Source organism: Blastococcus sp. OS1-29, from assembly GCF_057628075.1.
Genome location: NZ_JBXXJK010000002.1, coordinates 456,454 through 514,124, shown reverse-complemented (window position 1 = coordinate 514,124; position 57,671 = coordinate 456,454). Strand labels below are relative to the sequence as shown.

At 70.9% G+C, this 57,671-nt stretch carries 40 protein-coding genes (1 of these 40 running past the window's edge); 18 read left to right on the top strand and 22 right to left on the bottom strand.

The window, feature by feature from the left end; all coding sequences use genetic code 11:
• Positions 1-600 precede the first annotated feature (600 nt).
• The 11 genes from AC2H4J_RS07085 to AC2H4J_RS07035 all read left to right on the top strand — a co-directional run bounded on the left by AC2H4J_RS07085 (position 601) and on the right by AC2H4J_RS07035 (position 19,769).
• Entirely contained in the window at positions 601-1,707 is a 1,107-nt protein-coding gene (locus AC2H4J_RS07085; protein WP_487464147.1) for a hypothetical protein, read from the top strand.
• A 342-nt stretch (positions 1,708-2,049) separates the two neighbouring features.
• Positions 2,050-3,150: an aminotransferase class I/II-fold pyridoxal phosphate-dependent enzyme gene (locus AC2H4J_RS07080; protein ID WP_487464146.1), complete on the top strand. Its 1,101-nt coding sequence runs from the start codon at positions 2,050-2,052 to the stop codon at positions 3,148-3,150.
• On the top strand, positions 3,147-3,884 hold the full coding sequence (locus AC2H4J_RS07075; RefSeq protein ID WP_487464145.1) for a hypothetical protein: 738 nt from the start codon (positions 3,147-3,149) through the stop codon (positions 3,882-3,884). The genes AC2H4J_RS07080 and AC2H4J_RS07075 overlap by 4 nt, the downstream gene beginning before the upstream one ends.
• Positions 3,881-5,236 (top strand): MBL fold metallo-hydrolase, encoded by a 1,356-nt coding sequence (locus AC2H4J_RS07070; RefSeq protein WP_487464144.1) that lies wholly within the window; start codon positions 3,881-3,883, stop codon positions 5,234-5,236. Before AC2H4J_RS07075 ends, AC2H4J_RS07070 begins: the two co-directional genes overlap by 4 nt.
• Before the next feature lie 68 nt (positions 5,237-5,304).
• A complete protein-coding gene (locus tag AC2H4J_RS07065) occupies positions 5,305-7,044 on the top strand; it encodes a carbamoyltransferase C-terminal domain-containing protein (protein ID WP_487464143.1) in 1,740 nt (579 codons plus the stop codon).
• On the top strand, positions 7,041-7,823 hold the full coding sequence (locus AC2H4J_RS07060; protein ID WP_487464142.1) for a type 1 glutamine amidotransferase family protein: 783 nt from the start codon (positions 7,041-7,043) through the stop codon (positions 7,821-7,823). Before AC2H4J_RS07065 ends, AC2H4J_RS07060 begins: the two co-directional genes overlap by 4 nt.
• Positions 7,820-9,520 (top strand): non-ribosomal peptide synthetase, encoded by a 1,701-nt coding sequence (locus AC2H4J_RS07055; RefSeq protein ID WP_487464141.1) that lies wholly within the window; start codon positions 7,820-7,822, stop codon positions 9,518-9,520. Before AC2H4J_RS07060 ends, AC2H4J_RS07055 begins: the two co-directional genes overlap by 4 nt.
• Positions 9,510-13,769: an AMP-binding protein gene (locus AC2H4J_RS07050; protein ID WP_487464140.1), complete on the top strand. Its 4,260-nt coding sequence runs from the start codon at positions 9,510-9,512 to the stop codon at positions 13,767-13,769. Before AC2H4J_RS07055 ends, AC2H4J_RS07050 begins: the two co-directional genes overlap by 11 nt.
• A complete protein-coding gene (locus AC2H4J_RS07045; protein ID WP_487464139.1) occupies positions 13,766-16,507 on the top strand; it encodes a condensation domain-containing protein in 2,742 nt (913 codons plus the stop codon). The genes AC2H4J_RS07050 and AC2H4J_RS07045 overlap by 4 nt, the downstream gene beginning before the upstream one ends.
• Before the next feature lie 71 nt (positions 16,508-16,578).
• The gene (locus AC2H4J_RS07040) at positions 16,579-17,172 is read left to right on the top strand and encodes a 4'-phosphopantetheinyl transferase family protein (protein ID WP_487464138.1); all 594 of its coding nucleotides are present in this window, start codon (positions 16,579-16,581) and stop codon (positions 17,170-17,172) included.
• A 2,000-nt stretch (positions 17,173-19,172) separates the two neighbouring features.
• The gene (locus AC2H4J_RS07035; protein ID WP_487464137.1) at positions 19,173-19,769 is read left to right on the top strand and encodes a hypothetical protein; all 597 of its coding nucleotides are present in this window, start codon (positions 19,173-19,175) and stop codon (positions 19,767-19,769) included.
• A gap of 404 nt (positions 19,770-20,173) precedes the next feature.
• Here AC2H4J_RS07035 and AC2H4J_RS07030 read toward each other — a convergent pair whose 3' ends face one another.
• The 6 genes from AC2H4J_RS07030 to AC2H4J_RS07005 all read right to left on the bottom strand — a co-directional run bounded on the left by AC2H4J_RS07030 (position 20,174) and on the right by AC2H4J_RS07005 (position 29,227).
• Positions 20,174-20,596 (bottom strand): hypothetical protein, encoded by a 423-nt coding sequence (locus AC2H4J_RS07030; protein ID WP_487464136.1) that lies wholly within the window; start codon positions 20,594-20,596, stop codon positions 20,174-20,176.
• 423 nt (positions 20,597-21,019) lie between these two features.
• A complete protein-coding gene (locus tag AC2H4J_RS07025) occupies positions 21,020-21,742 on the bottom strand; it encodes a hypothetical protein (RefSeq protein ID WP_487464135.1) in 723 nt (240 codons plus the stop codon).
• 300 nt (positions 21,743-22,042) lie between these two features.
• Positions 22,043-23,314, bottom strand: coding sequence for a Wadjet anti-phage system protein JetD domain-containing protein (locus AC2H4J_RS07020; RefSeq protein ID WP_487464134.1), 1,272 nt, complete (start codon positions 23,312-23,314; stop codon positions 22,043-22,045).
• Complete coding sequence (locus tag AC2H4J_RS07015) at positions 23,311-26,820, bottom strand: ATP-binding protein (RefSeq protein WP_487464133.1); 3,510 nt, start codon at positions 26,818-26,820, stop codon at positions 23,311-23,313. Before AC2H4J_RS07015 ends, AC2H4J_RS07020 begins: the two co-directional genes overlap by 4 nt.
• A 131-nt stretch (positions 26,821-26,951) precedes the next feature.
• Positions 26,952-27,761: a DUF4194 domain-containing protein gene (locus AC2H4J_RS07010; RefSeq protein WP_487464132.1), complete on the bottom strand. Its 810-nt coding sequence runs from the start codon at positions 27,759-27,761 to the stop codon at positions 26,952-26,954.
• Positions 27,758-29,227, bottom strand: coding sequence for a DUF3375 domain-containing protein (locus AC2H4J_RS07005; RefSeq protein ID WP_487464131.1), 1,470 nt, complete (start codon positions 29,225-29,227; stop codon positions 27,758-27,760). Before AC2H4J_RS07005 ends, AC2H4J_RS07010 begins: the two co-directional genes overlap by 4 nt.
• A gap of 1,156 nt (positions 29,228-30,383) precedes the next feature.
• Between AC2H4J_RS07005 and AC2H4J_RS07000 the strand changes: the two genes are divergently transcribed.
• From AC2H4J_RS07000 to AC2H4J_RS06970, 7 genes are all read left to right on the top strand, one after another.
• Positions 30,384-31,319, top strand: a complete 936-nt coding sequence (locus tag AC2H4J_RS07000) for a tyrosine-type recombinase/integrase (protein ID WP_487464130.1) — start codon at positions 30,384-30,386, stop codon at positions 31,317-31,319.
• Positions 31,312-32,007 (top strand): hypothetical protein, encoded by a 696-nt coding sequence (locus AC2H4J_RS06995; protein ID WP_487464129.1) that lies wholly within the window; start codon positions 31,312-31,314, stop codon positions 32,005-32,007. The genes AC2H4J_RS07000 and AC2H4J_RS06995 overlap by 8 nt, the downstream gene beginning before the upstream one ends.
• Positions 32,008-32,042: 35 nt before the next feature.
• The gene (locus tag AC2H4J_RS06990) at positions 32,043-32,348 is read left to right on the top strand and encodes a helix-turn-helix domain-containing protein (RefSeq protein WP_487464128.1); all 306 of its coding nucleotides are present in this window, start codon (positions 32,043-32,045) and stop codon (positions 32,346-32,348) included.
• A gap of 82 nt (positions 32,349-32,430) precedes the next feature.
• Positions 32,431-33,030 carry a hypothetical protein gene (locus AC2H4J_RS06985; protein ID WP_487464127.1) on the top strand — a complete coding sequence of 200 codons (600 nt, stop codon included), beginning with the start codon at positions 32,431-32,433 and terminating at the stop codon, positions 33,028-33,030.
• Positions 33,017-34,177 carry a hypothetical protein gene (locus tag AC2H4J_RS06980; RefSeq protein ID WP_487464126.1) on the top strand — a complete coding sequence of 387 codons (1,161 nt, stop codon included), beginning with the start codon at positions 33,017-33,019 and terminating at the stop codon, positions 34,175-34,177. The genes AC2H4J_RS06985 and AC2H4J_RS06980 overlap by 14 nt, the downstream gene beginning before the upstream one ends.
• A gap of 621 nt (positions 34,178-34,798) precedes the next feature.
• The gene (locus AC2H4J_RS06975) at positions 34,799-35,071 is read left to right on the top strand and encodes a DUF7455 domain-containing protein (RefSeq protein ID WP_487464125.1); all 273 of its coding nucleotides are present in this window, start codon (positions 34,799-34,801) and stop codon (positions 35,069-35,071) included.
• A 165-nt stretch (positions 35,072-35,236) separates the two neighbouring features.
• Positions 35,237-35,359, top strand: a complete 123-nt coding sequence (locus tag AC2H4J_RS06970) for a hypothetical protein (RefSeq protein WP_487464124.1) — start codon at positions 35,237-35,239, stop codon at positions 35,357-35,359.
• Positions 35,360-36,298: 939 nt separating this feature from the next.
• On the opposite strand, the gene AC2H4J_RS06965 is transcribed toward AC2H4J_RS06970, so the two are convergent.
• The 16 genes from AC2H4J_RS06965 to AC2H4J_RS06890 all read right to left on the bottom strand — a co-directional run.
• Positions 36,299-37,063, bottom strand: coding sequence for a hypothetical protein (locus tag AC2H4J_RS06965; protein WP_487464123.1), 765 nt, complete (start codon positions 37,061-37,063; stop codon positions 36,299-36,301).
• Positions 37,064-37,355: 292 nt separating this feature from the next.
• The gene (locus AC2H4J_RS06960) at positions 37,356-39,383 is read right to left on the bottom strand and encodes an eCIS core domain-containing protein (RefSeq protein ID WP_487464122.1); all 2,028 of its coding nucleotides are present in this window, start codon (positions 39,381-39,383) and stop codon (positions 37,356-37,358) included.
• Between the two features lie 413 nt (positions 39,384-39,796).
• Positions 39,797-40,213 carry a hypothetical protein gene (locus AC2H4J_RS06955; RefSeq protein ID WP_487464121.1) on the bottom strand — a complete coding sequence of 139 codons (417 nt, stop codon included), beginning with the start codon at positions 40,211-40,213 and terminating at the stop codon, positions 39,797-39,799.
• A 184-nt stretch (positions 40,214-40,397) separates the two neighbouring features.
• Positions 40,398-41,390 carry a hypothetical protein gene (locus AC2H4J_RS06950; RefSeq protein WP_487464120.1) on the bottom strand — a complete coding sequence of 331 codons (993 nt, stop codon included), beginning with the start codon at positions 41,388-41,390 and terminating at the stop codon, positions 40,398-40,400.
• Between the two features lie 157 nt (positions 41,391-41,547).
• Positions 41,548-43,881 (bottom strand): hypothetical protein, encoded by a 2,334-nt coding sequence (locus AC2H4J_RS06945; RefSeq protein WP_487464119.1) that lies wholly within the window; start codon positions 43,879-43,881, stop codon positions 41,548-41,550.
• A gap of 8 nt (positions 43,882-43,889) precedes the next feature.
• Positions 43,890-46,781 carry a baseplate J/gp47 family protein gene (locus AC2H4J_RS06940; RefSeq protein ID WP_487464118.1) on the bottom strand — a complete coding sequence of 964 codons (2,892 nt, stop codon included), beginning with the start codon at positions 46,779-46,781 and terminating at the stop codon, positions 43,890-43,892.
• Positions 46,782-46,900: 119 nt separating this feature from the next.
• Entirely contained in the window at positions 46,901-49,903 is a 3,003-nt protein-coding gene (locus tag AC2H4J_RS06935; protein WP_487464117.1) for a baseplate J/gp47 family protein, read from the bottom strand.
• On the bottom strand, positions 49,900-50,265 hold the full coding sequence (locus tag AC2H4J_RS06930; protein ID WP_487464116.1) for a GPW/gp25 family protein: 366 nt from the start codon (positions 50,263-50,265) through the stop codon (positions 49,900-49,902). The genes AC2H4J_RS06935 and AC2H4J_RS06930 overlap by 4 nt, the downstream gene beginning before the upstream one ends.
• Positions 50,266-50,269: 4 nt before the next feature.
• Complete coding sequence (locus AC2H4J_RS06925) at positions 50,270-50,611, bottom strand: hypothetical protein (protein WP_487464115.1); 342 nt, start codon at positions 50,609-50,611, stop codon at positions 50,270-50,272.
• A gap of 13 nt (positions 50,612-50,624) precedes the next feature.
• A complete protein-coding gene (locus AC2H4J_RS06920) occupies positions 50,625-51,167 on the bottom strand; it encodes a phage baseplate assembly protein V (RefSeq protein ID WP_487464357.1) in 543 nt (180 codons plus the stop codon).
• Between the two features lie 5 nt (positions 51,168-51,172).
• Positions 51,173-52,309: a hypothetical protein gene (locus tag AC2H4J_RS06915; RefSeq protein WP_487464114.1), complete on the bottom strand. Its 1,137-nt coding sequence runs from the start codon at positions 52,307-52,309 to the stop codon at positions 51,173-51,175.
• Positions 52,306-52,680, bottom strand: a complete 375-nt coding sequence (locus AC2H4J_RS06910) for a LysM domain-containing protein (RefSeq protein WP_487464113.1) — start codon at positions 52,678-52,680, stop codon at positions 52,306-52,308. The genes AC2H4J_RS06915 and AC2H4J_RS06910 overlap by 4 nt, the downstream gene beginning before the upstream one ends.
• Positions 52,677-53,339 (bottom strand): hypothetical protein, encoded by a 663-nt coding sequence (locus AC2H4J_RS06905; RefSeq protein WP_487464112.1) that lies wholly within the window; start codon positions 53,337-53,339, stop codon positions 52,677-52,679. Before AC2H4J_RS06905 ends, AC2H4J_RS06910 begins: the two co-directional genes overlap by 4 nt.
• Entirely contained in the window at positions 53,336-55,402 is a 2,067-nt protein-coding gene (locus AC2H4J_RS06900) for an eCIS core domain-containing protein (protein ID WP_487464111.1), read from the bottom strand. The genes AC2H4J_RS06905 and AC2H4J_RS06900 overlap by 4 nt, the downstream gene beginning before the upstream one ends.
• Positions 55,399-55,674: a hypothetical protein gene (locus AC2H4J_RS06895; RefSeq protein ID WP_487464110.1), complete on the bottom strand. Its 276-nt coding sequence runs from the start codon at positions 55,672-55,674 to the stop codon at positions 55,399-55,401. The genes AC2H4J_RS06900 and AC2H4J_RS06895 overlap by 4 nt, the downstream gene beginning before the upstream one ends.
• Positions 55,671-57,671 carry the 3' portion of an ATP-binding protein gene (locus AC2H4J_RS06890; protein WP_487464356.1) on the bottom strand. The gene runs 165 nt beyond the window's last position, so only the last 2,001 of its 2,166 coding nucleotides appear in the window; the start codon falls outside the window, past its right edge — the gene reads right to left on this strand; its stop codon occupies positions 55,671-55,673. Before AC2H4J_RS06890 ends, AC2H4J_RS06895 begins: the two co-directional genes overlap by 4 nt.

Sequence of the window (57,671 nt, the reverse complement as noted above, 5' to 3'; positions counted from 1 at the left end):
TCGGAATCCCGCTGGTTGCGCGAACTAGAGGCCTATCTCAAAGGAGCCATACGCGTGCGTACGCCTGAGGACAGTTGGGCTTACTGTGTCGTTCTCTCCAATGACCGACCCGGCGACGGCGGGCAACGGACCTTCCGTGAGTTCGTCACGCATGACGGTGTCTATTTCCATCCCTGGGGCTGGGGCAAAGGGTGGCCTAAGACACCGCCAAACTTCCTCGCGTTTAGGTGGCATGGGTACACGCGCCGGGTCCAGCGAGTCCACTCCCACGAGGTTGTCCCGACACTTCAAAGCCGATGGCCTGACATCCCGGAGACGGAGCACACGACGGCGCCGCACGTCGTGTACACCCTTGGGCCCGAGATCCCGATGGAGCCGCTCCCGAGCGGTACTAACTACCGAGCGGCACGAGTGTGGGTCCTACTGGACCAACTCCTGACGTCGCCGACCCTCAAGGAAGCCCTGGAGCGAGGGCGCGCGCTAACGAGTTAGCCGTAGAGCCGCTCAGCACGGCGTCGGAGCTGAACACCGACGAAGGACTGGTCAGGAACGCGTTGGTGTAGTGAAGCGACGGCCTCATTCAAGGAGGTAGCTCGGACGATGGTCTCCAACGCCTACTCGCGCTACATCCGAACCCAACCGACGACGGACTCTGATGGACCCCCTTGGGTTGCTTGTGACGAGTCCGGGCAGGACGGCGAGAACCTCGTCGCGACAAATCAAGTCTTCGCTCATGGGAGCGTCCGGGCGGACGACGCGTACGCGGAGGAAGCCATAACTGCCATGAGGGTTCGCCTTCCCCGGACGCAGGTCGCCGAACTAAAGTTTCGTTCGTTCGACAGTCCGCAAGGTGCCTCCGTTCTGGCCTGGGCGCTGGCTCAGGACGGCTTGATCCACGACCGTGCCCGGGTATACCTGGCCCATAAGCCCTACGTGGCGACAGGGAAGGTCATCGATTTACTGATTGAGGAGGCTGAGCATGCGGGCGGACGCGACATCTACTCTAGTGGTGAAGCCCGCCAGCTTGCCCGAACCTTGTTCCGGGATGGTCCGCGAGCCCTCGGTCGAGCGGGCTTTGAGCAGCTCGTCACCAGCTTTGTGAGCCTTTTTCGAATTCATCAGCCCGCACACAAGGGTGCCAAGGAAACCATCGACGGCTTCTACAGCACCGTCGAGCGAGCTATGTGGCACAGTCAGCGTCGGAGCGTCGAGCAGGTTCTCCGCCTCATTTTCGCCACGAGGACTCACGCCGCGTCTTTCCAAGAGCGACTCGCCCACTCAAGAACGGACGACCTGCCGGCACTAGACCCGCTTATCCCAACTTTAGCCCAGACGCTTCGTTACTGGTGCAACCTGCCCGGCATGCGTAACGGGAGATTTCTTCACGATCGCCAGAACGTATTGACCGACGACCGCGTCGATACGGTCGTGCGGATAGTGCGGTCGCCGCTCCAAGAGTTCCTGCACCTCGCTCCGCCAACGCCGGTTGGAGAACTAGTACGCGGCAACAGCGCCAACCATCCCAGTCTCCAACTGGCTGACGTCGTCGCTGGAGCGGGCCGCGCAGCGGCCGAGTTCGCCCTAGGCATCCGAACGGACAGGACGGCTGAACTGCTCATGGAGAGCATTCGTCCCTGCATTGCCGAGGAAAGTCTCTGGGCGGACGACGCAAGCTGGGTGCGGATCTCCGGGCGTCCGCTGCCGTGATCGCGCCGTTCCGCGCCCAGAAGAAGTCAAAGCCCCGGCCGGTCCCGTCGTGCGTCTCGCCAGGCGGAGGTTGTCTGCGGATGGCGGTCTTACGTCGAACTTCGTTCGCCGTGTCCAGAGCATCGGGGCGTGCCGTACAAATCTGAGGTTGCGTTCGGCGAATCGGGGCAGATCGACCGTGCTCGGGACCCGCTAGCGTCCGGATCAGCTGGCTGCCGCCGGGTCTCCGCCCGCCGCAGCGTGGTTGCGGGCATGCCGCCGCTTCGGCAGTCTGCGACCAGGTCCCGGCGCGGGGCTCGGGTGAGCGGCGCGACGCCGCGTCGGGGGGCTCGAGGGGGATGCGTGTCTGACCGTCCATTGCTCAACGCGGAGCTGGCGGCACACGACCGGATGGCCGATCGCATGGCGGCGGAGCCCGAGGCGATCTTCGTCAGCGACTGGAACGGCGAGCATCCCTTCGTCGATGAGCTGCTCGCCGACTTCGGTGACCGGCCGATCCGTGGCCTGGGCGCCTACAACGTCTACAGCCACCTGGACGAAGACCCCCTGCTGGCCGAACGGCTGACGGCCCTGCACGAGTTGCACTACGGCGAAGACGCGGCGTCCACGCAGGCGTTCATCCCCGGCGCCGGCGCGACGGCCTTCCTGTGCACCCTCATCCAACGGCAACATCTGTTGGGGGTGCGCCGACTGCTGTACTTCCCACCGGTCTACTACAACGCCGCCTGGTGGATCCGGGCGCTCGACTGGGAGGTCACCCGGGTCGCCGACAACGTCGACTTCGCCCTGCCCCCCGACGGTCGGCTCGCCCTCCCCGGCCAGCGCAGCCTGCTGTGGTTGACCGACCCGGTCTGGTTCGCCGGCCGCCCGGTCCGAGCCGAAACCATCGCCGCGATCGGCGCGTGGCAGGCACGGACCGGTTCGACGGTGATCGTCGACGGCACCTTCCAGTACATGCGCCACGACGGGGTCGCCGCCGAACACAGCAGCCTGCTGGACCCCGAGCTCACCTACCGGCTGGTGTGCCCGACGAAAGCCCTGGGTCTGCACGGGTTCCGGTTTGCCTACGCCATCGTGCCGAAGGCTGACGGGGCAGCATTCGGCGAGCTGCACGGCCGTTGCCACGGCGCCGCGGGACTGGTCGACCGGGTCTTCGCCCATCACGCGGTGACCCTGCTGTCCGACTCCGACCGGCAGAAGCTGCTGCGCGAGCACAGCGTGGCCCGGATCCGGGCACTGCAGCAGGCCGGGGCGTTCGACGCGCTCGTGCCACCCGAGACCGGCTATTTCATCTTCGGACGACCACGGGTCCGCGACGGACTGGTGGGCATGGATCAGACCTGCTTCGGGGCCAGCGGCATGCCCGGACATCTGCGCGTGAACGTGCTCAACGTGGCGGCTTTCGACGCCCTACACGCCCACTCCACCGGGCGCCGCCCATGAGCGCGGACCGTCCGGCCGCGCCGCCGGATCCGGAAAACCTGCGCCTGGAGTACAGCAACCTGCGGGACGAGATCCGCACGCTGGCGGCGCGGCGGACGACGGCGCTGACGCTGGGCACCACCGCGTGGGCCGCGTTCGCCGCCTTCGCGTTTGCCGCGTCGGGGCCGGCGCGAGCCAGCCCCCTGCTGATCATGTGGATCCTGCTGATTCCGCTGGTCGTGCTGCTTATGCTCAATGCGACGTGTGACCGCGACATCGCCCTCGCCGTGTCCTACATCGATGAGTTCCTGGGCCCCGACGTTCTCGGCGGCCTCTGCTACGCCACCCGCGCCAGAACGCCCATTCCGGAACGGCCGTACCAGCCACCGTCGGGCGCCAGCCGCCGGCGCCGACTGTGGTTGACGATCCGCCGCGCCGACCTGCGGCTCGCCGACCACGTCAGTGTCAGCAGTTCGATCTCCGCCCTGTGCGCGTTGCTCGCCGGCGTCAGCATCGCGGTGCTGGTCCACCAGGTCGAATGGACCGCCCAGAGCTGGTTCGCCGTCCTCCTCACCGCAGCGTTCATCGCCGTGGCGGTGCTGCGCGCCGTCCTCGCCCTTCCTCGGTTCGAGCCGACCGGGGCGGCCGCCCGGCGGTGGACAGCGGTGGCGGAGTACGAACAGCGGAGGCACGCTGAGCCGCCTGGTGAGGAGGTTGCGATGTCCGGCCTGAGCAGCGGACCGGTCCCGGGATGAGCGGCCACCAGGTGCAGCTGTCCCCGGCGGTGCGGATCGAGCCCCTCGTGGACCAGTGGGCCGCCTGGCTCATGCTGCTCTCGCCCGACACCCACCAGCGGTACGCCGCCGACCTGCACCTGCCGTTGTTGCGCAGCTACCTGCGGCACACACAGCGGCATGCCCAGGCCGCCGCGGACCCGCGGCTGCGCGCCGGACGGTTCGTCGATCTGCCGCACGGCGGCCAACGGTCGGTCGCCGAGCTCGTGGCCGCGCTGGAACACCCCGACCACAGCCACGCCCCACGCCGGCAGGCATTGGCCCTGTGGTGGAACGGAGCCACCCGGGCGCACTTTCTGAACACGCCGCGGGTCGCCGACGACCCGCGGCTGATCCGCATCGATGTGCCCTTCACCGATGAGCGGGTGACGGCGTTGCTCGGGCTGCAAAACGGCGGCCATGACCCGGCACGGGCCACCGAGTTCCTCGCCGACCTGGGCCTGGCCGAGCACGCCGACCGGCTGCTCGGCCCGGCGACCCCCGGCGTGCCCTCCACCCAGCCGCAGCCAGACGTGCACTACCTCGGGCACTGCTCGGTGCTGATCCGGCAGGACGGGCGGGCGGTGCTCGTCGATCCGGTCAGCCCTCCGGTTCCGGCGGCGCTGCCCGGCACGATCGACGCCGTCCTGCTCACCCATGGACATCCCGACCATCTCGTTCCCGAGGCCCTGCTCGCGCTGCGCGGGCGAACCGACACGGTGCTGGTCCCGCAGGCAGGGCCGGGCGCCGCCGACCCGAGCCTGCGCCAGGCGCTGAACGCGTTGGGGTTCGCAACCGTGCAGGAGGTGCCTCCCCTGTCCACCGTGGACGTCGGCGGCCTCGCCTGCACCACCCTGCCGTTCCGCGGCGAGCACGGGGGGCTGCCGATCGAGGCCAAGACCGTCTGGCATGTCGCCGGGCAGCGTTTCGCCGCCGTGGTCGCCGCCGACTGCGCCGACGCCGACCCGCACCAGTGGGCCACGATCGCCCACCGCCTCGGCGCCGTCGACCTGCTGTTCATCGCCATGGAGCCGGTCGGCGCCCCGGCTGCGTGGCTGTACGGACCGTTGCTCGAGGACGGGCACCGCGACGGCCGGCTGGACGGTGCCAGCCCCGAAACCGTCAGCCTGCTCGCCGAGGCCACCAACGCCGGCCATCTGTACATCTACGGCCGGGATGATCCGCCGGAGCTGGCGCACCTCTTCGGTCGGCCTCCCGACCTTCCCGCCGCCGACCACTCCCCCGCCGCCCGCCTGCGCGACCTGTGTGCCGGGCACGGCCGACCGGTGACCTTCCTGGACGCCCCAGCCCGGCTCGCGGCACCTGCGCGATGAGCGGACCGCGGCCCTTCGTCGCGCTGGGCATTAGCGGCCTGAATGACGCGCCGCGTCGGTTTGCTGCGATGAGCAGCGGCGGCGACATCGGCCGTCACTACCAGGGCTACGACGCCGCGGCCGCGCTGTTCGTCGACGGCCAACTGGTCGCGGCCAACCAGCAGGAACGCTTCTCGGGCCGCAAGTTCGACCACGCGTTCCCCGCCGACGCGATCCGCGCCTGCCTCAGCACCGCCGGACTCGGCATCGAAGACATCGACGTCATCGGGCACAACTTCGACTACGGCCCGCTGCGACCGCTGTTCGTGCGCACCGTGCCCGGCCGCGAGCTCTTCGACCGCTGCCTCGACCCGGCTGTGCAATCCCGCTGGTTCGCAGACCACGGCCTGCCGGTGACCGCCGTCCGCCCGGTGGCCCACCACGACGCGCATGCGTGGCACGCCGCACTCACCCACGACCATCGGCCAGCCACCGTCGTAGTCGCCGATGGCCTGGGCGAAACCCAGTCGCTGAGCGTGTACACCTTCGACGGTTGCGACCTGCACCGCCTGCGGTCCTGGCCGGTGACGGCGAGCCTGGGCCTGTTCTACGCCCTCATCACCCAACACCTCGGCTGGCTGCCCAACAGCGACGAGCACATGGTGATGGGGCTCGCGGCACACGGCGATCCCGGCCGCTTCCGGCCGCTGATGCGCCAGGCGCTGCAACTGCGCGCCGACGGCGGCGTGCGCGTGCGGCTGCTCGACCACGACCACGCCGAACACCGGTGGACCCATCACGGCGCGCTGTCGTGGTTGCAGGCGCACGCCGCTGAGGCAGTCGGCAGCAACGAATCAGAGCCGACCGCGGCGCAGGCCGACCTCGCCGCCGCCGCCCAGGAACGACTCACCGAGGCGATGACACACGTCGTCGGCCACGCCCTCGCGCGCTCGGGCATCCCCCGTCTGAAGATCGGCGGAGGGGTGGCCCTCAACTGCAGCATGGTCGGCGCCGTAGCCGCCCGCTTTCCACAGGTGGCCCTGGCGGTGCCCTACGCCGCCGGCGACGACGGCTCCAGCATCGGCGCGGCCATCGCCGTCCATCCCACGGACCGACGCCCCAGCACCCTGCCGCCGGTGCCCCTGCTGGGCACCGTCGCGGGCCCGGTCAGCACCCATAACGACCCCACCCTGCGCATCGCCGCCGGCGTGGACCACGCCCGCCTGCTGCCCGCCGCGGCACGCCTCGTCGCCTCCGGAGCCGTCCTCGCCTGGGTGCAGGACCGACAAGAGTTCGGTCCGCGGGCCCTGGGCAACCGCAGCCTGCTCGCCGACCCGCGCACGTTGACCAGCCGGGAACGGCTCAACCGCATCATCAAGCACCGCGAACCGTTCCGGCCACTGGCGCCGGCCCTCTGCGCCGAGGCAGCCAGCCGCTACCTGCACCTACCGGCGGCCGACCTGCGCACCATGACGGTCGCCGTTCCGGTGCGACAGTCGACCCGCGACCACCTGCCGGCCGCCGTGCACACCGACGGCACGGCGCGCGTCCAGCTCGTGCATCGCGAGGAGCACCCGCTCTTCTGGCGGCTGCTGCGGGCCACCGAAGCCGTCACCGGCCACCCAGTCCTGATCAACACCTCCTACAACCGGCGCGACCAGCCCATCGTCCGTACCGCCGACGACGCGCTCACCACCTTCCGCGACACCGCCGTCGACGTGCTCATCGTCGGCGCAGACATCTGGGCGAAACCCAACTGGCGACAGGCCACGGTCGACGCCTTGCGCGGCACCGCTGCACCGGCAGGTGCGCCGCCGGAGCGGCGGTGACCGTCACCCTCATCGGCGGCGGGTGGGATCCGCGCGCCGCCGCCGCCCTGTACACCCCGTTCGCCGCCGCCGTCCGCGACCGCGGCGGCCGGCTGGTCTGCCTGTTGCAGGCAGGGGTGGATCCGCGGCGCTGGCTGAAGCATCTACGCCGGTTCGGGCTGATCGACGTGACCGTGGTCGAGGTGCGTCCCGAGCACGGCGTGCCCACCGACACGCTGGTCGGCGCGGACGGGGTCCTCGTCTGCGGCGGCCGCAACCCGCTCTACCAGCAGTCACTGGTCACGCTCAGCCCCGACCTGGCTGGGCAGCTCCGCCGCCGTCGGATGCCCTACCTCGGTTTCTCCGCCGGCGCCGCGGTCGGCGGCCGCTACGCCGTCTGCGGCGGCCACCAGATCCAGCACAACGGACAGCCGCACCCGGCACCGGTGGCCCTGCCCAAGTCCAACGAAGGCCTGGCGGACCTGACCGTGCAACCCGGACTCGGCCTCACGCCTTTCGCCGTCGACGTGCACGCCACGCAGGCCGGCACGCTGCCCCGCCTGATGCATGCGGTGGCCGCAGGCATCTGCCCGGAAGGCTGGAGCATCGACGCCGACGCCGGCATCCACCTCGACCGCAGTCAGGGCACCATCACGGTCGCCGGCACCGCATCGGTGTACCGCATCCGCGTCGACGGGCGTGCCGCAGCCCCCGCGGCCGACGATCTGCGACCGGTGATCGTCGACATACTGACGCCCGGAACCGTGCTGGCCATCGAGCGGAAGACAGAGGCCCGATGACGGACATGTGGTCATGGCTGGCGGCAGCACTGCGCGCCCACGCCCGGGACGGCGCGGCGCTGGACAGCTCGAGCAGCACCGTCACCTATGGCCAGCTCCTGGAGATCGTCGACGGGCTGGCGGCGGAGCTGCACACATCTCTGCCCGCGGTCGGCACCTACGTCTCGGTCACCGGGCAACGGTCGTCCATCGAAACCGTCCTGGGGGTCCTGTCCGTTTGGGCCGCCGGCAGCGTTCCGGTGCTGGGCAGCCCCGACACGTCAGTAGCCCCGGCCACCGGCCACGTCTTCCGCCGGCCCGGCGCTCCGCCGGGCGCCCAGGGCTGGCGGTGGCAACTCAGCCATCGGCCCGCGGTCGTACCCGCCGCGCGGTGCGACGATCCCGGCTACGTGATCGCCACCTCCGGCAGCACAGGCCCTCCCGCTCCGGTGCTCGTGCACACGTCGGGCTTCCGGTCGGCGATGCGGGCCCTGGTCGACCGGTACCACCTGGACCACCAGACACGGATGCTGCAGTTCGCCGCTCCGCAGTACGACGCCTGGCTCGCCGACGTGGTGCCCACGCTGCTCGCTGGCGGCTGCCTGGTGCTCACCGACACCGACCCATGGCTGCGCCCTGGTCGCCTCGACGAGTTGCTGCGCCGACGAAGGGTCACGCACGCCGTTCTGCCGCCCACCTATCTGCGGCAGGTCCTGGCCGCAGCCGGATCCGCGACTGAATCCGGGAATCTGCTGGGGGCGTTGCAGGTGCTGATCTCCGCCGGCGAACCGCTCAGCCCGGCCCTCGCCGGGCAACTGCGCCGACTCGTTCCCCGGCTGGTCAACGCCTACGGACCGACCGAGGCGGCGGTCTGCGTCGCCGCCGGGCCACCACGCCCGCTGAGCGAACCCGCCGTATGCACCGTCGGCGAACCCCTGCCCGGCGTCCGGCTGCGGGTGGTGGACGACCAAGGCCGCGCCCTCGGTGACGGCCAGATCGGGGAGCTGACCATCGGTCCGCCGAGCCCCGCGCACGGCTACCTGGGGGAACTCCCCGCCGACAAGCGCCACCGCTTTCGTACCACCGACCGTGGAGCCGGCTGCAGCGACCAGGAATTTGCCACCGGGGACCGGGCGATGTGGTCCGGCCGCGACCTGGCCATCGTGGGCCGGGCGGATGACGAGGTGAAGATCGCCGGCCGGCGGGTCCAGCTGTTCCGCGTGGAGCAGGCCCTCCAGGCGCTCGCTGAGGTGCGCGACTGCTGCGTGGTGCATCTCGGGGCGACGTTGGGATGCGCGTGGATACCCGCCGGCGCCGCGGCAGCGCCCATGCCCGACGAGGTCGAGCGGCTCCCTGCCCTGGCGGGTCTGCCGGTGCGGTGGCGGGTCGTCGACGACCTCCCCACCGGCGTCAGCGACAAGCTGGACCGGGCGGCGGTGGCGGCCCTCTTCGCAACGTACACCGACCCGCCGCGCTCCGATTCCCGCCGGCTCGGCGAAGACCTGATCGCCGCCACCTGGCACGCTCATCTGCCCGACGCCACCGGACATGACGAGGAAAACTTCTTCTCCGCCGGCGGCGACTCGCTGACCGCGATGGAGATGCTCGACGCGCTGGAACAGAGTCTCGGCGTCTTCGTCGAACTCGGTGACTTCCTCAGCCGACCGACGCTGGGCACGCTGCGGACCCTGCTCGCGGAGCGCACCGATGACCCCTGAGCCGCTCACCGCCGCCGAGTTGGACGTCTGGGCAGCCACCTGGCGAGCGGGCGCCGCCCACCATTTGGTGCGGCTGCTGGAGATCCGGGGGCCGGTGCTGCTGGACCGGCTGGCTCCGCGGCTGACCGCGTTCCTGCGCGGATGGCCCGGCTTCACCCGGGCCGTGCGTTCCTCGGGAACCGGCCCCGTCGTCTCCGCCGCCCCCGACGTCGGTTTGCCGGTGACCCACGCGGACCATCCGGCGTCCGAACAGGACCTGCAGGCGTTGGTCAACGCTCCCTTCGACCTCGCCCGGCCACCGCTGATCCGCATCGCCGCCTTCGACGTGGACAACGGCTGCGACCTGCTCGTCGTGGCGCACCACATCGCCCTCGACGGCGTCAGCATGGACCTGCTGCTGGACGCCATCTGCTTGACCGTCGCGGGTGACGATCCCGGTCGACCCCGCCGCCCCGCCGCGGCTGCCGACCGCACCGAAGTGGACGACTTCTGGCTGCGGACCCTCGCCGAACTGCCCGACCAACAGCTGCCCGCAACAGCCACGGCCCCCGACCAGCAGCCGATCCAGCTGCGCGGCCGGCTCACCGAGCCCGCCGACGCCCGCCTCCGCGCCCTGGCCCGCCACTGCGGCGAAGGGCACGCCGCGGCGACGCTGGCGCTGTTCCTCACCGGCCTGCACCGATGGAGCGACGAGGACGACGTCCTGGCGGTCACCCAGCTCAGCCAGCGCCGTCGACCCGCCGAGTTCGGCATGCGCACCGGCACGCTTCCGGTGCGGTCACGGATGTCGCCCGGCAACGCCCCCACTCGCCGAGACACGGTCGAACACGCTGGACGGTTCCTCCGCGACCTGCTCGCCCACCGACACGATGAGCTGCACCAGCTGCTCGGCGCGGTTCCCGGGCTGCGCCGCGCGGACGGCTCCAGCCCGCTGCTGGACTACGAGTTCAACCACATGCCGGCCTGGCGACCGCCCCCAGCCCTGCGCCGGCACGGAGTCAGCGTGCGACTGCGCACGGCACCGCCGGTGCCGTGCCACTACGGCGTCAGCCTGTCGGTGATCAACCACGGAACCGGCACCGAACTGCTCTGGCAGGCAGACAGCAGCCGGCTCGGCCGGGCCGACCTGGCCGCACTCGCCGAGGCCTTCCACCGCCAGGCCGACCTCGCCGCAGCCGACGACCCCTGGCACGCCGAGATCGTGTCGCCCACTGAAGTCGCTCGGCTCCTCGCCCGCGGTCAAGGCCCTCGGCAACCTATTCCGACCGCCACCGTGACCCAACAATTCCAGCGGCAGGCCGACCTCGGCCCACAGCGGACCGCCGTCATCGCCGACGGGCGGACCCTCAGCTATGCCGCGCTGCACCAGCGGGCCGCCGCCGTTCAGGCAGCGCTGGAGGCCACCGGCATCGGCCCCGGCGACCGGGTGCTGCTGTCCCTGCCCCGGGGGAGTGACTACATCGCCGCGCTGCTGGCCGTCTGGGGTCTCGGCGCAAGCTTCACGCCGCTGGAACCAGACAGTCCTCCGGTGCGCAGCGCACGCATGGCCGAGCAGCTGAACGCCGCGGCGGTGCTGCTGCCCGCGAACTCGGTCAGTCCGGTACCGACCCTGCCGTCGGTGTTCCTCCCGTCCCCGCCCACGGGCGATCACCGCGGCCTCCGCCTGCACGCGCGACCGGCCGACCATCCACGGCAACCGGCCTACGTGCTGTTCACCAGCGGCTCGACCGGGGTGCCCAAAGGCGTGGAGATCGGACACGCCGCGATGAACAACCACCTCGAAATGATGCGGGAGCTCGGCATCGACGTCGGCAGCGTCGTCGCCCAGAACGCGCCGGTCAGCTTCGATGTGCACGTCTGGCAGTGCGTTCTCGCCCTCACCCTGGGCAGCTGTGTGCGCGTGCTGAACGACACCGAGGCACGTGACCCGCAACTGTTCGCGGCCGCCTTGACCGGCGTCACCGTGCTGGAAGCCGTGCCGCCGTTCCTACGCGTTCTGGTACGCGGCATCGACACAAAGACCCTTCCCGGGCAGCCTCTGAGCGGCCTGCGGCAGCTAATGCTCACCGGGGAAGCCGCGCCCATGTCTCTGGTGCGAGACCTGCGCCGACTCGCACCGGACGCCCAGCTGGTGAACGCATACGGACCCGCGGAAGCCGCCGACGACGTCACCGTCGGGCTGCTCAACGGTTCCGAGCCGACCGCCACGGCGCCGCTGGGACCGGCCGGCCGCAACGTAGCGCTGCGCATCATCGACCGCTACCACCGACTGCGACCCGCAGGCATGCTCGGCGAGATCGCCGTCAGCGGCCCATGCGTCGGCAACGGCTATCTCGGCGGGGACCCGCGGCCGGCGTTTGTGACCGACCCGTGGACACCGGGCGAACCGATGTATCTCACCGGCGACCTCGGCTGGCTCGATGAGCACGCCGTGCTGCACTACGCCGGCCGCCGAGACACGCAGGTGAAGGTCGGCGGCCGGCGCACAGAGCTCGGCGAGGTCGAAGCCGCCCTCTCCGCGGTGCCCGGCATCGAGCACAGCGCGGTCGTCGACCTGCCCCGCGCCGGCACTACGACCCTTGTCGCGTTTGTGGTCGGCGATGGCGCTCTTCCGACCGACACGGAGATCCGAGACCGGCTCACCGAGCAGCTACCCGCGTTCATGGTGCCGTCGGCGCTGCTGAAAGCAGAAGCCATCCCGGTCACCGCGAACGGCAAGACCGACCTGGCAACGCTGCGCGCGGAAGCAGCGCACCGGCTGGCAGGGCCACCTGCCGATGCACCACCCACCGGCCAGCCGACCAACGGGCTGCGCGAGGCCTGGACGGCCGCGCTCGGCCGACCCGTCGCAGCCGAGGACCTGCACCGGTCGTTCTTCGAACTCGGCGGCGACTCATTCGCAGCGCTGCGCCTGGTCGCCGCGCTCAGCGACCAGGGCCACGACATCGGCCTCGCCGATCTCTATGAGCTGCGCACGCTCCCCGCGCTGCAACGCCGGCTCAGTGAGCCGCCGGTTTCGCCGGACGTGCCCTGGGAAGGCCAGGTGCCCCTCAGTCTGGGCCTCATGCTGGCCGGCGCGCGGCGACCGGTTACCGACTCCGGCGTGGTGTCCAGCTCGCTGCCGCCCCAGGCCGTCCTGGCAGCGCTCGAGGAGGACGCCGCACTCAGGCAGCTGCGTCGGCTGCGCTTCGAACGAGCCGACGGCGCCTGGCGATACCGGCATGCGGACCCTGCGCCGGTCCTGTACCGGGAACGGCACGACCTCACCGATCCCGACACGGTGGCCGATGCCGCCGCCTCGCTCCGTGCCGAGGACGGCCTGCACGCGTTGCTCCTCACCCGCCATGACGCATCGGGTCGCTACGAGCACCGCCTGCTGCTGGCCCATCTGATCGCCAACCCCGGCGATCCCGCCCGGTTGCTGCACCGGGCAGTGACCGGCACGACCGGGCGTCCATCCGGCGACCACCTACGGCGATGGTTGGCCGAGACCGGGTCGGACGACAGGGCGATGTCCGCGCCGGCCGCTCGACACCAGCCGTCGCATTCACCGGCCACTCGCCGCCGAACGGTGAGGGCACCGGGACAGCCGCTCAACGTCGTGGCAGCCGCGCTGCGCAGCGCCGCCCTGGCCACCCGACGACGCACCGGCCAACGCGCTGCCGCGCTGATCCACGAAACCGACGCACGGCTCACCCGAGGGGTGCCGGCCGACACCGCCGGCTGCTTCCTGGAGTTCTGGTTGGACACGGCAGCAGACGCGCAGAACATCGGGGACGCTGGACCCGCATCACCGGAACCGGCGCCGGGTGACGCGCTGCCTGTCGACGCTTCCGCCGCCAGCGGCGACAGCCGCCGCCGTCAGCCGGCACGAGCGTCCGACCTCGAGGGCGCGCTAGTCCTCAATGTCATGGTCGTCGACGACCAGGCCCCGACACCCAGCCCGGAGGTCGCCGCGTGGAACGGCGCCGTCGCGCCGGAGGCGGTCTGCCTCGACCTATTCGCCGGCTCCGCCGACGGCCGAACGATCACCGGCCAGGTGACCCTGCAGGTCACGGTCTCCGCTGCGATAACACCGCAGGACCGCGCCCGGTGGCTACAGCTTCCCGACGAGTTTGCTGCCGCCATCGACGGGTTGAGCACGGCAGACACTCCGGCACCGGAGGTGTCCCTGCCCGAGGGAGCCGACCTGCTGGACATGCCGGCGTCCGACATTGCCACCTTGATCAAACGGCTGGGGCCGCCATGAGCGAGGTAGAGGCGCTGCTGCCGGCGACCGCTGCCCAAGCCGCCATCGCCGGGCAGATCGCCGCGGACCACGACGACGGCGGCCGCTACGTGCAACAGACGGTCCTCGACGTCGCGGGACTTATCGACGTGGACGCCCTGCGCAGCGCCTGGCGTGCGCTCGGCGAACGTCATCAGGCGCTGCGCTCGACGCTAATTCAGCACAACGACCGCTGGGTTCAGGCGGTGTTCACCGCGGCACCCCTCGGCTTCGACCTTCACCCGCTGCAGCATCTGCCCCAGCGTCACCACACCGCCACCGTCGCCGACGTGACCCGGCAGGCCCGCAACCGGTACACCCGTGGACAGGAGCCGACCGCGCGGCTAGACGTCATGCTGCTCAGCTCGCAGCACAGCGTCTGGGCGATCACCTACTCGCACGCGCTCCTCGACGGGGCCAGCCTGTCCGTGCTGCTGACACAGTTGGGTCGGCTGTACGCCGCCCCGCTGCCCGCCGAGGCGGCGGATCGCTCGTTGGTGGCGGTCACCCGCCGGCTCTACAGCCTGTCGGAGGAGCTGCCGCGACACAGTCTGCAGGCCGATCGGCCGCGGATGCCGGCCGTGTTGCCGTTGTGGCCGCCGGCCGGCCGGGACGCGGCCCGTCTGGCCGAGCGCAGCGCCGCATGGACGCTGCCGGCGCTGTTCGCACAGGCGCGGTCCGTCGGTGCCGGCGGCGCCGCGCTGCTGCAGGCGCTGCTGTTTACCGCCCTTGCCCGCCTGTTCAGCACAGACCGGATCGCTCTCGCGCTCACCGTGGATCTGCGCTCACTGGTGCCCCGCGCCGAGCGCACCCTGGGCATGCTCGTCTCGCCCCGGCTGGTGGCCGCACCGTCGGTCAACGGATCGGTCCTCAAGCTGGCCCGGCACGTGCAACAGGATGCCCGCCACCTGGCGGCCCACCCGGCTTTCGGGCTGCATGACCAGCTGACCGCCCTGCCCACCGTCGCCGGGGCTCCCGACGTGCTGCTCACCCTGCAGGGTGCTCCCGGCCTGCCCGCGGCCCCGAACGAACTGGCCTGGCAGCGCCGGTCGGTCAGCGAGCACACCGAGTTCGCTCTCAACGTTGACGGCTGGTGGTCGCCCGACACGCTGCAGCTGCACCTGCAGTACGACCAGCGACGGGTCACCGGCCACCACATCGACATCCTGCTCCAGGAGATCGACGCCGCAGCCCAGCGGCCAGCAACGGCATGGCGACCTCCGCCGCGGCGCACGGCCGGTCGCGGGGCTGAACCAGCCCAGCGGCTCGACGAGCCCGGTGCCGCACTGCCGCACGTCCTGGCGGCACTCAGCGAGGCAGCGGGGCGTCCGGTCGCGGCGGACACGCCACTGCATGCTCTGGGGTTGTCCTCACTGATGATGATGAGCGCCGCCGCCGACCTTGCCGATCGGGGGCTGGTGCTGCCCTTCGACCGGCTCGCCCGCAGTGCGGACGCGCGAGCCGTCGCCGCGCTCTGCCGACCGCGGCCGCTGACCGGTCCCCTGCCGCTATCTGATCCCGGCGCCTGGCGTCCGCTCGAACACGGACTGCTGGACCGCACCGACCGTCCCGGCTGGGGCTTTCAGCCCATGCGCGAGCAGTCCCGCCTGGACTACACCGGCCCCTTTGATCACGCGGAGCTGCAGGCGGCGCTCGATGAGGTGCTGGCCGCCTATTCGGGGCTCCGGCGCGCGATGTCCGGCTCACCAACCAGCCCCGCCATCGAGATCCTGGAACTCTCCACGAACCCGGGCCGACAGGCCGACACGTGGCTGCGCCACCAGCTGAGTCGCCCTCCCGCGCCGGCCGATCCCCTGCTGCGCATCGCCGTCGCCCCGGGCGCGGACACCACCGGCACTTCCCTCGCGCTCGACTGGCACAACGCGTTGCTCGACGGGTGGTCCTTCGGCACCGTGATCGCCGACTGGCAGCAGGCCTACCAGGCACGGCTACTGCGCCACACGTTCCAGCCCCGCGGCGTCGACGTCGCCGCCGTCGTCCCGCCGTCGACGCCGGACCTGGACGCGGCGCGGCGGCACTGGCAGCGCACACTGGCCGGCGCCCAGCCCGCCCCGACGGGGACAGCCGCGGTCGACCCGCGCCGTTGGTGCCTTCAACGGGTCCGACGGCCCCGGATCGACGTCGCCGGTGTTTCGCCGGACATCACCCTGCTGGCGCTTCTGTGCTCCGCGCTGGCTCAGACCACCGGAGGCCCGGACCCGGCCTGCCTCGCCGTCCGCGCCAACCTGCGGCCCGTGCACCTGCCTGGCGCCCTACGCGCGGTGGGCATGCTCACCGGCGAGCTGCCGATCCCGCTCAGACGCCGGGCCACTCCGCTGGCCGACCATCTGCGCGGCTTCGCCGACCAACTGCACCAGGGCCGAGTGCACGGGCTCGCCGGCGAACGACCGATGCGCGACGCGATGGCCCTCGGCGACGGCGAGCAAATGTGGAGCGACCTGGTCGTCTTCGAGGAGTACCTGCTCACCGACGAATCGGCCGCCCGCGGTCACTCCAGTGGGCCGTGGAGGGAAACGGGCACCTGGCGCCGAGACACCTTCCCGGCGCTGCGCGCCTTGATCATCGAGCCGCGCGACGACGCGCTGGAGTTGCGCCTGTCCACCGCCGCCGACGAGGACCCCCGGGTGGTGCTGGCCGCGGTCTGGGCCGCCGCGAAGCACATCCTCGAGCAGGAGCGGGTGGAGATGTCGGCGGCATGACGGCTACAGCCGGCCGGCACGGCGACGACGCGCCTCCCTGTGGGGCCGTCGCACCGCCGGCGCTGTCGATTGTGGCGCTGCAGCTGCCCCGCGGCACCGACCGCTCGGCCGGACGGCGGATGGTCCACGATTACATCGACCATCACCTCCGCCCCACCGGGCACCGCCTCCGCAGCACTTCGTGGGGCCGACCGACGGTCGTGCACCGGATCGGCAGCGTCTGCCCGAACCTTGACGTGAGCTTCAGCTACTCCCACGGGATCGCGGTGGCGGCTCTCGCGTCGGGAGCCCGATGCGGCGTAGACGTGGAGCACCAGCGTCCGTTGGCACGCCGGTCCAGCCTCCAGCGCCATGTGCTGGCACCCGCGGAATGCCCGCCCGCCGACGACGTCGCCTTCTTTACCCTCTGGACCAGGAAGGAGGCCGTCCTCAAACTCCTGGGCTGTGGCCTGCTCGTCGATCCGCGGGCCGTGACGGTCCTTCGGCCGCAGGACGCGTCCGAGGGCTGGAACGAGGCGACCCTGCACGACCGAACCGTCGGCCTCACGCGCAGCGACGACCTCCACGTCGCCCACGGCGGCCGCTTCACCGTGAGCTACGCGATCGCTGGCGAGTCCGCCCCCAGCCTGGCGTCTCAAGGAACCGCGCGGCTGCTGCTCGTCTGAGAAGGGCCACGCAGTTAAACGATCCCGCGCGTTAGCCATGTTCAGCAGCCGCTCTTGAGGGCAAAGGCGAGTCGGAACACTGCCCTGACGCCACGCCCTGCGAGCAGTTGAGCACCGAGGTGCCTTGAAGTCGCCTTCCTGCCAAGGCGGAGGCAGCGCAACGCCCAGGTTCGACTGCGGTCAGGCGCCGTTGCTTCGGCCCCGACTGTCCGGGGCCGATCCCGTGCCGCCGGCTAGAACGGTCCTTCGTCACCTGCTCGGCAGAACCGAAGGGGAACGTTGGTCGCCGTCTGCTGAAGATCGGGCTTGATCGAGGATGCGACGGGGCGAGAACGAACGAATCGCATTGACCATCCGCGGCCTGGCCAATCTGCCGCCACCGTGTCGACCATGTCCGCTCCAGCCGTCTCCTCAAGCGTCGTAATGAAGTGACCCGCAACATCGGCCAGGAGTGACACGCAGAGAGGGAGGTCCCCCTCTGCCAGTTCACGAATCCTTCCGAGCGCCTCTTCGTAACGGTTCTCGAGTGGGCCGGGGTCGCGCTGGTCGCCTGCGCACTGTTGCAGGGTCGAGTGAAGCAGTACGAAGTCGAGGACGATGTGGCCGGGGTTGCTGTGGATTCGCATGATCGTTGTCTCTCTTGTTCGGGGCAGTGACACCGTGGCCATCGGCAGATGTTCGGACGGTTCGGGCCGTCGCCGCGGTTGTTCTTGTTGCGGCCCAGCAAGGTGGCCCGTCCATCACGAGCGTCGTGAACGTGCCCGCCGTCGTTCAGCCATGCGCGACCGGTAGCGGTGGCAGGCGTCTATGCGGCGGCTACTTGCCTAGGGCCTCGCTGGTGCCGGTTGCCAGGGGGTCAGACCAGGCATTCCCCGAGTCATGGTGGCCAGGTCCGAGGACGAGCGGGGCCGCCTGGAGCGACGGCGCTGGGAGTGAACCCGCGGTAGACGGCCACTGGCGCGGACCGATGCGGGCGCGTTTACGACGGACTCCTGGTACGTGCTAGGTCAGTCACCGCACAAGTCTGCCGATGCCCTGTAAGTGACATCGATTCTGACGCCAGAGGCCCTGAAGCCCCGATGGCTGTTTCGGGCGCTCGTGCACGCGCTTCCAGACGGCCTCCCGGTGGGAGCCCTGACCCTGATCAGCCTGCCTGATCAGGCACTGCGCCGGAGCGCTTGGTCCACGGTGGTGGGACAACTTCTTCTTGACACGATCGACCGATGCCGGCCAGTTGCCTACACCTACGCGGACGACCCGTACGCGTGTTGGCCGGAAGCGGGACAGAACCCCCTTGGCCCGCACTACTTGACCGTTCCGGACTGGTGCGCGTGTTGCCCCGAGGGCTGGCACCGCTTCCCCCTGTCTGCACCGCCGGCCGGACTGGTGCAGTCCACGCTGGACAACGTCCAGGTCGGGCTGACGGAGCACGAGCGTTTGCACGGGCCTAGTCTGGTAATTGTCGACAATGTCGGAGGCGCCCGGCCCTGCGTTGACTCGGATCTTGTGGCTCAGGACGCGAGACGTGCAAGGGCTGGCCGGTCAGTTGATGGTCTCGGCAGACAGGTCGCCGCGGATCTCCTTACCTTCGCTGTTGAGCGACGTGAGGCCCCAACCGTTGTGACGTGGTGGCAGTCGCGCTCTCGGTCGCTCGAAGAGGAGAAGTTCGGCGACGTTGCGTGCGTGCGCATTACCGCGCCGACGTGCGAGCGGTATAAGCCGGTCCATCTGCGTGTAGAGCGTCGCGCCAGCCTCGACGCCCCGTGGTCGCCGGCCAAGACGGCAGTCTTGCCCTGGTTCGATTTCGGGTTCGACGACCGAGACCTAGACGCAGAAGACGAAGAATTGAGTGCGATCGACTTCCCTGATGAGCAACCGGCAGCACCGATGAAGGACGACCCATGGGCTCGTTGACCGCTCTGGCTGCCCCGACGGAGCAAGCGGCTGCCGCAACAACAGCAACGGCGGCCGTCAGCCGCCCACCGAGCCGAGGTACACAGATGAACCCTGACGAGCCCGATGTCTTCCCGTCCTGGACTACCGAGATGAGGCAGATGGGCCTGGACGTCAGTTCCGATGGGACTGCGGTCACTATCACCGCGGCCGTCGTGCCGTTCTTGTTCGGCCGAGTCGCCCGCCATGACTTCGTCCTGACGATGGCGACGACATCACTGCTGCGGCTGCGCCACATGATGGCTGCCGGCGACGGTTGTCTCCACCTGCCTGTCAGCGGACGCATCATGATCGACGGAACCCCCCTGCCCACGAGCCGGCTGATCGCCTGCGCGCGACCTGGTCACGGACTCCGACTGGAAGTGACCGCTTGGGCGACGAGCCGCGACAGTAGCCACGCGTGGCTGGACACCCATCTTCTGGAGAACGTCGGCAGCACGGATGTCGCGCATTTCGACGCGGTCCGAGACTTATGGACGGTAGGCGTCCGTCCACTGCATCGCGCTGAGCGATACGTCGCCGCCGGCCTGTCCCCCACAGAGGCCGGCCTCCTCGTCCGTTCCACCGACCGTGTGGACCGCGAAGGCCAGGTCGACGTCCTCGCAGCCCTGCGCACCGGAACTCGCCAACCCCCGCGGCCCTAACGCTCTATCAACAGACAGCGACCACCACCTGTGCGCGACGGGCGGATCAGATCGCGACAGCCGGCTCGATGGTCAGCATCGGACAGCGCTGGGTCCGTTGCCCCCAAGCAGCCCGGCCCATACGTAGCGGGGTCGCAGGCGTACGGCCAAGGGTGTTTTCGGTGCTGATAGGCGCCTTCGGTGCTGGATGGGCGCCTCAGGTTGCCCACGCCGCGGGTTTCTTTGGAGGCACGGGTGCTGGGTGTTGCGTGCCGCCGGCTGAGCGATTCCCCGAGTCAGGGCCCTGAGCCGCGCGTCATTGCTCATCGTCGCGTTCGGCACCAAGTACGCCCTTAGAAGTGCATCCGCCGCTCCTCCGAGCCAGGAGGTCGGGCCGGCGTGGAACGACCGCAGCGAGAGGGATGTCATGTAGCCGCGTCCGGTGGACACGGCGAGGAACGGCGCGTCGGGGTCAGGAATGCCTGTGCACGGTGCACTGCGACAGTGCCATTGGTACGAATCTTGCTGGAGTCGACGTCGGGTTTACATGCCGGGAGGCCGCTGCCCTTGGTGCTGTCCATGAGCGCGGCGAGGGCCTCCACGCTGCCGTCGGCGTCGGTCTCGTCGGCGGTCCACACGCCGCGCGGGGCAGTGCGACGGACGTCGGCGCGGGCAAGGGCGACAACCTCGCTGACTGCCGCGGGACCGGTTACCGCGCTTCGGCCGTCGAGGATCTCCGGGTTGTGCTGGGTGGCTTCTTTCTCATCGGTGCGCGGCAGGGCAGCGTGCTGGCGCGAGGCTGGCTGCGGGCGGATTCGGCGTAGGGATGCGGACAGCGCCCCGGCCACGCGCAACAACGGGAAGTCCTGGACGTCTGGTGCCGAAGGCTCAACTGAGAAGTCTCGCGGCCGGCAACATGCCGACCCGGGTGATCGGGCTTACGTTAGGCCGCTCGGAGGGCGCGGTCCGCAGCCAGGCCGCGAAGCCGGGCACGAGCCTCAAGCCGACCAACCAGTCGCCATACAACCGCAAGTCGCGGTAGCCGCCCTGGCAAAGCGCTGCCGACGGCCCCGCCCCGGCCCCCGGCCATCAGGGTCGGAGCGGGGTGCCCGAGGAGGCTCGGGCAACCTCGCGGGCCGCCCGCTACGACGGTCCGGAGGCCCGGCGATCCAGGACCATAGTCGGGGCGACCGACAGAACGACAGCCCTGGACGACGAACTGGCTGCTGCTTGGCACTCGTAGCCCCCAACGATGAGCCGCTGCGCACTGATTACGCTGCCCCGTCGAAGATCCGCCCCTGGATCTCTAGGTAGCGACGCAAGTCGATAATTGTGCCGCTCTCCGAATCAGGTGCGTGCTGTCGGAGATCGCTCAGTTCAAGTTGATTCGCCGCGGCAAGATTCCCCGTATGGTCAGCCACAATTCCGATCAACGTCTCTAACTGCGCGGGCGAAAAGTCGACGGTGATCTTGCCGCTGTCGGACTCCTCCATGACCGCGTCCAAATCCGCGATGAGTCGACCGATGATGTCCGCGTCGAGGCTTCCGTTGCGGGCGGCTTCCAGGTACGTGGCCAACGAAGCGTTGTATGTCTCAACGCGCGTCGGCAACTCTGCCTCGGCGGCCTTCTTTCGTTGCGCGGCCACGAATGCGACGCCTCCCGCGGTTGCTGCTATTGCTAATACACCCAGCCCCATAGCGATGGACTTGGGACGGGTCAAAGCCTTCGCGATACTCGCCCGGGCGGCTGCCTTTGATTCCGCCCCGGGCGGCGACGCGTCATCGAGAAGCTTGACGAGACGTCCAGCGAGGTCACGGATAACTCCGCCGGCTCTCACGTATTCACCGGTCACCAAGCGTGCGAAGACATCGTCCGGAATGTCCAACGCGGTTTGAATGACGGCCATGATGTCCCCTTTGTCACGTATTGCTGTTGATCGGGCTGGTTGATCCGTCGTATCGGCGGTGCCGACACTTCCGCCGACGTCGGTCACGATCGTCAGTGTGCCCGAAGCGGCAATAGCGGTCGTCGAATAGCCGCCACTCGCGCGACGCCCGCTCGTCGGCGTGAGCGTGGACAGCCGTCCGGACAAGGATTCGACAACCGGGTACGTCGAGTGATGCCGAAGGAGGGTCGGCTTTCCGGACGGTCGCAGACGCGCGCTTCCACGGCAGATGAGCGTGTTGATCGGTGAGTCTCGTCCTGCTCGCGTCCGGCTTGGGTGAGAAAGCAAAGCTCGGGACGGCCGTCCGAATAATTGGACGGCCCGTCGCGCCGTAGATCGGCAACGGCTTCATGGACGATCCGGGACCGGCCGGGACAGCGGCGGTCTAGTGGCCAGCGCTGTGACGACGCGGTCGAAACGGATGTACTCCTGCTCCAGACGGACCCGGTCGCCGATCACGTTGTCGCGCAGCAGCCGGTACAGCTCGGCCTCAGCAGCGGTCAGTCCGGGCAGCTGCTCGCTGCGGGTCGGTGTCGCCTCGACGACCCAGTGCTCCTGATGGGCGTGCAGCGTCGCCAGATCCATCAGGACCGGCTCGACATGCGGCACGACCTGCCGGACCCTGCCCAGGATCGCCAGCCCGTGCGTGTCGACGTCACCCCAGTAGCGAACACGCACCTTGTGCAGCCAGGGCAGAGCCGCCAGCACCGAACTGGCCTCGTTACCGGAGCCCCACAGTACGAGCTGCGCGGGAAGGTGCGGTGCGGTCTCAGCGCTCAGCTTGTTCTCAGTCACGAGCAGCGTGTCGATCCCGATCGCCGGCGGGTCGAGCGCCTGCAGCGCGGTCAGCGGCCAGAACGCCACCGCGGTCGACGGGCCCGGCTGGTCGTGGTCGGTCGAACGAGGCAGCCCGAGCACGTCCCACCGGCCGGCGAGCAGCACCTGCCGGTCCGGGGCGGTGAAGCCAAATCGGCCGGTGAACGTGCCCGCGTCCGAGTCGATCGCCGTGTCCGGCAGCCGGGCGTCAAGCAACCTCGACAGAAGCGCCTCGTGCTGGGCGACGAGCTTGGTGTGCACCCCGCTAACCGGAACCTGGCGGATGTGCACCCCCGGGCGCGGATGCTCGGCCACCCAGTCGACGATCGCTAGCAGCAGCGGCCAGTCGGCGGCGGCCGCGACGACAGCGTGCGGACGGGCCAGCGCGACCTCAGTCGCGGACGGGCTTCCCTCAGCCTGCTGCAGGCAACGGGCGAATGTGTCGGCCTGCGTGGCGGCGGCCCGACCGAGGACGCCGAGCGCCATCGGCGGTGTGTCGAGCCAGGCGTACACCGGGACGGTCTGCCGGCCGAGCGCGCCAGCGCTCATCGTGCGGGTCTCCAGTCGCCAGCCTTGCGTCGCCGCAGCGGTGCGCAGCCCCCGCGCCCACGTGCTCACTTCGCCGAGGTGCTCGGCGAGGTCAGCGGACTTCGGTCCGCTCAGCCGCACCCGGCGCGGGAAGTGGGTGCGCTCCTGCGGGCTCTGGTGCAGCTCGCGCAGCACATGGCCGCGGTCCCATGCGGTCTGTGCGGCCGCCTTGACCGCCGCAGCGGTTCCCCAGCTCGCTGCCGTGGGCTTACTCATGCCGGGTGCTGCGGCAAGGCAGCGTCGGAGATCTCCCGCAGGACGTGCGGAGTGAGGATCATGTCGACCGTCCGGTCGGGGTCAGGGCGCGCGTCGGAGCCCGAACTGTCGGCGATGCCGCCGCCATCGTTAACGGCTGCCGGCTGCGCAGGCAGTCCGTAGGCGTGCGCGGCCCTCCGGGCCCGGTACTCCTCCACCGTCATCGTGATCATCTCTGAGCGGCGGCCGACCGCGTGCGCGAAGCCGACCGCGGACACATACGGCTCGATCGTCCAGATCTTCTGCAGCGGCGTGATGACGAGCATCTGCAACCCGAGCCGGGTGAACAGGTCCATGCCGAACCGCCCGGCGTCGTCGGAGCCCTTGGTGAACGCCTCGTCGATCATCACGAAGCGGAAGGCGTCCGCGCGACCGTCAGCCAAGCCGTACTGGTAGGCCAGGCTCGCTGCCAGGATGGTGTAGGCGAGCTTCTCCTTCTGCCCGCCGGACTTGCCGTCGGAGTCGGTGTAGTACTCGACCTGGGTGTCGTCCTCGCGGGTCCGCTCGGAGGCAGCGAAGGTGAACCACTGCCGCACGTCGGTGACCCGCGCGGCCCATGCCCTGTCCGCGACTACCGACTCGGGCCGGCCGACGAAGCGGTCGAGGAGGTCACGCACCCGCAAGAAGCGAGCCTCGGAGTAGACGCTCTCCTCATCGTCGTCGATCGCACCTTCGGTGATCGAGCGCAGATCCGCCCGGAAATCCAGGATCTGCGGGCTGGTGGTCGGCTTGGCTTCGAGGACGATGTAGGTGTCGGGGCCGAAGTTCGTCCGTGCCAGCGCCGCGTTGATCGTCTCGAGACGCCCTGCGATCTTCTTCGACTCGTTGACCAGCCCGCGGTGGAACGCGGCGATCTCGTTGATCGCCTGCTTCTCCAGGTGGGTGCGAAAGTCTGCCTCGAAGCGCGGCAGGTCGTCGGTCTTGAGTCGGCGCTGCAGCTCCATCAGCTCGTTGCGTGCTTCAGTGCTGCGTGTGTCCATCTCCTCGCACAGCTGGGGCCAGCCTGCTGCGAACTTCTGCTGCTCGGCGACCAGGTACTGCCCGGCACGCGCACGGTTCTGCGTCGCCAGGGCACGTACGCGCTCCAGCCCTGCCAGGATCGCGTTCTGCCAATGCCCGCAGTCATCGACCTCCTTGGGCTCGTCGCCAGCCTCGGCGAGCGCGACGGCGAACAGCTCGGCGGGGGTGCCCTCGAGCTCGACGTCGACCACGTCGATCTTGTCGAGTTGGCGGCGGCACTCCTCCATCCGCCCGGTCACCTGGCCGCTGCGCAGGGTCAGCTCGGTGCGCCGATCGTCGGCCTCCCTCAGCCGGGCCTGTACCTGCGTGAGCTCGGCCATGACCTTGGCGATCGTCGGGTCGTTGACGAGCGTGTCGTAGTGCTGCTTGGACTGCTTGACCCGCTCGTGCGCGCCGGCGAGGTCGACGCTGGCAGGGTCGGTGCAGGTCTGCCACAGCAGGGTGACCGCGTCGGTGCGGTCCTTGAGCGCGACGCCGGCCTTCTTGACGATGTCCCACTCGGCGACGGCGTCGGTGACCTGCCCACGCAGCTGCTCGACCTGATGGGCAAGGGCGGTGCGTCGGGCGCGGTTGTCCCAGCCGAGCACGTAGCGGCTGCGGTCGTCGAGCTTGTGCCGGTCGTCTTTCTCGTGCCGGCTGCCGCCCTTGATCTGCCCGGCTCGGGTCACTGCCGTCTCGTGTGTGGCCAGTGCGGTGGCGTCGTCGACGCACACGTGCCGGAACCGACGGGCGACCTCGACGGCCAACCAATCGGTGACGACCGTGCCCGTCTTGATCTCGATCTTGGCGGCCATCGAGTCGCTGCGGGCGATGACCGGCTCGAGCCGCCCGCGGACGGCTTGGTAGACGAGGCGGCTGCGGAGGTGGTGGCTGTCGACCCAAGCTGCGACGGCCCGGTAGTGCTGGTCGGGCACCAGCAGCGACAACGCCAGCGGCCGCAGTAGCCGTTCGGCTGCGGGCTCCCAGTCGGCCTTGTGATCGGCGGCGACGCTGAGCAGCTCACCGGCGTACGGCAGCGCGTTTGCCGGCAAGCCCAGCTCTGTGCACATAAGGTCGCGCAGTCGCACGGCGTCGGTGGGAATGTTGCTGTCTCGGGTGCCGGCGTCGCGCAGCTCATCCTCGGTCGCCTTGAGCTGGCCGACGAGCTCGTTGACCAGCGTTCGCGCGGCGAAGAACGCATCGTCCTGCGCGGCCTGCTCCTCCGTGGTGCGCCGGCGGGCGCGGTCCAGCGCGCGGCGGAAGGCGGGGAACTCCTCCGGACCGGCGGGTGGGCGGACCTCAGCCGCAGCCGCCCATTCGAGCACTTTCGCGTGGCTGGCGGCGACCTGCTCGACCTGCTTGCGGGCCTCGACGAGCCCGAGCCGGGCCGCTTCGACCTTGCCGCCGTCGGCCTCGTTGAGCGCGACGTTGAGCGCGACCTCGCGCTCGCGGTCGAGGGCGATGTCCTGCCCGATGCGGTCGATCTGCGCGGCCAGCGCCGGCAGATCGGCCTCGGACTCGCTGATAGCGGACTGCAGCAGCGTGGCGCGCAGCCGGTCGACGTGTGCCGGGACGGCTCGGGCGGCTTGCTCGGTCGCGCTGATCCGGGCGCCGCTGTCGTCGTAGCGGCGGCTGTACCGCTCGACCTCGTCGAGGACCTCGAGCTGCTTGCGTACGTCGACGACGAGGTCGTGGGCGCGGGTCAGGTCGCCGTAGTGGCTGAGCATCGTGTCGATGACCCGGCCGATGTCGGGAGCGTCGAGCATGTGGGAGCGGACGAAGTCGGTCAGGTTGCCGACCTGCTTCATCGATACCGTGGTGGCGAATAGCGCCAGACCGGCGGGGCTGAGCCCGAGCTTGCGGCACAGCGCACCCTGGTAGCGCTCGAAGCTGTCGAACAGCTCGATGCCGGTGGCACGCAGCGACGCCTTGAGGACCTTGATGTCGGCGTGGCCGAGCAGGCCCGTCTCGATCTCGACAACTCGGTCGGCGACCAGGTACATGCGCTGCGGCGCGGAGGTGCGGTCGTTGAAGGTCAGGACGAGCCCGCCGCTGATCGGCCCTGTCGGGCTGGCGAACGTGGCGACGATCGCCGAGAGCGTGCCGGCGCGGGTGCGCAGGTACTGCGCCCGGGAGCTGCTGGTGCTCTCGTCCTCGATCTTGCCGTACTGGCCGAGGGCATAGGAGGTCAGCGAGCGCTCGTCACGGTCGGCACCAGCGGCGGCGTTGAACACGATCCGATTGGCCGGGGCAAGCAGCGCGGTCATGGCGTCGACGAGGGTGGACTTGCCGCTGCCGACGTCGCCGGTCAGCAGGCCATTGCCGCCCCGCAGACCGAGCGTGTAGACCTTGCTGTGGTAGGTGCCCCAGTTGTAGACCTGCAGCGTGTCGAGCCGGACGCCGTCGGCGACGGGCGCCGGCAGAGGCGGTGCAGTCTCCGCTGCAACGTCCTGCTCCGAATTCGGCACCGCAGGATGCCGGGGCAGATTGGTGTCGCCCGCGGACGTGTTAGATCCAGCGTTCGGGGCTGCAAGGTCATCCGGGGTGAGCAGCGATAGCGGCGGTGGCGTCTCCTGCCAGTCGGGGCCGGTTGCCGTCGTCACACGCTCTCCTGGGTGCTGCTGCCGGTGGCAGGGGGGGCGAACAGGGTCTGCTCGACGGTGGCCGGATCAGCTGGGTCGGTGCCCGCAGATCGCAGTGCCTGTGCCGGCCCATCCATTCGGGCGGTCGGCACGACCGGTTCGGTGGGCACGTCGGCAGGCGCCCTTGAGGGGATGTCCGAGTGATCGTCGGCGGGGGTCTCAGCGCGAGTCCCGTCCGCGTCGGGGATGTCGACGGGTTCGTCCAGGACGGCGTCGGGGTCGTCACCAGTCAGCAGCCGGTCGCGGTACTCAGCGAGCCACTCGGCCGTGACGACGGACTTCAGGATCCGCCGGATCTCGTAGGTCGGCTGCGGGCCCTTGAGCTTGCGCAGGTACCCGAGGTTCTCGGTCCGGCCGATGTCGGCGACGATCCTGTCCTCGAGCGTGCCGTCCGGGTAGTACAGCCGCAACTGCTCGACCAACTCGGCCTGCGTGACGATCGCTCGTGGAGTGTCGGACTCAGCGTCGGCCGCGGCCAGGCGCTCGCGCAGCACGACCAGCAGCACGGTGACGTGGTGGCTGAGCACGTGCTTGCGCATCAGCGGCGGGATGGCCTCATCGGCGTCGTCGCTCCGGCGCAGGAAGGCGTACCGCTCGACGTTATCGAGCACCAGACGAAGGCCGAGCACCGCGACGTACTCGCGCACGGCCGCCTCGTTGTCCAACAGTGCCGACCAAACCCGGCTGCTCTCGTCTTCGTACACCGGGCCGAGAAGCAACTTCGCGGCGGCGGTCGAGACGCCGAGCTCGGCGGCGCGTGTGCTCATGCGGTTCCCCTTGCGCTGCCCGCGGCTCCGGTCGCCGCGGAGGTGAAGATGACCAGCGGGAGTTCGGCGATGCGGTGCACGCCGGCGTCGTCGGCCCAGCCGATCCGCTGCGTGTCGGTGGTGGCGGTGCCGCCCTCGCTGCCGCTGATCTGCAGGTAGCCGACCAGCTCGGCCAATCCGAGAGTCAGAGGGTGCGCGGCGACGATGTCGCCGAGGCTGGTGACCCCGCCGTGCTCGGCCACGGTCGCGCGGACACAGTCGCGCAGCCGCTCGGTGTCGACGTGCTGCACCGACATGAGCGCGGTCAGGTCGACCGGGGCTGTCTCAGCGTCGAGCTCGGGCGCGTCCAGCGTCGCCGGGGTGTACGGGGTCCGGAGCGGCCGTTCGACCGGCATGCTGATGTCGGCGCGCAGGTCGGGCAGCTCGAACTTGACCTTGCGGTTGTGGTCGTCGCGGAGCTCGAGCGCGGCGGCGAGCGCCTGCCGCAGCAAGGTGTGGATACGCCGCGACTCGGCCCACTCCGCGTCGTCGAGGAAGCGGCGCAGCTGCCCGGAGAGGGCGCGGACGGTGTCCATCGTGGCTGTCGCGGCGTCGAACAGGTCACTGCGCAGGACGCGCTCGACCTGGCCGGTGCGGCCACGCAGAGCATTGAGCTCCTCGACAGCCTTGAGCAGATGCTCAAGCTCATCCTGTTGAGAGGTGGACAGCATGAGCTCCCAAAAGGCCGTCCAGCTGCGGCCCTGATCGGAGTCACCGATCTGCGCAGTCGAGCCGAACACCGCTTCGAGGAACTGCCCGCGTGGCCCGTCCCAGCTCACCGCCTGCGCGCGGACCTGCCGGTCCAGGGTGCGGAAGTTGTCCTCGACGGCGCGCAGATCAGCCAGCAGCTCCTGGCCGGTCGCGACAATCTGCTGATAGCGCTCGCGGACTGCGGTGGCGTCCATGCGGGTGTCCTCACCAGACAGGATCTTGGCGAGTTGGTCGTCGACGTCGGCGCGCTGCCGACGCAGCGCGTCGATGCGCTCCTGCGGGTCCTCGCTGGAGCCGACGGCGATCTGCCGGAGCAGGTCGCGGATCGTCAGCAGCCGGCTGCTGGTGCCCACGAACTCGCGGGGTCCGAGCTCGCGACAGAGCCCGACAGCGATCTCCACCGCAGCGGTCGGGGCGTAGTGCAGCTCGTCGGAGCCGGTGGGGTACGAACCGCGCAGCCAGCCGACCGACGGGTCAGCCCACTCCTTGAGGTACGCCTCGGCCGAGCGCGGGTACGGATGCGCCTCGTCGCGGACGGCGCTGAGATACTCCTCCAGGGCTGCGCTGACCTCGGTTGCCTGCAGCTCGCGGCGGTTCGGCTCGAGGAAGCATGCGATGAGGAAGCCGAGGACCAGCGGTGCGTGATCGGCCTGCAGCAGGCGCCACGCCGGGTGCCGCCGGCGGCTGACGATCTCGTCGTAGGTCAACCCGGTCACCGCCCCGCCTCCATCTCCTCGACCTATCCGGCGTTGCCGCTGTAGCTCGGCTGCCGTCCAACGCAACGTCGTTCAAGCAAGCACATCCCTACGACAAGATGCGGGACCTCGAGCTGATTAGGACGAGCCGGCGGAATCGCTGAGCCGGTGAGACGGCAGCTGAGTGCGGCGCGGGCGGCCCCGCGACCGTGCTCGGTGCCGGTGGCCATCGGCATACGAGACCCGCGCCGACCCGGGTCTCTGGAGGGCCAGGTGCCAGCGGCTGTCGTCCCAGACAACGGCGGGGAGTCAAGTGAGCACCGTCACCGGCGGATAAGCGAACAACCTGTGGACAGGTGGCGGGAGGACAACGTCGCCGAGGGCACGGTGGCCGCATGAGCGACGACATCTGGGACAGCACGTTCCGGCTCACGCTGACCTTTGCTGGCTGAGGCCGCGGCTCGAGGACCGAGGTGGGGCGTACTGCCCCTGCCGGGGATCCATGGGGACCCGGAGACGGTCCTCGCGACGTGGGACGGCTGTGGTCAACCGTCGCTGCATCGGCTGGCCGGTCGCCGGGGATCGCCGGCTGTCGCAATGGCCGCGCCGCTTGCCCTGACGCGCCGGGCCACGGGCCACTGCCCGACGCGGCGCACCGGGCGTCCGGGCTCCGCGATCGAGGTCGGTCTCCGGCGCGCCGTTCGGGCTCGGTGGCCCCAGCGGTGGGCGGAGCCGGCCGTCGGTCGCGCAGCTGGCGAGGCGGCCGCCTGTCCGACCTGTCCGGCCGACCCGGTGCTTCGTCGATGCTGGTGGTGTCAGGTCGGGCGGGCACCGTCGGCGTAGCGCTGCTCGATGATCACTCGCGCACCGGCTTCCACCGGGTCGGCGTCCGCCAAGGCCCGATGTGCCCGCCAGAGGGTGAGCCACTCGTCGAGGACGCGAGAACAGTCTGGGCAGGCGGCGCCGGGAAGGCACGGTGGGTGCGGGTCGCCTTTGAGATACCACTCGGCTCGAGCTCCACTGCTGCCGTGCGGCACCCGCGCCTTCCGCGTCACCGTCCCTCCTCGATCGCACGTCACGCCCACCGTTGGCGATGTCTCGTCCTCGCTGCACGCCGGGTTGCTGGTCCGGCCACCAACCAGCATACTTCGCTATGAGCGAAGTATGAGGGGCGCAGATGACGACCGTGCAGGACCTCCTGCCGCACGCAGTCGCGGCAATCTCGGACAAGAGCCGGCCGACGTACGCCACCGGCCTGCGGTTACTGGGCGAGCAGTTCGGCGCCTGCGAGCTCGACGCCGTCACACTGGTCGCCCTGGAGCAGCTGCGGGATCAGGTGCGCACGGAGGTGGGGCGTCGCACGGTGACCCGCGCCCGGGCCACCGGGCGACGGTTGCGCTCCTACGACCCGGACGCCTACGGCCGGGGCGCGGCGGAGAACTTCGTCCGCGCCGCCCGGTTCTTCTTCTCCTACGCCGCCAAGGGCGGGCTCCTCACCCACTCCCCCGCCGCGCTGCTGCGGCCACCGCGTCGCCCGCGCGCCCCGGAGCGGCCCCTGCTGCCTGAGGAGCTCGATGACATCTGGCGTGTCGGCACCACCACCGGCCAGGACCCGCTCCTCGACGAACTGCTGTTGACCTTCCTCCGGCACACCGCCGCCCGCCGGGAAGGCTGCCTGAACCTCACACTGGACCATCTCGACGCCGCCCATCGGCGGGTCACGCTCACCGAGAAGGGCGGCGAATCCCGCACGCTGCCCCTCTCCCACTGCCTGATCCTCGAACTGCAGCGGCTTGCGCTCACCCGCGGAGCGCGCGGCCCCGCAGACGCGGTGTTCCGCGCCCGCACCGAACGACCCATCGGCCGGCGGCACTTCAACACGCTGTTCGACCGGATCGACCGACATCTGGACTGGACGGAGTCGATGGACGTGGCCACCCACTGGATCCGGCACACCACGCTGGCCGACATCGCGGCCGTCTCCGACGTCCGGGTCGCCGCCGCCTACGCCGGTCACCGGGCGGAGGCGATCGGCGTGATCGGCCGCTACACCCAGGTCACCTTCGAGGACCTGGTCGACGCCTACGAGCTGTTGTTCGGCCCTCGTGGTTGAGCCAGCGGATCTGCACGCAGCGGTCCGGGAATGGCTGGCCGCCCCCGACGTCGTGGCCGACCCCGATCAGCGACACGGCGACCGGGTGTGGACCCGCGCGCAGGACGTCCTGCCCGGAGCAGTCGTGCGGGAGGGGCGGCCGGTGGTCGCCGCCTGGGGAGAGGTGACCTGGCGAGCGCAGCCGGTCTGGGACACCGACGAGCTGGCCACGCTGTGGCTGCTCCCCGTGGATGTGGCCACCGCGCCGCCGAAGCTGAACGGGCCCGCTGTCGCCCGGGCGCTGACCGAGCAGCTGCTGGCCATCGTCGCGGGCCAGACCGGCGAGGTCGGATCGGCCGAGGATGCCGGCACCGTCACCTCCGGCCGCACGGCCGCGCCTCCTCCTGCATTCAGAACAGACACGACACCGGCGTTCCCCTCGGCATCGGACGGCGCCGACCGTGCCCCCGCCGCGGCGGGCAGCCCGCTGGCGCAACGGCTCCGGGCCGCACTGGCCGCCGGATTGCTCGACGACTACGCCGCGGCCCTCCAGGAGCTGGTCGAGGAAATCGGTCGCACTCGGAATCTGACCCGCCGGGCGCTACTGACCTTGGCCCGGCTCTCGCCGGCCGGGTCACGAGCACTGGCGCGATCGCCCGCGGGACGGGAGGTGCATCGGTGGACACGACTGCCACCGGTCACCGAGTGAGCACTGCCCACCCGCCCACGTCGTAACCTCAGCGGGTGCCGGTCGCCGACGACAACGAGCGCCTGGGCATGACCCGAGCCGTCCTTGGCGCCCGCCTCCGGCAGCTGCGCCTCGAGCGCAGCCTGCCCCTCGCCGAGGTGGCTGCCGCGACCGGCCTGGCGGTGAGCTATCTGTCCGAACTGGAGCGTGGCCACAAGCTGCCGACGCTGCCGGCCCTGTTGGCCATCGCCGACGCCTATCAGCTGCTGGTCGTCGAGCTGCTCGCCGGCCTCTACCCCTTTGGCAGCCGCCGCCGACCGCGTCAGGTACCGACGATTTCCGACGGCCGACAGGGCCATTGACCTGCACGGATACCCAATCACTTGACAAGACATCTGCGCTCTGCTATGGCGTAATCACCCTGCGTGAGTCACGATGGTCCCGATGACCGACATCCGCCGCCTCCCGCAGCCGGCGCAGCCGTGCCCCGCGACCGATCCGTGGGCAGCCGCCAGCGCGGCGCTCCCCCACGCGCCGGATGCGGTGCCGCCCCACGCGCCAGGCGCGGTGCACGGCGTCGTGGTGACCGGGCAGCGGTTCAAGCTTCCGCGCACGCTCGAGCGCCTCGACCGGCTGCATGTGATCGCGATCGGCGATGGCTGGTGCCAGCTCAGCGAACTCTCTCCGGCCGCGCCGCTGCCCTACGGCATAGTGCACGTCGGCGAGCGTCGCCGCTTCCGCCTGCCCAACCTGCCCGGATACCGCCAACGCTGGGCCGGCACCGACGACGAACCGGTGCTCGTCCTGGGTCGCCTCGATCCGCGCACCGGTGCACACCACGTGCTGCTGCTGGCGGTGCGCCGGATCCTGGACTCGCTGGACGGCCTGCGTCCAGCCACCGTGTTCGCGGCCCCCGGCGGCGCGGCGACCGCGGATGCCACGCCCGCGCTCGCGGCCGATGGTGCCGGCGCAGCCGCGCCGCCGAGCGCCGACGTCGACGCGACCCCCGACCCCATTCACGGCGGGCCCCGTGGGCGACCTTGACCGCATCGCCGTCGCCTCGGACCTGCTGCGCTCCCTGGGACTGACTCCCGACGAGGTGCGGCACATCGCCCGGGTTCACGAACGGGGGCTGCCGACGCTGCGAGAGGCGCTGCACAACCTGGAGGACCGCGGATTCGCGCCGGTGGCCGCCCGATATCCGCAGGGCCGTCGCCGGGTGCTGGACGGGGACCCCGACCTCGGCGACGGCACCGCCCTCACCGCCTTCGGGAACCTGCCCTACACCGAGCTGACCCTGCCCCGGCTGGAACAACAGGTCGGCGTGCTGCACCGGCTCGTGGGGGAACGCGAGGTGGCGCTGGCCGCCGAACGCGGCCGACCGCTAGCGACCGCCGATCCGAAAGTCTCCGGGCATGCCGCCGCCGAGCAGTACGTCCGGGCGGCCCGCGCCATCGACCGGGCCCTGGTGCAAGGCAACTTCCGCAGCAGCCCCCAGCTCACCGGGCTGCAGGCGCCCATCCGCCCCGGTCCCAGCCGGGAGAAGGCGCTGGAGAACACCGAGCTGCGCGACTACCTGGCGGCGGTGTTGTGGACGAGTAGCGATCCCGAGCTGGACGCGATCCTGTGGGTGATCGACCGGGTCGCCGCATTGCGGCTGGACGAGCTGGTCGGGCTGACGGTGACCGGCTGCAAACCCGGGCGCCCCTCGGTCGCCATCGCCGCCAAAGGCGGCAAGCTCCGGGAGATGCCGGTGCACGCCCCAGTCCTGCACCACGCGCTCGCGCTGTCGGCCACTCGCCCCGGCGCCGCGGCCGACCGGCTGTTCCGCACCCGCCGCGGGCGTCCCGTCACCACCGGCCGCTTCGAGGACTGGTCGACCCGGCTGCACCGGGCCTGCGACTGGGCCAAAGGCCACGAGATCCGGCTGCACGCCCTGCGGCACACCACCGCGCTGGCCATCGAGGCCTGCGGCGGCGCGCGCAGCGACGGCGCGAAGCTGTATCTGGGCCACGAGCCCGGCTCCAGTCTGGGCGCGACCGCCGACTATCTGGGGCTCACCGCCCCCCGGCTGTGGATCGTCCGCCGGGAGTTGGCGACCAACGCCTTCGGGTCGCTGAACTGTTGGCCCGACCTGCCGGAGAACGACGTGCTGTCCGACTTCCTGGACCTGGGCGTCCAGCATGGCTGAGCGCACCACCCAGCGCCGCCGGCAGGGCAGCCGCCGAATCGACCGCACCCGGACCGCGGGACCCGCCGTCTGCACGCCTGTTACCCACCGATGAGGAGGAAACCGTGCCGAGCCACCATGTGAACGCGCCCGCAGGGTCGGGGCAGTTGCCCCACAAGGGGTGTTCAAGTCCCCCCTCGGACACCGAGCCCTACCCCGACGGCCTCAGGCCCGTCGGGATTCTCCTGCGGACCTCGGCACCTCTGCCCGACGCCTCGAGGCCGGCCTGGTTCGGCCTATCTCTCGGAAACCGCCGCGTGCCTCCCGCATGCCGAGGTCAACCGGCGCCCCGTCCCCGGAGGGGTGCAGGCACCCCGAGGTGTCGCCACTCGACGTCGCGACCCCGACCCCGTGGCCGCGACGGTCGACCGCGTCGAGACCCACCCGCGGGGAAAGGCGGGGTGAGTCGCCAGGTGACGCGTCGTCCGAGCTGCAGGACGGCCGTCCTGGCGTGGTCGACCAGGGGAACGTTCCGAGACGCTTGTGGGTTCAACCGGGAGAGAGCCCCCGCGCGTGCCGCGGCGCGCGCCCTGTTTCCCAGGCCGGGGATCAGCCACCAGCACGACCCACCGGAGGTACCCGTTGTCCATCGCCACCCTCGACCACGATGTCCAGCCCGTTGCGCCCGCCGTCGCTCCCCTGACAGCGTTCGACCGCTGCGACGCATCCGCCGTGGTGGGCGGCCCGAACGGCAGGTCCGAGCGCGGTGCCTGCGGCGCGCAGGCATTCGTCCGCGCGGTCCTGCCCAGCGGCCAGGACCTGGTCTTCTGCGCCCATCACGGCCGCGAGCACGAGGCGGCACTGGCGGCCGCGGGCGCGAGGATCCGCGACGAGTCGGACAGAATCGGCGCCTGAGACCGCTGCCGAGCCGCTCTTGCCGGGCGTCGGCAACCGCCACGGCGTGACGTCACCGGACGACGCCCTAGCTCCCACGACGTCCGCCAGACAACGTGGTAGCCGACAGGAACCGCTAGGGACGTCGAGTCGATTCCGGAGCCACGGCTCCAGGAGGAGGTAGTGATGGCTGACAGGCGCGGACAGAAGAAGGTCGGCAAGTCGATCAAGGAGAAGCGGGCCGACCGCAAGGCCCGGCAGGACGCCTCGACCCAGATGGAGCGCCTCACGAGCGGCCGGAAGGGCTGACCCCGGCCCCAGAAGCCCCGTAGCAGGGCAGCCGTGCGCAATGTGTCGCCCCCTCCCATGACAGAGCCCCCGCGGTCGCCGACCGCGGGGGCTCCGTCGTTCGGGGCGCGGCCGTGGCGGATCCCGGCGTCGCGCGAGGAATGCACAGGTCTCGGCGCCGGTCGCCGCCCGGACGTCGTCGTTGGACAGTCCGGCCGCCCGGCCGACGAGCAGGTCCCTCCCTCGTCGACCAGCGGCGGAACTCCTCGACCGAACGGCCCGCCTCCAGCCCCCTGACTCGAGCGCCGCTGTGCACTGAGGCCCTCGCTGGGGCCCGATCCGCTCGGCAAGTCATCCCCGACCGGATCAAGGCGTGTGCGAATGTCGCGAATCCCGCCTCGGACACAGAATCGCCCCGGTGCCCTGCAGGTCGGGAGCCGGAGCGATGTCATGTCAGGCCGACATACGGCCGCGATACCTCGCGCGGTCGTTCAGCCCCTCAGCAGCGCCGCGAACCGGTCGGCGGCCTGCCGGCCCTACAAGGGTTGACGGCCTGGTAGACGGTGAGCGTGATCGTCGGGGAAGTGTGGCGGCGCCTCGTACAGCCGGTTCCTCGGCAGCGGGTCCTCCCCCAGTGCCGTGCGCGCCTGCACGACGTTGCCGACGGGGGCCGCGACGTGCCATCGATGTTGCCGAGGACGAGCGCAGCTTGGTATGGCGTCTCGGTGACGGCCGTGACCGTCTCCACTGCCCACGCCGAACTGACTGCGCGGCGCGTGAGAGACGCGGGCATGTCCGAATGCACCGAGATCCGGTTCCTGGACTACGGCGAAGTCGTCGACCCCCTTGGACGCCCAAGTCCTCGGTCAGTACGGCCGAGCACGCGGGCCTCGCTCAGTTGCCGCTCTACGCCGCAAGGGCCCTCGCGGTCCGGTTCCTCGATTCTCGTCATGTGGGCGATCAACTGGACCTCTCGGCCCGGGAATACGGTCGCGCGGAGTGCGCCTCTCCTCCGGTCGGCCGGGGCTCGATCGATCGCCCGGTAGTCAGGAGTGCACTGGTGAGTCGCTCGACCATGTCGTCGATGTGTACCGAGACGCCTTCGCGGAACGACGCGGTCTGCAAGTCGTGAGGGCTGGGAACGTTACCGATCTTGGTTATGCCGCGCAGGAAGTCCTCCACCTGACGAAGCGGTCCGTCGATCCCCTGGATCGACCGGCTGGCCAGAATGTCGTCGATGAGCGGGGCGATGCGGAGAAGCCGCTCGAACTCGAGTTGCTGGTCGTCCAGTTCGACGAGCCATGTCGGCCGTCCACTACCAGCCCCGCCGGCCTCCTGGTCGTCGCCCGCACGGACCGAACGGCGGATGCGCTTGACCTGGTTGTAGCCGACCACGATGTCGTTCAGAGCTGCTGTGAGGCGCTCGTCCTGTCTGTTTCGTTGGCTGTGCAGTTCGTCCAGCTCTCGCTGAGCGTCAGCGCGCAGTTCTTCCCGGAGCTTCAGCAGGAAGGTGAGGAGAGTCCCGATCACGGCAACCGCAACGACCTGAAGGGCCACCTTGGCGATCTCGATCTGGAGCGCGCGGGCATCCATACCTTGGAGTGCGAGCGCCACAAGGACCGCGATGCAGACGAGTGTGGCCACACCCAGCACCACGAGGAGAAGCCTCGTCGCCCGCGTGGCCCCCGATTCCGTTGTTACAAGCGGCTCGGTGTCCTTGGTCATGGAGTCCCCTTCGAATGGACGAACGTTCGCGGTCCGTCCGTCACCGGGGCTGACCTGGGGGCAAGCGCCCGTCTGAGTCCAAGGGCTGCACACGCGGACTCTGGCCGTTGCACGTCACCCATCCATCACCTGCATGTCACGCCGCCGAGGACTTCGCGGCTCCGCGCATGCTTCTCACGGGACGCTTTCGGGGGCGTCGCGGCCCGCCCGGAGAGCCTGACGACGCGGCGAACCAGCCGGAACTCGACGTCACTCGTGGAGTCGGGGCAGCGGCGGCCGCCGGCCGTCAGGGTCAACGTGCGCCGCGCTCCGCGATTCTGGCAGCGCGCACAGCCGGCGCAACGACACAATCGCGAACGAGCCGCCGAGCGAACGGGTGAACCGTGAGATACGCGGCCACCGGTGGCGAGGTGCGGTAGTACCAGGCCACAAAGGCGCGCCCCGCCGGACGAGGCAACAGCACTCGGTCCCTGAATCGGCGCAGCACATCTACCTCCGGCGCGTGTGCGCTGCCATAACAGGCCGTAGCGATGAAGCAGCCCGGGCCGACGTTCTCCTTGCCGTACGCCTCGACCAGCTGCTGGTAGGTGGGCGGGATGGCCGAGAAGTGCAGGACGACGCTGAACTCCGTGGCATCGTCGAAGAACAACGTGGCGTTGTCCGCCTTCAGCGGTTCGGCCCGTTCCGACACCGGCGTCCGGGCGATGGTGATGTCCTTGGCCTCCATGCTCCGGAAGTCGAGGTCCAGGATCGAATCCGGCATCCCTGTTCCGGAAAAGAAACGGCGCCCCAGGGTCAGGTCGAAGTGCACCGTCAGGGCGATGTTGACGTAGGGCTGTCCGTTCTCGCTCTCAATCGCCTTGATCAGACCGCCGAGCCGGCGGATGCGGTCGTCGATCCCGGTCACCAGGTGCTTCTCGTAGTAGTCCTGGATCTGGCGCTGCAGCACCTTGCGGTACTTGTCCTCGGCCTCGCGTTGCAGTGCGGCCAGGTAGGGCACCACGAGCAGCTCCCAGATGACGACGACGAGCAGGCCGACGATGGTCAGGGCTCCCTCCACGGCTGCCCCTGCCGCGCCGATCGCAAATCGGCGGATCGGCCTCGACCCGCGTGCGGCCGCGCCTTCGAGCGCGCCCAGCTCGCCGGCCGCCTCCCCCACCTCGGGAACGGCCGCCTCCCCCACCTTCGGAACGGTGACCTTCCCCACCCGGGGAACGGTCGCCTCGCCCACCTTCGGAACGACCGGCCGGCTCGTCCCGGGCCCGGGTCCCTCTCCCGGCACATTCGGCGCCGGACCGGTGCTACCGCCCGCCTCCCGCACCGCTGTCCCGCTCTTGCGCACACCGGCTCCGCCCGCGGCCTCGCCAGAACCCGCCGCAGGCATCGGCAGATCGGCCAAGGCGGCTCGGACGTCGGCCTGGACTCCCGGGTTCCTGATGCAGATCTGGTTTCCGCCGCGCACGAACTCCGGGCCCTTGATCGCGTCGTAGTCCTCGACGTGGATGTTGTTGCTTCGAACGAACTGCTCGAACATTGGCGAATAGTTCTCGTTCGCCAGCCGAATCAAATCCTCGTTGGTGGGGCTCTGCGGCGTGGCACGCGCGCGGAGGAAGGACTGCCACCGAGGGTCCGTGGTCAGGTCGAGTACCCGGCCGAGCCGCTCGGGCTCCAAGGTGACCGAGTACGTGCGGGCCGTCACCGGCTTCTCACCGGCGCGGGTTGTGGCGTACAGCCGGGCGACGCCGGGAGAATCCGTGAGGTACAGGCCGTCCCCGAAGTCGTGAAGGTGAGCGCCCGGCCGCGCCGGCCCCACTCCGACCGCCTCGCCCCTGTACCAAGTCTCCGGTGTCCGTTGGATCACGGCCGCCGGCGGAAGCACACTCGGAACCGGGGGATCACCTCGAGCGATGGCGGCACTCACCGAATCTGCCTCGTGCTCGGCCCGATCCTGCGGATCACTCAGCAGGGGAACCCGGGCCCCGCCCCCTCGCATCCCCTGGACGACATGCGTCAGCTCGTGGGCGAGCAAGTTCCCACCGGAAGACGTCCCCGGTCGGAATCGGTCTGCCCCGAAGACGATGTGCCGACCGACGGTGTACGCAGCCGCGCCGAGTTCGCGCGCCGACGCGGCCGCACCGGGGTCGGCGTGCACGCGGACAGCGCTGAAGTCATGCCCGAAGCAGGACTGCATGTCGGCACGGGTAGCGGCGTCCAGGGCATGGCCGCCGCCCTGCGGAAGTGCCCTTTCCAGGCGTCGGTCAACGGCAACCGGCCGATTGGCGACGGCTCCCTTCACGATGGGCCTCGGACGTTCGTGCACCCGGCGAAACGTACTGAGACGCCGTCACGACGTCGTCACGCTGGAGGCCGTTCAGCGTCGGCTGCACCTACCGGGTGCTCGGTTCTGCGGCAGGAGACTTCGGGTGAAGGCACCCGATCGCCGCCGGACGGCTGGGTCCGGGCGGCCTACCTGGGGGCGAGCGCGAGCCGCTGTTGACATCCGCCGAAGGTTGCAGGAGGCGACGGCGCTTCTGGCACGACGTCAGGGTTCCCCGCCCCGGCGCCGCGCGGCCTCCACCTACAGCGCAGCGACCGGGTGCGACGGCCGGGCCGCCGTGCGGGTGCACTGATGTCCGCGAACGGATCGGCACCGGCCGGGGCGTGCCTACCGACGTCGCCGAGTCATCGAGCAGGAGGCGTCCGACCGAAGGGTCCGGAGCACCGATCCCGTGCTCAGCCCTGACCGATCCGGACCAGGATGTCCTCGATCGGTTTCCGGTGATCTGGTTCCAGTGCCGCGGCCATGTGACGCAACACCTCGCGGGTCCCGTGATCGAAGCCCAGCGACGAGTGGAAGGTTTGCCCGTCGACCTCGATCTCGACGTAATACTCCGGTCCGTCAGGCCGAAAGGGGCCGGGCACGAGCGCGTGACCTTGGCGTGACGCCAGGGCGTCGAGCAGTCGCCTGAACTCGTCGGGACTGATCACGGCATGGTTCCAGAACGGCTCACTCGAGATCGACGACGCTCTCGAGGGCGAGATCAGCAGCGCTTTGTAGAACGGCTTGTCCTCGGGGCCGTGCCAGGCGATGCACACGGAGTAGTCGGTGGCGTCGGGGGGCAGTGCAGGGAACAGACTGGCGTCGTCCATGGTCGCGTCTCCGGCGAAGAGCCGAACCCGGGGATTCGTCGGTTCGACCGCGTCCCGGTTCAGATGCTCCGCACATTGTGAAAGGTCAATCTTCCCGCGTGGCACCGGTCACGTCGTAGCGCGCGACCGAGGGCATCGCATGTCCGACATACCGGCGGGATGTCGATTCTCCCTGCGGTCTCGACTAGAAGAGAAGGGATCCGAGCCCTCCTGCCAGCGCACCGATACCCGCGCCGATCAAGCCCCCGATCGGACCGCCGACCAGGCCCCCTATCACGCCCCCGATCGCTGCCCCGCCAAGCGCACCGACGCCTGCCTTCTCCCCTCTGTTGAGTCCCCATGTGAAAGTCCAGCCCGGGAACTCCGACGCCAGGATCCGTCGATGCTCCCCCGTACTGGTCGACTTCGGTTTGTGCGTCGTGACGGTGCCGGCGCTGTCTCGGGAGAAGCCGTACGTGAGCGCGTCATAAGCGGTGACCGTCCTCGTCGCTTCGTTGACGCCGTTGAGCGCGAGCACGGCATCCCACGTGGTCGTGCCGACCGCCGGCGCGGGTCGCCCCGGAGCGTCACGGAAGGTCGTCGGGTTGGCTGCCTGCTCAGCATCGGTCCAGTAGAACGGCTTGGCATCGTCGTTGGGCCGTGGATCGACATAGGGCGAGGAAGCGCCTCCCAGCGGCACGTTCGTGTCTATCGTCTGGGTGAACTTGTAACCATCCGGGTGTGCCTTCTTGGGCGTCGTGCCCTCCGCTGCGACCTGGATCTGCACGCCCATCGCCGTCTTCGCGAAGGAGGCCACCGAAGCACCCTGGTCCTGCAACTCGGTCAGCGGATCGACACTCTTGTCCCACCTGAGGGAGTCAGGGCCGGGAGCAGCGGCGGCGTGCTGCGGGCCATCGACGCTGAATTGCCTGACGTTGAGGCGTACGCCTGGTGGCGTAACAGCCCGCTCATCGGCGCGCACGCCGACGCGGCTGAAGTCGTGACCGAAGGCCACTCCGGTGGAAGCTCGAGTGGCAGCGTTCGACGACCGGCCGATGACCTGCCGCTCGTCGACGGTTGCGGACGACTTCTCATCGCGCAACGCTGAAGACGGGCTTCTCAAAGGCACGTGCAGTTGTGCCGGAAGCGGAGCCTCCTGTCGGACCTGTTTGTCAGGCGCGTTCGTCGGTGTCGCCATTGCACGCATGCCCTCCGCCTTTCTTCTCGTTGTCCCGCGGCACTCGCCGGTCCGTCTCGCGCGAGGCAGGAGCAGCCCGCCGTGCTGCCGGGCCGGTGCGGTGAATCCTGCCCAGGAGGACCCGCAGTCCCCGGTGCGCAAGCGGACCGGACAGCAGTCATGTGCGGAATTCGATGTCGAGGTCCCATCCCAGGGGCAGGTGTTCCTCCAGAGCGGCGCGCAGGTTCGCCGTCCGTAGCGCCTCGAAGACGTCGTGGTAGACCCCCATCTCCGCATCGTCGTCCGCTCCCATGCGGATCTCGGCCGGGCAGTCGTCGGCCAGCCGGCAGTAATCGGGGTAGCCGTAGCGCAACGTCATGAATGTGGGCTCCAGGGCGGACGCCGCCGTTCCGGAGTTGGTCGTGCCGGCCGGCGCCAGGGCCAGATCGGGCTGGCAGGCGTGCCGCCGCGGGGTACGGGAGCCGGAGGGGACGAAGCAGTACCGCAGGCAGCCCACCTGCCGGCGGGCGACGTCCATCGGCGACGTGAAGATGCTGTTCTCCCCGAGCTCCACGGCATGCACCTGCGTGCGTCCGATCACCGTGGAGTCGACGACCGTCGCGACGGCGTGCGCTCGGCGCCCGTTGGGCGCGGCGATCGCGTCGCCCGCAGCCGAGGTGGCGTCCACGACGCTGCTGCGGATGTGCAGCCGCACCGGCTCCGCGCCCACCTCGTCGCGCTGCACGACGATGGATCCGATGATGCTGCGGTCGACCTCGACGCAGGTCGTACGCAGCTCCACCGCCGGACGGTCGACCGGTTCGGGGGCGCGCGACCGCCGTCTCCTCGGGAGATCTGTGAGGACCAGGCTCGGCTCCGCCCCGTGCCGCGGCTCGCAGCGGGCGTCGAGTTCCCACCCCGGGACGAACGTGCAGTCGCGGACGACGACTTCGGCCGGGTCGCCCGTGAAGCGCACGGGATGCGCCGACACCATCAAGCCGTCGATGACGACCCGGCTCCCGCTTCCGCAGGTGACCACCATGTCGTCGATGTCCTCGCGGCGCTCGGGCAGCACGACCGTCGGACGGCAGCCGTCGGCGGCGCGGAGTTCCAGGGTCTCGAGCTCTCCCACCTCGACCTTGACCGGCTGCACGTACAGGCCGCTGTCGCACAGCTCGACGACCACGTGGACCGGCCGCGACTCCGACTCCTGCAGCGCGCGGACCGCCTCGGCGATCGTGGGGGCGCCCTCGCGGGACACGACCCGGGTGACGGCATAGGCGCGCCGGATGTCGCGGCCGTAGTGCGCCTCGAGGAGGAGCCGGTTCAGCCGGACGCGCCCTGGACCGGCTGGACCGGTGTCGAGCAGCTCCAGCGCCTGGTCGTCGAGAGGTTCCTCGCCGAGCCCGTCCGCGAGATCGAACGCCTGGATCACCCGGTTCAGCTCCGCTGCCAGCCGTGCCCTCGCCGTGGCCGGATCCGCACCGAGCCCGTCCAGGACGGCCGGATCCATGAGGCGGCGCAGGAACACGCCGAAGGACGCCTGGTCGTGAAGCAGGCGCCGCGGCAGTCCGGCGCTCAAGTGGCCCGCACGGAAGAAGGACGCCAGGATCGGGACGCCGTACCGGGGCCGGGAGTACTCGCCGCCACCGATCGGCATCGGAAGGCCGTAACAGTACGACGCGGTCAGCTCACCGAGTTCGTAGCGCTCGGCGAACATCAGCCGTCCCCGCTCCGGGTCCACGGCGACGGCGTCGCCGAACACCTCCGGATCCCAGTTCTCGAGGCTCTGCACGACCACCCGGTCGCTCGCGATCGGTGCACCGTCCTCGAACAGCTCGAGGCTCATCCCCCGCCCGTAGTAGCGCGGAAGCTGGGCCTGCAGTTCGGCGACGGCGAGACGCCGTGGGATCGGTGGCCGCCCGGAGCCGTCCACAGCGGCCCGGGAACCACCGCAGGCGAACAGCGGTGCGTCGTTTCCCAACACACTGAACTCGTAGCTGTTGGTCCGCTGGCGCACGCTGTAGGGCCGCACGTACGTCAGCGGCCAGGACGGCAGACGCCACGCGCGAACGGTGACCCGATCGGGCGCCGCGCCTGCGCAGTCGGCACCGTCGTCGTCTTCGCCGTCGCAGACGACGGCCGGCCAGCCGCTGACGGCGGGTACCAGGTCCTCGAGGACCGCGCGGGTGCCCTTGCGCCGGCGGAGGCGGATCGTGTCGGCGACGGCCCGGCGCGGGGCGACCCCGGGGAGCGGATCGGTGTCCCGGCAGTGCCGGCGGCCCGTGGGTACCGGCAGCCATCGGTACCCGACGAGGTCGCCGATGTAGGGAACGACCCACGGTTCGCAGGTCTCGATGAAGAGGTCGGCGTACAAGCGCCGGATGTCCTCCTCGACGACGTCGGCCTCCTCGCCGAGCACCCTCAGCAGGTCGCGCAGCGCGACGCTGACCTCGCCGCCCGGCGCCCGGACCACGCCGGGCAGCAGATCGAAGAACCGGTCCGCGCTCATGCGTCCTCCTACCCCAGATCCGGTTCGAGCAGCAGCGTGCCGGCCGCCTCAGGGGACAGGTAGGCGATCTGGTCCGCCTCCACCACGGGTTCGCGAGGCAGCCCGGCAGCCGCTGAGGGGTCGATCTCGAAGAGGCGCCGGGCCTCGTCCGCAACGTCCGCCGGTGACCTCGGTGCCTCGGGCGTGCCGGTGGGGATGACGCCGAACGTCAGGAGGTCGACCCACGCGACGCCGCGCACGCCCTGCATGACAGCCATCGCCTCACCGGGGTAGGGCACCTGACCGATCTCCCGCGACCGGAAGCCGAAGGCGGCGAACAGGGCGTTCCGCACCCGCGGTCCGACGGTCTCCCAGGGCACGTCGGGCAGCGCGCGGATCCGCGCGCGGATGCCCAACAGCAGCGCCGTCCTGATCTCGATCGACACCGTGGCGGGCGGTGTTCCGCGGGTGTACAGCACCGGATCGTCAGGCCGGTCCTCCAGGTCGCCGAACCGGGCCAGGGCCAGGCGCAGGTTGGCCAGCAGCGCGGTCCCGGGCGTGAGGGGGGCGTCGTCGACCGCAGCCACGACGACCGTGTACCGGGCCGGTGTTCCCGCCACGGACAGGACGCGGGCCGTGCCGATGCCCGCGAAGGCCCGCGTGAAGTCCTCCAGATCGGCGGCGGAGACCAGCCGGTCCAGCGCGGTCAGTCCGATGGGGACCCGTTGCCGGATGCCGTCGAGGTCGTCGCGGTCGGCTCCCCCGGCGGCGCGCAGTGGATTGGTCACGCCAGTGACGCCGTTGGGACGGGACGCCAGCACGCTGATCTGGCGGGGTCGCGCGTTGCCGGCGGTCCCCAGCCCGCTGCGGTAGTGGGCCCGCACGTTGCCGGCTCCGGTGGGCAGCCGGGCGCCGAGGCCGAACGTGACACGGGTCCCGCCGTCGTCGTCGGTCTCGAGGACGTACCGGCGCTCCCGCGGCGCGATCGCTGCCGCGTCGACGGCCTCGTGCCAGCGCAGGTCGTCGACACGCACCTCGAGCGTCGAGGCGGCCCCGCTCGGGGTCTCGGCCGGCAGGTACGTCAGGGGGCCCTGCTTGAGCGGGAAGGCCTGCAACGGCCGGCGGGCGTCCCCGCCGCCGAGCACCTCGGCGCGGCTCTCCCCGTGGGTGGCATGCGCGACGTTGCCGAGTATCTGCACGGACTGCCGTCGATAGCAGTACTGCAGACCGGGGTCGGCGAACTGCAGCACCGTGCGGACGGTGTCGCCGGTCGCCGTCGGCGGCTCGCCCTCGTCCTCGCCGCCGCGGTCGCTCCCGGGCGCCCGGTGGCGGACCGAGGAGACGATGACCAGCTCGGTGCCGGGCACGCCGGTGACCTGCTGATCGGTTCCCCGGTCCTCCGGCAGCAGATCGGTTCGCTCCCCGGTGACGATCACCCGCCGCCCGGGCTGCACACCCGGGTAGTACCCGTCGAGTTCGATCTCCCCGGCGCAGACGTCGCCGGAGATCGGCACCTCGGCCAGTTCGAGGAGCTCGCTCTGCGCGTAGACGACCGTGTCGCGATCGACCCGGTCCACGCGTGGGCGGTCGCCGTCCCGGTCCCAGGAGAAGTCCTTCAGCCGCAGCACCGTGACCCGCGCCGGCAGGTTGAACGCGTTCCGCGTGGTGGTCCGGACGCGGTCGACCGCATAGACGCCGTCCCCGCCGCCCCGGCGGCGATCGGCCACGACCGGCGGGACGAGGACGACGAGGCTGCCCTCGAGGATCCCGTCGTACACGGCGTCGAGGGCGATCTCGCCGGCCTCCAAGGGAGTCACGACCTTGCCCAGCAGCGACGACGTCACGGCGTGACCGGCCGCGTCGTCCCCATTCTCCGGGGCTCCTGCCACCTGCGGCCCTTCCCCGTCCGCCGCCGCCGGGCCCGTGCCGTCGGCGTTCCACTCCAGGTACTGGGTCACCACCCGGGTCTCCGGGTCGATCCACGGGATGAGCGGCGCGTTGTGCCCGTGCAGCGCGGCCCTGACGCGCATCGCGTAGACGTCGACCGCACGTGTCTGGTCGGCGTGCGCGGTCCCGCCCAGCGCCACGTCCAGCGTTCCGCGCAGCTCGGGGTAGGCGCCCTGGAGCAGGCCGTACGTCGCGTAGGAATTCGGCCGGAAGATCTCGGCCGGGTCGAGCCGAAGCCGCGAGCGGTCCTCGGTGAACGCGGCCGGGCGCTTGAGCAGCGCCTGGAGCAGCCTGGTGTCGACCTCCACCGGCTGCCGCGCCGCAGCGGTCACCGGATCCCGGTCGAGCCGCACGCGGGTGCGCTCCGAGCGCGTGCCGTCGTCACCGGCGATCACCTCGGCCTCGGCGACCGTGAACAGCCGCCGCACCGGCCCGTCGGCGATGTCGAGGAGCAGCGCGGCGCCCTTGCGCAGGCCGGTGGCCGTGCCCGCGAGGTACAGGGTCCGCGTGTCCCCGTCCACGGGCTGCGGGCCGGTCAGCCTCGGGCGCATGCTGCTCCAGCGCGGCCGACCCTCGAGCGCCTCCACCGTTTCGAAGGGCTGCATCGTCTCCCCGGGCCCGGGCAGGCTGTAGGCGCGGGTGCCCGTGGGCACCTCGAGTGCGGCCTCCGGGTCGACGTCCTCGAGGGTGAACGCCAGCTGGACGTCGGCGGCCACGCCCGGCCGGGGCGCGTACCCGACGAGCCGGCCCAGTTCCACGGCGGACCGCCGGTGGCGGCAGGTGCGCAGATAGTGCTCGGCGACCAGCCGCTCGCCGTAGAAGCCCAGAACGTGACCGAGGCAGGCCCAGGCGTCGAGCAGGCCCATCGCAGGATCCAGCGGCGGCTCGGTGCCGCGCGCGGTCACACCGCGCAGCGCCGGCAGCTCCGCCGAGGACAGCCGCAGCCGCATCCGGTCGAAGGCGGCGGAGTACACCGACCGGCCGAAGCTGATCGACGTGGCACCGGGCGGATTCCCGCCGTCGTCGGCCGGGCAGGGACAACGTCCGCACCCGATGACCGGGTCCGCCCTGCACCCCATGCCAGCGCAGCCGCTCACGTGCCCGCCTCCAGTCCGATGGTGAGGGATCCGTTCTCCGGGCGGTCGGGGTCGTCGTCCATCCGGACGATCTGGTCCGGCCGCACGGTCAGGACGTCGGCAGCCGGCAGGTCGGGGCCTCCCGCGTGTGGCGCCAGCCGCGTCACCCGCGCCGATGCCACGCCCGGGACGTCGTGGACGGCGCCGAGGACGGCACTGAGCGGGACCCCCTGGCCGAAGGTCAGCGCGTCGGGGTGGAAGAAGCCACTCGAGCCGTCGGGCAGGACCCGGTTGCCCAGGCGGTCCCGGAGGGCGCCGCGCACCGCCCCGGGCTGGTGGCCCGCGAGCAGCCGGACCGTCACCGCGAGGTCGACGGGCACGTAGTCAGGGCCATTCACCATGACCGTGTGGCCGATGCGCCGGTACTGATCGAGGTGCCGCCGGACGCGCTCACGGAGCTCGGGCTCGTCGCCGGAGGCGCCCACCGGGTCCACGCGAACCGTGACGACCGTCCGGTCGCGCTGGTCGGGACCGGTACCCACCCGCTCGACGGAGACGCTGGCGGCGGCACGCTGGATCTCGTCGGGGAAGTCGCGCTGCGCGACGGCCGCGTAGTCCTCGGCGGCCACAGCACGCCGGATCTGCGAGCGGAAGGCGTGCGGCGCCCGCAGCCGCACCTCATCGACCGGCTCCGGGTCGATCCCCCCGGTGGCGGCCAGCGGATTGGACACGCCGACGATCCGTCCCCCGCGCGGCACCTCCCGCGTCACGACGTGGCGCAGCGCTCCGCCCCCGACGTTGCCGGCGTGCCCTCCCCCCGTGCGGTACCAGGCCAGCATGCGGGTGCCCGGCACGGGCCGGCCGCCGCCCTCGGAACCGAAACGCAGGTGCGCCACCCCGTCGTCGTCGATCTCGGCGACGACGTGGCGGTCGTCGGGTGCGCTGTTGAGCAGGTCGCGCCGGGGCGACCAGCGCCGGTAACGCACCGGGGTGGCCCGGACCGCGCCGGCATCCGCCGGGCGGACGACGTCCCCCGGCTCCAGGCCGGTGACGGGGCCGAAGACGGCCAGCACCGGAACCGCACACCGGGGGTCCTGCCGGAGCGCGCCCCTCGCCGGGATCCCGGCAGCCAGCGGCTCGGCGAACACCAGTGGCCGGCGCTCGAGCACCGGCTCGTACGCCGGATCCTCGTTCCCCCCTGCGGCCGGCGCGGCCTCCCCGGTGCAGCACAGCTCGACCGCTCCCGCCGGCACCACCTCGTGCGGTGCCGGGAAGGGCACCGCCGGGATGGTGCGCCGCCCCTCGCGCAGCAGCACGGGGCCGGGGGCGCGCACGGTCTCCCCGTGATCGGCCAGCACCACGTTGCCGTGCACGACGGTGATCTCCTCGACCGGTGCGCACTCCGGCGGCGGCCCGACGGCCGAGAGCACGAAGGGGAAGGGCAGAGCGTCCGCCCGGTCCCAGGTCACGTCCACGACCGGGACGTCGCGCAAGCGGTCCCAGCCCGGTTGCACGGTCGTGAGGCGGACGGCGTGCCGGTGGGCCGGATCCGCGTCAGCGGGCACCCCCGAGCGCGCGCCCACGACCTCGACCAGGACGAGCACATGACCGGGTCGCAGGTGGCGCAGGCGGCGGGCCCCGGTGCCTTCCTCCTGCGCGTCGCGCAACGTCGCCGACGTCGCCCCGGTCGGCAGGCAGCACTCGGTGAGGTCCCAGGTGTAGAACGTCATGACGTTGTGGGCCGCGTGGAACCGCAGATGGTCGGGGCCGCCGAGCTCCTCGGGGAACAGGCGCTCCAGTTCGGCACGGTTGTGGGCGGCCAGCCGGTCGCCGGTCAGCGCGTTGAGGCTGCCGTGCCGCGCGACCGCCCGTTCTGTCCCCCCAGCGGCACGCGGCACGAGCCCGACGTCCCGCAGCAGGCCGTCCAGGCGCTCGGCGAGCGCGGCGGCCAGCGCCGGCAGTTCCTCGTCGGCGATGTCGTCGCGCTGGAAGAGTTCCCGCTGCTCGTCGGTCAGCGTCGCGCGGACATAGTCGAGGACGGCGTCCTCGCCCCGCACGAGGCGGTCGGCCAGTCCACGGGGATCGACGACGTCCCGGGCTGCCACGATCGCCGGACCGGTCGGCAGGAGGGGCTCGAACACCTCGTAGCCGGCGCGGGGTTCCCGTGACAGGTCGTCGGGCACGAGGACGGTCCGGCCGGCGTCCACCCCGGGCGGCCGCGTGAGGAACGACAGCGAGTCGGCGTGCACGACCGGGTCGTCCTCGACCTGCAGGCAGACCCACGTGCGCGCGTTGCACCCCTCGTGCATCGCGTAGTCGACCAGCCGCGCATGGCGGCGGACCGACGTGCGCAGCCGCGCGGTGTCGATGTAGGCCTCGGTCGCCACGGCGTCCTGGGCGTAGCTGAGCCGGTCCGCCTCGTAGGCGAGGACCTCCACGACGGTGAGGTAGAGGTCGGCGCTGTGACGTTCCTGCCAGCCCGGCACGGTCGAGGCCAGCCGGTCCAGGAGCAGCTGCCGGAAGCCGGCGTAGTCCTTGGCGAGGTAGCTCAGCTCCGGAGTGACTGCCGTCGGCGACGGGCATCCCGGCGAGGGCAGGCAGTCGACGTCGATCGGTGTTCCGGCGGCCAGCGAGAAGGTGGCGCTGCGGTATCGGGGGTCGACGTCCTCGAGCGGCCGTTCCGGCGTGTCGACGAGGGAGAGGGTGTACCGCGCGCCGTCGCGCGGACCGTCGACCCGTACCACCGCGATGTCGTCGCGGGCCGGGTCGGGGGCGCGCCGGAACTCGGGGTCGCCCTGGACCACCAGACCGGCGCCGGGCGAACCGCGGGTGATCCGGATGTTCTCCGCTCCGAACAGGGATGCGCCGGCGGCGGCCAGCGATCGCAGGAGGAACAGGTGCACCTCCAGGCTCCCGCCGACCTCCTCGACCTCGGCGTAGTCGATCCCGTTGGTCCCCGGGGAGGCGCGCACGTGACGACGGCGACGGTCGCCGCCGCAGGTGAGGTCGATCTCGCTCACGCTGCCTCGCTCCCCGTAGCGACGGTGAGGGTCTGCTCGGCCATGCTGTCCAGCACCACGTAGGTCAGCGAGACGGCGAGCGTCGCGTCCTCGCTGGTGACCGCCATGGCCTGCAGCGTCAGCACGTCTCCGAGCTCGCGCTGGATGGCCGCCTGCATGGTGAACTGCAGCGCGGCGGCCAGCTCGGGGCTGTTGGGCGTGAACGCGAGCTGCCGCAGACCACATCCGAATCCCGGCCGGTTCACCCGCTCCCCCGCGTCGGTCAGGAGCAGCAGCACGAGCATGTCGCGGACATGGTCGGCGAGGGTGGTCTCGGCGGTGCGGCCGCGAGAGTCGTAACTCCACGGGAAGTCGACGTCCATGGCCTCACACCCCCGTCACCCGGGTCTGGACGGCGGCGATGACCGGGGGCCCCTGCGGGATCTGCTCGGCGCTCTTGCAGATCCCCTGACCGGTACCGGTGACCTGGACGACGGCGGGCTGCCCGTTGACGAACACGCGCGTGGCCGGGACCCACGTGATCGTCACGCAGGGCTGCGGCTTGGGCCCGGGAACCGTGAACGGGCACCCCGCCACGGTGTGCATGTCGGACGCGGTCACCGCCGGCCCCGAGCCGACGATGACGCGCGTGTTGCCCGTCTGCGCGGTCGCGGCCGCCGCATGGGTGCACTGGACCCCGGACCCGACGGTGAGGAGGAACCCTGGCATGTCGTCCCTGCCCCTACTTGACGACGAGGGCGCCGGTGTTCACCGTGACGACCCCCCCGATGATCGTGATCTGGCCCCCCTTGCCGTCCGAGAGGTAGATCCCGGAGTCGTTGACCACGAGCGAGACGCCGGTGCCGCTGCGGATCACGACGCCCCCGGTGGCCGGCGTGGGCGGCGCGTCGCTCACCTGGATGCCGTTCTTCAGGGGGGTCTGCACCGTGATGGACGGAACCGGCGGAGGAACGAGCTGGGCGAGCGGTGGCACCTCCGCCCGGGTGCTGAAGTAGCAGCCGGCCCAGACCGGGTAGTCGGGGTCCCCGCGCTCGAACTCCACCCAGACGCCGGCCCCGATCGGAGGAACGGCCACCGTCCCCGTCTGGGTTCCGGCGACGGGGAAGCAGGGCATCGCCCAGCTGGAGGCGACGGTGAAGACACCCACCACCTGGACCTGCAGCCGGCCGATTCCCATGGGGTCGACGTTCTGCAGGACGACCCCTCGGTACTTGCCGAGGTACTGCTTGCGGGAGCGGCGGGCAGCCGCCCCCGCGGCGGTCATGATGCTCACACCGGGATCCTTCCGACGGTCGAGACGAGGCCGTTGCGCACGAGCGTGAACGCCTGCTGGAACGCGCCCTGCCGGAGCGTGCTCGTCACCTTCTGCGTGTAGTACAGGCCGTCGAAGGCGGTGCCCACGCCGCGCAGGCCCACGAGCCGCCGCGGCTTGAGGACCCCGCCGTAGCGCAGCGCGTCGAGGGTCCCCTGGGCCGTGACCGAACGTTTGCTCGCCGCCTGGTCGGCCCACGCCTGCATAAGGGCGCGAGGGAAGCCTTTGAACGCGGTGTCCGCCACGATCGGGAAACTCTTGGGGATCGGCGGGATCAGGCCCAGCGGCGGGTCGAGCGGATTGATCAGCCCCACCGGCACGGGGATCGCCGGCAGCCGGGTGAAGGGGTTCTCGATGCTCACGACCGGCATGGCTGCCGAGTCGTGATCGAAGCTGCAACTCACCGTCTCGACGTTCGTCTCGGCGTCCATGTCGACGTTCAGTGCCTTCTGGACAAGACCGATGCGCAGGACCGGTCCCCAGTACGCGATGCTCGCGCCCACCGCCGGCCCGGGTTCGACGTAGAACGTGTAGCCGACCATGTCCGCGAGGTCACGGAGGTAGAGCAGGTCCGTGCCCCAGTGCTGGTCCATGCGCTGGAGCGGGTTGTTGATGTCGACGGTGGGCGTGGGCACGACCAGAGGGACGACGCCGAGCAGCATGTACTTGGCGAGGATGAGCCCGACCCGGGCCTCCATCGGCATCGCCGGATAGGGGAAGAGCCCGCTCAGGTCCACGTTGTCCATGGCCTGGCTGATGTCGCGGCCCTTCACCAGCAGCTGGGTGGGTCCCGAGCCCGGGTCGGGGGCGACCTGGGTCTGCGTGACGACGCCGTCCATCAGCACCTCGACCGAACCGCGCACGGTCACGGCGATGACCACTCGGATGAGGGCGGGCACCGCGCCTCCCGAGAGCAGGAAGACCGCCTGCAGCGCCGTCTGGTCGTTGCTGAGGTCGAACTTCAGCTCGAACCCGTCGTCCTCCCCGCTCCCGGCAGTGACGGTCACCTCGGTGAGCGCCTCGACGACGGCGCGCGATGCGCGCAACGGCACGACCGGTCCCACGTACAGGGAGAGCGTCACCCCGCTGCTCATGGCGAGCTCCCCGGGAGGGCCTCGGGCGCGGTGACCCGAAGCCGCAGGCCCGGCGTCTGCACCAGGTCCTCCGGGAACACCGCGCGGTTGCCGTCGCACAGTCGCCAGAACAGCTCGGGATCGCCCAGCGCCTCGGCTGCCACGATGTCGGTTCGATCGCCGGCGACCACCACGTGCGTCCCCACTGTCAGCAGTCGCTCGGGGCGCGGGACGAAACGGCGGAGGAGGTAGACGACGGGGTGGTCGCCGTCCGGGTCGAGGACTGCGGTGCCGACGGTGGCGTATCGGCTCGTCGGGGACACGACCGAAGCGCCGACCGGTGGAGGCTGCAGCAAGGCCTGGAGGCGCTGTTCCTGCTCGTTGATGCTCACGACGGCACCGCCGTCAGTCCGAGCAGGGCCGGGGAGACGCCCTGGACCTTGGCCGCGAGGCCTTCCTTCTCCTGCTGGTACCGCAGGTACAGCGAGCCGCCGCGGTGGTCGTAGCCCAGGTCGGTCACGCTGAGCACACGCATGCCGAGGCTGACCTTGGCCCGGATCGGGTTGAGCCGCGTGTCGAAGAACTCCTCGGTGACGCTGAAGTCGGTCACCCGCACGGGCGCCACCCGGCTCGTGCTCCAGATGAAGAGGGTCAGCGGTGCCTCGACCGGCGTGATCTGCAGCTCCCCGCGGCCGGCCGCTGCGTGGTGGTCGCGCAGCTGAGCGGTGGTGGGGTAGACCAGCAGCTCGAGCGCCGACAGCTGGGGCTGGATCCCGAAGCGGCCCACGAGGGCGTTGCCCTCCTGGAGCTGGTCCACCGCGTCGATCTCCGCCTCGAGCTTGTACGTCTCGATCGGCGGTCCCTTGAGGCGCAGCGCCTGGGAGCGGTCGGCTCCGCCCTCGCCGCCCACGGCCTGGGGCTGGAAGCTGCGGCTGAGCGTCTCCGGGTTGTACTGCAGCGCGATGATCCGGACGACGCGTCCGGTGTCCGGGTCGATCAGAGCGATGCCCCCTTTGAGGATGTGGGGCGAGATCGCGGGGAAGGCGGTCACCGGGTCGCCTCTGCCTCGTCACGCCGGCGCCCGAACAGACCGCCGACGAGACCGCCGAGGAGGAAGCCCCCGACCAGCCCGACCGCGCCTCCGATGAGGGCGCCCAGCGGCCCGGCCAGTGCGAGGCCGAGCAGGCCGAGGCCCACCAGGCCGACGCCGGCGCCGATCAGCGAGCCGGCCACCACCCGTCCTGTCACGCTGGCCTGCGGCAGCGCCGTCGTCCCGGCCGGTGTCTCCTGCCCGGGCGAGCCGACGAAGTAGCGCTGCCGGTAGTTCCGCCGGACGCGGTCCACGGTCGGCAGCACGAAGCCGGGGTAGGTGAACCGCTCCAGGAGGTCGATGCACGTCGCGCGGGCGGACAGGAGCCCCGACCCGACCTGGTGGCCCTTCGGGTTGGGCGGCACGTCGGCCGGCCCGGTCTCGCGGGGGCCGCTCATCGCATCCGGGGACAGACCCAGCTGCTCGCCGGCGGCGTAGCGCAGTTGGAGGTTCCAGTCCCGTGCCGTCCAGGAGGGATACGTGCCGAGGTCGGGCCGGGGCAGGTGATCCAGCACCGGACGCAACGATGACTGCCGTTCGCCCTTCGCGGCGCGCCACATCTGCCGGACCGACTCGGCCGTCGCGGCCACCACGTGCTTCATCGTCGGCGACAGAGTCCGGCCACCCGGCGGCCGGTCGGGGTCCACGTCGGCGTAGTCGTCTCCGTAGGTCGTCCATTCCTCACCACGGAGGTTGTCCACGCGCACACCGCTCATGTTGTCCAGGTCGTGCCACGCCAGGGAGGGGATGTTGGCGCACTGCAGCACCCCGCCCACCGGGACGAGACCCAGGAACTCGGTGCTGTACTCGGTGAGGAGCTCCTGCCTGGGCGTCACGATGTGGCCCGCCGCGAAGGCATCGGTGAGGAAGTGGTCGGCGAAGCCGTTCATCGCCATCGCCTCCACGGCGAGAGTGCCGGCCTCCGCGCGGAGCGCGCGGGACCGCTCGGCCGCCTGCCGAGCCCCAGCGATCAGTGCCTGCATGTCCGTGAGCGCCCGCTGGAGCGCCGCGTCACTCGCCGGCCCTCCGCCCCCGGGGGCGTCGCCGCGGGAGATGAGTGCCCGGGCGCGGCGCTCGGCCCTCCCGAATTGCCGTAGCAGGTCGGCCATCTCGCCCCTCATCCGCTCCGCGCGCCCGCGAGTGTCGAACGCCCGTTGCATGAGTTGCAGCGCCCTCCAGTGCCAGGGCTGCCACGTTCTCCAGTTGTGCGGGTGGAAGTGCGCGGTGTTCCGAGCCGCCAGGTCCACGTAGTGCGCTGTGTCGCCGAGCCAGTCCCAGACCGGGCTGAGCAGCGGGATACGCACGCCGCGCCGCTCGTTCTGCTGCTGCTCCAGGAGGTCGAAGCTGGCGATGTCGTCGGCGATCGCGACCATCTGCCCGTACCCGTACACCGCGGTTGCGCCGGGCTGGAACCGCAACTGACGCAGCTCGCCGGCGAGGTCCGGGTCGACGCCGGCGCCCCGGCCTGCGTCGCCGCCGGACCTGGTCTCGTCGAAGGCCTCGGTGTAGGCGGCGTCCCCGATCCTCTGGTGCTCGGACTCCGAGAAGCGGCGGAGCACGGGACCGCCGCTCACGGGTGAGGGGGCGATCGGGCCGGGGTGACCGCCCGCGACCCGTGCGGCCGCCTCTGCGGCGGCCCTCTCCGCGGCGTCGTCGTCCCGCCCGACGGTGATGCCGGCATCGGTGATTCCTGCCGTACCGACTGCGGACCCGTTTCCGGCCTGGCTCACGTGCGCAAGCTCGTGGACGAGCAGGGGCAGTCCGGCCCGGTCGCCGGGGCGGTAGCGGCCCGCGCCGAAGACGACGTGCTCGCCAACGGTGTACGCGATGGCATGCACCGCCCGCGCGGAGTCCGCAGCGGTGCCGTCCGCGTGCACCCGCACCCGGGAGAAGTCCTGGCCGAACCGCGGTTCCAGGGACTCCCGGACCGCGGGGGCGAGCGGCTGACCGGCGCTGCGCACGACGCCGTGGACGACGGCCGGCGCGGGCCGGGCCGTCTGCTGGAGCGTTGAGGACCTGGTCACGGGGCACCCCCACTCCTGCCCTCGCCCGACAGGCCCTCGTGCATCGCCGCGGCGATCTGGGTGCCGAATGCGCGGGCGTCGGTTGCGGGCTCGAGGATCTCGCCGCCGCGGACGGTCGGGACGCCTCCCCCTCGGGTCAGCCCGGGAGCGAGAGGTGATCCGGTCAGCAGCCGGGCCAGCTCGTGCTCCACGGCCCGGCCGAGTTCCTTCCGGTCCATGCCCGCGTGTGCGCCGTCGAGGACGAGTCGCTCGATGTGGAGCCGGACGTTCATACCCGGGCCTCCGCCGTCACGGGCACACGGCCGTCCTCGGTGGTCCACCCGGCGAAGTCCGCCGCGACGAACGGCCGGCTGCTCTTGCGCAACTCCTCGCGGGCCGCCTCCTTCAGCAGCTCCATCGTCACGACGCCGTCCCCGGCCACGGCGAGGAAGGTGGCATTGACCGCGACGTTCCGGATCTGGCCGCCGGTCATGGCCGGCCGGGCGAGCGCGGCCATGTCGAGCGCATCGACCCCCGGCACGAGGGAACGGAGCGGTCCGGGCGGGGGCTCCTCGGTCGCCGTGGGGAACACGTGCCGCCAGATCCGCTCCCGCTGGGCGGCTGCCGGGAACGGGAGGTTGATGATGAACCGGAGCCGGCGGACGAATGCCGGGTCCAAGGCGCTCTTCATGTTCGTCGTGAGGACGGCCAGGCCCTGGTAGGCCTCCATCCGCTGGAGGAGGTAGCTGACCTCGATGTTCGCGTAGCGGTCGTGACTGTCCTGGACCTCGCTGCGCCGTCCGAAGATGGCGTCGGCCTCGTCGAAGAGCAGGACGACGCCGCCCTCCTCGGCGGCGTCGAACACCTGCCGCAGGTTCTTCTCCGTCTCACCGATGTACTTGCTCACGACGCTGGCCAGGTCGATCCGGTACAGGTCGAGCCGGAGCTCGTTCGCCAGCGCCTCGGCGGCCATGGTCTTCCCCGTGCCGCTCTCGCCGGCGAGGAGGGCGGTGATGCCCAGCCCGCGCGACAGCCGGGCGCGGAAGCCGTACTCGTCGTAGACCCGAACGCGGTTCCGCGTCTGGTCGCGAACCTGCTCGAGCAGGCGGTGCTCGCGGTCGGGGAGCTGGACGTCGGACAGCCGTGTGCCCGTGACGATGCGCTGCGCCAGCCCTTCCAGCCGCGGCCGGGCCCGCAGCCGGCAGGCGTCCCAGGCTCGTTCCCCCACCTGGTCGCCGGAGTCGCCGTCCCCTGCGTCGTCGTCCGGGACGACGGCGTCTGCCACGCCGGCGATCTCTCCCACGTTCAGCGAGAACTGGCCGGCGAGCTGCTCCGGCCACTCCCCCGCCTCCGCCCCCAGGACCTCCTGCCACAGGGACCGCTGTTCGGCCGGGTCCGGACGGCAGACGTCCAGCACGAGGGCGGTGGTCTGCTGATGGAGGGGCTCGCGCACGTCGAGGAGGATCGGGCCCGTCAGGCGGGTGAGCAGTCGGGCCAGCGGTGGCGACGTGTCACCGGCTACCGGATCCGCACCCACCAGCAGGGCCACCTTCTGCAGCCGACACTCCCGGTTCCACAGCTCGGCAACGGTGGTGAGGTCGGCGCCGGCGGCGACCTGGTCGACGGAGAGGCGGTACAGGACGAGGCCCGCCGCACGCGCGATCCACTGGGCGAACAGTCGCTTGGTCGTGTGATCGGCACCGGGCATCTGGACGAGTAGTTGCTCCCCCTCCGGAAGGAGCTGCTCGAGCTGGTGCAGCGCACCGGACAGAAGAACACCCTGCGACGTACTGATGAGTCCGTCCCGCTGCCCCGGCCGGACCGGGTCGAGGACGGGGGCCAGTCGCTCGTCGAGGTAGTCGCGCCCGCGTACGTGATCGACGATCCGCTCGTCCATGCGCAAGGCACTGCTCACGAGCGCCTGGCCCGGCGCCTGCGCGATGTCGACCAGGTGCCAGTAGCGCAACGGCCGGTCCGGACCGAGCGCCGCCCAGTCGGCCTGAGCAGCGACCCGGGTCAGCGAGTGCTTCCGGTCGGGAGAGGCCGCGTCGTACTCCGGATCCATGGCGAGGCCGAGCGAGAGGGCGAAGGTCGGGGCGCCTGCGGCGCTCTCCGGCATGGCGCGGCACAGCTGGGCGATCTCCGTGCTGACCGCGTGCGCGAGGCAGAGCAGGGCCACGTCCCGTTCGAAGGGGCGCATCCCGAGGGCGTCGCAGAGCCGGGTGAAGCGCGGAGCGGGATCGGCCGCGAGCGCCTTCTCCAGCATGCGGCGCGCCCGGCGCGCCGCCGC

What these genes read in the sequence shown, in the direction of transcription:
- AC2H4J_RS07075 (WP_487464145.1), top strand. Translation starts at nt 3,147, where the DNA reads ATGAGCGCGGACCGTCCGGCCGCGCCGCCGGATCCGGAAAACCTGCGC.
- AC2H4J_RS06955 (WP_487464121.1), bottom strand. Translation starts at nt 40,213, where the DNA reads ATGGACGACGCCAGTCTGTTCCCTGCACTGCCCCCCGACGCCACCGAC.
- AC2H4J_RS06920 (WP_487464357.1), bottom strand. Translation starts at nt 51,167, where the DNA reads ATGACCGCCGCGGGGGCGGCTGCCCGCCGCTCCCGCAAGCAGTACCTC.
- AC2H4J_RS07020 (WP_487464134.1), bottom strand. Translation starts at nt 23,314, where the DNA reads ATGAGTAAGCCCACGGCAGCGAGCTGGGGAACCGCTGCGGCGGTCAAG.
- AC2H4J_RS06930 (WP_487464116.1), bottom strand. Translation starts at nt 50,265, where the DNA reads ATGGACGTCGACTTCCCGTGGAGTTACGACTCTCGCGGCCGCACCGCC.
- AC2H4J_RS06970 (WP_487464124.1), top strand. Translation starts at nt 35,237, where the DNA reads ATGGCTGACAGGCGCGGACAGAAGAAGGTCGGCAAGTCGATCAAGGAG.
- AC2H4J_RS06965 (WP_487464123.1), bottom strand. Translation starts at nt 37,063, where the DNA reads ATGACCAAGGACACCGAGCCGCTTGTAACAACGGAATCGGGGGCCACG.
- AC2H4J_RS07055 (WP_487464141.1), top strand. Translation starts at nt 7,820, where the DNA reads ATGACGGACATGTGGTCATGGCTGGCGGCAGCACTGCGCGCCCACGCC.
- AC2H4J_RS07085 (WP_487464147.1), top strand. Translation starts at nt 601, where the DNA reads ATGGTCTCCAACGCCTACTCGCGCTACATCCGAACCCAACCGACGACG.
- AC2H4J_RS06950 (WP_487464120.1), bottom strand. Translation starts at nt 41,390, where the DNA reads ATGGCGACACCGACGAACGCGCCTGACAAACAGGTCCGACAGGAGGCT.
- AC2H4J_RS07045 (WP_487464139.1), top strand. Translation starts at nt 13,766, where the DNA reads ATGAGCGAGGTAGAGGCGCTGCTGCCGGCGACCGCTGCCCAAGCCGCC.
- AC2H4J_RS07000 (WP_487464130.1), top strand. Translation starts at nt 30,384, where the DNA reads ATGACGACCGTGCAGGACCTCCTGCCGCACGCAGTCGCGGCAATCTCG.
- AC2H4J_RS06925 (WP_487464115.1), bottom strand. Translation starts at nt 50,611, where the DNA reads ATGCCAGGGTTCCTCCTCACCGTCGGGTCCGGGGTCCAGTGCACCCAT.
- AC2H4J_RS06985 (WP_487464127.1), top strand. Translation starts at nt 32,431, where the DNA reads ATGACCGACATCCGCCGCCTCCCGCAGCCGGCGCAGCCGTGCCCCGCG.
- AC2H4J_RS06895 (WP_487464110.1), bottom strand. Translation starts at nt 55,674, where the DNA reads ATGAACGTCCGGCTCCACATCGAGCGACTCGTCCTCGACGGCGCACAC.
- AC2H4J_RS06945 (WP_487464119.1), bottom strand. Translation starts at nt 43,881, where the DNA reads ATGAGCGCGGACCGGTTCTTCGATCTGCTGCCCGGCGTGGTCCGGGCG.
- AC2H4J_RS06915 (WP_487464114.1), bottom strand. Translation starts at nt 52,309, where the DNA reads ATGAGCAGCGGGGTGACGCTCTCCCTGTACGTGGGACCGGTCGTGCCG.
- AC2H4J_RS07065 (WP_487464143.1), top strand. Translation starts at nt 5,305, where the DNA reads ATGAGCAGCGGCGGCGACATCGGCCGTCACTACCAGGGCTACGACGCC.
- AC2H4J_RS07010 (WP_487464132.1), bottom strand. Translation starts at nt 27,761, where the DNA reads ATGAGCACACGCGCCGCCGAGCTCGGCGTCTCGACCGCCGCCGCGAAG.
- AC2H4J_RS07070 (WP_487464144.1), top strand. Translation starts at nt 3,881, where the DNA reads ATGAGCGGCCACCAGGTGCAGCTGTCCCCGGCGGTGCGGATCGAGCCC.
- AC2H4J_RS07050 (WP_487464140.1), top strand. Translation starts at nt 9,510, where the DNA reads ATGACCCCTGAGCCGCTCACCGCCGCCGAGTTGGACGTCTGGGCAGCC.
- AC2H4J_RS07035 (WP_487464137.1), top strand. Translation starts at nt 19,173, where the DNA reads ATGAACCCTGACGAGCCCGATGTCTTCCCGTCCTGGACTACCGAGATG.